Genomic DNA, 57,379 nt, shown 5'->3' with positions numbered 1-57,379 from the left:
GATGAAGGCCGGCGCGACCGAAGTGGTGACCGAGACGGTGGTGCTGCACTGCGACCAGATCCTGATGCAGCCGGCCGGATGACGGAGGAGAGCCCATGCTGACGCACCCCGCCGCCACCGACACCGAGGGCGCACCGCCCGACTCGGCGGGCCTGATGACCCGGTACCCGTTCGTGCTGCCGCGCGGCTACGTGGACGAGCAGGGCCGCGTGCACCGGGACGGCGTGATGCGCCTGGCGACGGCACGCGACGAGATCACGAGCCAGAGCGATCCGCGGGTCAGGCAGAACCCCGCCTACCTCGGTGTCCTGCTGCTCGCCCGGACGGTGACCCAGCTCGGCTCGGCGCCGGGCGTGGACGCGCTGCTGATCGAGAACCTGTTCGCCTCCGATCTCGCGTTCCTCCAGGACCTCTACCGACGGATCAACCAGGACGGGCACACCGAGGCCGACGTCACCTGCCCGGCCTGCGGGCACGGCTTCGCGGTGGACATCGCCGGTGATGCCCCGGGGGAATCCTGATGTACACGGCCGACCGCCTCTGGGAGGAGGCCGTGTACCTCGCCTACTACCTGCACTGGCCGCTGCGGGACATCCTCGACCTCGAACACCCGGTGCGGGCCCGGGTGATCGAGGAGGTCGGCCGGATCCACACCGGCCTCGACCCGGATGCGGCCGGACCCGCCCGACCCCGCTAGCCCGAACCCGGCGACTGGAGAGGAGACGAGATGCGCTGGCTGCCCCGATGGCGGCGCGACAGGACCCGCGACGCGCGAACCGGCCTCGACCCGCTGCCCGCCCGGGCGTCCGTCCTGCCAAGCGGCCGGGCGCACTGGCGACGGCTCCCCCCGCTCGCCCCGACCGTCCGCCGAGCACCGCTGACCGCGGCGGGCTCGATCGGCGCCCTCGCGGACCACCGGAACCGGCCCCTGATCCCCGTACCGAGCCGCCGGGGAGCCGGTCGGGGTGCGGTCGGCGCGGCGCCCGTCGTGGAGCCGGTCGCCGGCCGGATGACGGGACTGGTCACGGTCCGGGCCGAGGCGTCGCCGGAGCCGGGACCTCCGGTGTCCTCCCCGGCTCCCGTCCGCAGGCGCGCGGCGACGGCGGAGCGCATCTCGACGGACCGGGACCAGGCGGCCCCACAGACGCCTCCCGCGGCTCCGCTCCTCACGCCGCGGGTTCTCGCCTCCCCCGGGCCTCGGCCGAGCCTGACCAAGGCCGTTGACGAGTACCTGGGCGACCCCGAGCCGGACGCCGCGCCGTACGCCGCCTCGGCGTGGCTGCGCATGGTCGAGTCCTACCGCCCGCCGTGGGCGACCGCGGCGGAAGACGACGCACCCGGGACGGAGTTCACGCTGCCGCCGGTTCCCGAAGGCGGCGGTTCGTGGTCGAGCGAGGCGGTTGTCGCGCCGCCCCGGACGCCCGCGAAGGCGCCTGCGGGGACACCTGCGGAGGCACCCGCGGAGGCGGCGAGGCCGACACGCCGTGCCACCCTCGCGGAGAGCCGTCGGCTCGGCCTCGGCCAGCCCGTTCGTCACATCGCGGAGGAGCCGGCTGGGGACTCCTCCGACACGCCCGGGATCCAGGACGGTCCGTCGCCGAACACCCCGGCTCCCCCGGCCGGCTCGGTCCCTGGGCCCAGGTCCGAGGTGAAGCCGGAGCCCGGATCCGAGCCGCGGATCGACGCCGGCACCGACGCGGGCCGGCCGCCCGGCCTCGGCCTCGCGGCGCCGGTCGACCGGCCGGTGAGGCCCTCCCGCTCCATGCCGTCCCCGGCGCCGCGGCCGACCCGTCCGAAGGAGCCGGACCCGAGCTCGCCGGCACCGGACTCCGCCACCGAGGCCGGGCCTTCGCCGCAGCCGCGCCCCGTCCACCCGGCCCGGCCCGTCTACCGCTTCGTTCCCGGCGAGCGGCCGGCTCCGGCGGCGGTGCCGGTATCGCCCCCGACGGCGCCCGCGTTCGCGCCGGTTGCCGCGGTGACCAGGACCGCGACCACGAGCGGTGCGGCGCACCGGCCGCTGACCCATCCGCCACCGCCCAGCCGACCGCAACCGCCCGCCCCGGACCCACCCCCGGACCCGCCGGCCGTCCAGGCCGTCCCCGCCGAACTCGCCGACCTGGTGCGGCGGGCCCAGGGCGTGGACGTCTCGGACGTGCCGATCCACCGCGGGCCCGAGGTGACCGACGAGGCACAGGCGCTCGGTGCGCGTGCCTTCACCCGGGACGGCGAGGTGTTCCTACCCATGGAGGCGGGGCCGCTCGACCAGCCGGTCGCGCACGGCCTGCTCGCGCACGAACTCACCCACGCCGCTCAGCAGCGTGCCCTCGGCCCGGCCCTCCCGCCCGAGGACTCCACCGCCGGCCAGGAGCTGGAGGGCGCTGCCGTGGCGACCGAACGGTGGGCGCGCGGCCTGGGCCCGGACCCGGCCGGGAGCGGCGCGACGCCCTCGACGTCGTGGACCGCGCCGTGGACCGCGCCGAGCGGTGCGCCGTGGACCGCGCCGAGCGGTGCGCCGCCCGTGGCCGGGGTCCAACGACAGCATGGTGACGTGATGACGGCCATGGCCGGATCCGCACACCCGCCGGCGCCGATCGCCGCGGTGCCGGACGCGATGCCGTCCGCGTCCGAGCCACCGGTGCCGGCGCTGACACCGGCACCGGCACCCGCACCGGCAGGGCTGGACGCGGAGCTGATCTCGGCCCGGGACCGGCTCCTCGCGTTGAGCCGCCAGCGTCCGCTCGACCTCGATGACCCGGGCGACATCGAGGAACTGGCGGTCCGTGTCTACCAGAAGATCCACGGTCGGCTCCGGCGCGAGCTCCTGGTCGACCGCGAGCGCGCCGGCCGGCTCAGCGAGGGCGGACCGTTCGGATGGGCGAGATGACGAGATTCGAGGGAACCCATGAGCGTGGCCCGGTCGCCGTTCGGCACCGCCGAGAAGGCCGAGAGCACGGCCGGATCGCTGACGGTCGGCATGACCCACCGGTACGCGGTACTGATCGACAACGTCGCGTACCACCTCGGCGGCTGGTCCCGGGTGACCGGCCTCTCGGTGTCCTGGCAACAGGTCGAGCACCGGGTCGGGGACCGCGGCAACCAGGTCTGGCTCTTCCCCGGTGCCACCCGGTATGAGCCGATCACGCTGAGCCGCGCCGCCGGGCCGTACTCCAGGGTCGTGCAGCACTGGCTGACGCAGACCTCGAAGCAGCCGCAGCCGCAGAGCGGCACGATCCAGCTGGTGGACTTCGCCGGGATCCCGATGGTCCAGTGGCGCCTGAGCGAGTTCTTCCCGATCGCCTGGTCCGTCGACTCCTTCGACGCGGCCGGGGCCAAACCCGCGATCGAGACGCTCAAGCTCGCCCACACCGGCTTCCTCGACGACGACCTGAACTCCTCAGCCCTGTCGCCGACTTCGCCGATGCTCTCGCCGTTCTGACCGTCAACCCCCGAACCAGAAAGGCATCCCGCCAGTGACCACCGCGTCCTTCGCCTCGGCAGCCGGGCAGGGCGGCGGCCAGCTCGGCCTCGCCCTCGCCCCGCTCGGCGGCTCGACCGTGTCCAGCGCGGTGTCGGCGGCACGCGCGGCGTCCGCCGACACCGCGTTCCGGTACTACGGCCTGTCCATGCGCTTCACCGTCACCTTCTCCAACGGCGACGGCATCGACCGGCTCGGCGAATGGTCCTCCTGCAAGGGGCTCAGGGTGGACTTCAGGACCGAGTCGATCAAAGTCGGCGGCGACTACAGCGGTGAGGTGAAGCTGCCCGCCCAGGTGACCTACTCCCCGGTGGTCCTGGAGCGGGCGATGGAACAGCAGACCTCACAGGCGTTGCAGGCCTGGCTCGGCAAGTTGGTCAGGACCTGGATGAACTACGACAAGGAAGGCACCAGCCCGCCGAAGGGGACGGTGAACATCGCCCTGCAGGACGTGCACCAGAAAGTGGTCGCCTCCTGGAGCCTGCGCGACGCGTACCCGGTCTCGTGGAGCGGGCCGGTCCTGGACGCCCGGCAGAACGCGGTCGCCATCGAGACCCTGACCCTCGAGCACGAGGGCTTCCTGCTGCAAACCGCCACCGAACTCGCCTAGGAGCCCGACACATGATCACCCCCCAGATGCTCCAGGCTCAGCGAGACGAACTGCGCAGCACGCCAGCAGCACCCCGGCCGGTCAAGAACGGTACCCCCGCCAGCACGCCGTGGGCGTCCCGCAGGCAGGGCGTCGCGCGGCTCGAACCGGCGGATCGCGACGCCACCGAAGCCGCCGTCGACTTCGACTACAACCCGGCGGCGATCACGATCTCGCACACGGCGCAGGTGGCGACGTCCAACGCGAACAGCAAGACGGGCGAGACCAAGGCCGACGCGAACGTGAGCCTGGCCGCCAACTCCGTCGAGGAACGGGAGCGGGCCAGGGGCACCACGAGCATCACCCTGCGGTCGTTGACCTTCGACGGCAAGCACGTGGCGCGCACCTGCCTGCGCCTGCTCGCCTGGAGCCACTCCGTCCGCGTCCCCGGGGACCCGCAGGCCACCGCGCTGCCCGAGCTGAAGTTCGTCTGGGGGCCCCAGATCTACCTCGTCCACCTCAACCAGGTGACAGCCACCTACACCAGGTTCGGCTGGGACGGGCTACCGGTTCGGGCCACCGTCGATCTGACGCTTCACTCGGTCCCGTCTCTCCCCGGGCCGACCAACCCCAGTTCGGGCGGTCCGTCGGGGCGCCGTACCCATCTGCTCGCCGGCACCGAGAGCCTGCCCGAGCTCGCCACCCGCACCTACGGCGGCCCGGGCCACTGGCGCGAGATCGCCGCGGCGAACCGGTTCGAGGACCCGCTGCGGGTGCGGCCGGGCACGCTCGTGTACCTGCCGGGTGCCCAGGAGGACGGACGATGAACGGAACGACGCACCCTGGCGCCACGATGTGGCCGACGGTGCTGGTCGGCCCGGGCCCGGGCCGGGAACTGCCCGGCGTCGCGGCGAAGTGTCTGGCCCGCACCGAGGTGGACACGCACCTGCTGCTACCGGGGATGTTCACGCTCGCGTTCGATGACCTCACCGGGGCCGCGCTGGACGCGGCCGGCCTGGAGATCGGGGCGCGCGTCCAGGTGCTGGCCCGGCCCGGGAAGGGCGGCCGGCTCATCGTCGGCGAGGTCACCGCCATCGAGGGGTCCTACCAGGGGATGGTCGGGCGGACCCTGGTACGCGGCTACGACCTGTGCCACCGGCTGCAACGGGCGCGCCGGTCCAGGTCGTTCGACGACGTGACCGACTCGGACATCGCCCGGCGGATCGCCCGCGAGGCCGGGCTGCCGGTCGGCGACGACGTCACCGAGACGGAGACCGTCCACGAGCACCTGCTGCAGTGCAACCAGAGCGACTGGGAGTTCCTGGCCCAGCGGGCGGGCGAGATCGGCTTCGAGTTCGGCATGTTCGACGGACTCTTCGGCTTCCGCAGGGCCTCCGTGCTGGCGGAGACCGAAGCGAGCGTGCCGGAACTGGCCATACCCGGCGGGCTGCTGCGCTTCGAACCGCGCGTCACCGCCGGGAATCTGACCCCCGATGTCGAGGTGCGGGTCTGGGACCCGCTGCGGGCGACGCTCTCGGCCGCGTCCCCGGCGCCGACCTCCTCGGCCACCGCCTCCCCGGCGCGTCCGCAGGGCCTGACCGAGGTCGCGGCGCTCTTCCGAGCCGTCGACGATCCCGCGGTCGCGGCCCTGCCCGTGGCGCAGGACCAGGAGGCCGGGGAGGACCTCGGACCCGCACCGAGCCGGACCGCCCATGTCGTCACCACCCTGCCGGTCGGGAACGCCGAGGCAGCGTCGACGGCGCTCGCCGCGTTCGTCGGCGGGACCTTCGCCGAGGCCGAGGGCGACGCGACGGGCGACCCCGCGATCCGCGCCGGCGCCACGGTCAGGGTCTCCGGCATTCCCGACCGGTTCCCCACCACCTGGCTGGTGACCCGCGCCCGGCACGTCTTCGACCTGACGGAGCAGGGCTACCACACCGAGTTCGCCGCCGGCGGTGCGCACGACCGCTCGCTGCTCGGCCTGACCTCCGCCGGCGGCGCCGGCCCGGTCCGGATCCCCGGCCTCGTCTGCGCCGTCGTCGACGACATCGGCGACGAGCACGCCAGGGTGCGGCTGACGCTGCCGTGGCTGTCCACGGAGGTGCGCACGGACTGGGCCCCGGTCGTGCAGTTCGGCGCCGGCCGGCGCAGCGGCGCGATGTTCCTGCCCGAGGTCGGCGACCAGGTCCTGGTCGGGTTCGAGTTCGGCGATCCGCGACGCCCCTACGTGCTCGGCGGCCTCGTCACCGAGCACAGCGCCTACAGCCTCGGCGGGAAGGCGATCCTGAAGGGGCTGGGCGGCGCGGACTCGGCGGTCGCGCGCCGCGGCTTCGTCTCGGCCTCGGGCAACCGGCTGGTGTTCCACGACGACCAGGACGCGGTTCCGAAGCCGGAGTCGCGGATCACGCTCGGCACCGCCGACGGCAAGCTCGGGCTCGGCATAGACGCCGGACGGGGCGCGGTGGAGCTCGGTTGCGAACCCACCGACCCGGCGGGGACGCTCACCATCAGGTGCGGCGATGCCGGGACGATCAACATCCTCACCGGTCAGGCCGGCAAGGTGGTCATCAACAGCGGGAACGAACTGACGCTCAACTCCACGGGCACGCTGACCATCAAGAGTCAGGGCATCGTCTCCGTCTCGGGCGCGTCCGTCTCGCTGGGCGGGTGAGCGCGGCGATGACCGACTTCATCGGCACCGGCTGGTCGTTCCCGTTCGCCATCGAGCCCACCGGCGCGGTGGCCATGGCCTCCGGCACCGCCAGGCTGGAGCAGGCGATGCGGCTGATCCTCGAGACCTATCCGGGGGAACGCCCGATGCGGCCGAAGTTCGGCAGCACCCTGCGGGACTACGTCTTCGACGGGGCGAGCGTCCACAAGGCCGCCGAGATAGCCGACGTGGTCAGGAACGCGATCGAGCAGTGGGAACCGCGCGTCGACGTGGCCGAGGTCGACGTGTACCCCGACGAGGAACACTCCGGCCTGCTCTACATCGACATCCGGTACGTGGTGCCCGGCACCAACAGCCCGCGCAACCTCGTCTTCCCCTTCTACACCATCCCCGAACGTGAGGAGGGCGAGTACTGATGCCCCTGCCGACCCCCGACCTCGACGATCGCCGGTTCCAGGACCTGGTCGACGACGCCAAACGCTTCGTGCAGCGGCGCTGCCCGGAGTGGACCGACCACAACGTCTCCGACCCGGGTGTCACCCTGATCGAGACCTTCGCCCACATGACCGACCAGCTGCTCTACCGGCTCAACCAGGTGCCGGACCGGTTGTACGTCAGCTTCCTGAACCTGATCGGCCTGCGCATGCTCCCGCCCACCCCGGCGCGCGCACCGGTCACCTTCTGGCTCACCAGCCCCGCCCGCGCACGGCTGACCATCGCCGCGGGCGCTCGGGTCGGCACGCAGCGCACGGCCACGGCCGAGTCGGTGGTCTTCACCACCGCCGCGGACCTGGCCGTGGTGCCCTGCACGCTCGCGCGGATCAGGACCGCGGTCGCCCCGGACGCCGGGGACGGAGAGCCGAGCGAGAGCGCGGACCGCTCCCAACTCCTCGCCGAAGGCCGGCCGTTCCCCTCGTTCAGGCCACGGCCGGGGATCGGGGACGCGCTGCTGATCGGCCTGTCCGACCCGGTGCCCGGGTGCGTCGTCCGGCTCGGCTTCCGCGGCCAGGTGGCGGGCGTGGGTGTCAACCCGAAGCATCCGCCGCTGACCTGGGAGGCCTGGACCGGCGACGGCTGGACGGAGTGCGAGGTGGGGCTCGACGAGACCGGGGGCCTGAACACCTCGGGCGCGATCGTCCTGCACGTCCCGGCCGCGCATCGGGCGAGCGTGGTCGACGGCGACCGCGCCGGCTGGATCAGGGCCCGCGTCACCGAACCCGAGGAGGGCCAACCCCCGTACACGGCCTCGCCGGTGATCGACACGCTGACCGTCTGCACGATCGGCGGCACCGTCGAGGCCGTGCACGCCGAGCCGGCCGATCCGGAGGTGCTGGGCCAGGCCGAGGGCGTGCCGGGGCAGCAGTTCCCGCTCCGGCACTCACCCGTGCTGGCCGGCTACGGGCCACCGGTGGTGGAGACCAGCTCACCGGCGGGCTGGGTGGAGTGGACGGAGGTCGAGCACTTCGCCGACAGCGGGCCCACGGACCGGCACTTCACCCTGGACGGGGCGTGCGGGTTGGTCCTGTTCGGCCCGGCGGTGCGCGAGACCGACGGGAGCCTGCGCCGCTACGGCGCCGTGCCCGAGAAGGGCGCCGAGGTGCGCATCCGTGGCTACGCGACCGGGGGCGGTGCCCGGGGGAACGTCGCGGCCGGGTCGATCTGCCGGCTGAAGTCCTCGATCCCGTCGGTCGCCGCCGTCGAGAACCGGCGCCCGGCCCAGGGCGGGGTGGACGGCGAGACCCTCCAGGAGGCGAAGGACCGCGGCCCACTGCTGGTGCGCACCCGGGGGCGCGCGGTGACGGCGGAGGACTACGAGATCCTGACCCGCGAGGCGGCACCGGAGATCGCCCGCGTGCGCTGCGTACCGGCCGGCGGGGACGCGGCCGAGGCCGGCGCCGTCCGGGTGCTGGTGGTACCCGCCGCGGCCGGGCAGGACGGGCGGATCCTGTTCGAGAACCTCGTCCCGCCGGAGCCGACGCTGCGCCGGATCGCCGCCCGGCTCGACCGGGCACGGGTCGTCGGCACCCGCGTGGTGGTGGAGCCGCCGCTCTACCGCGGTGTCACCGTGGTCGCCCAGTTGGTGGCCCGGCCGCGGGTGAACGCCGAGCGGGTGCGCGAGGACGCCCTCGACGTACTGCACCGCTATCTCAACCCGTTGCCGGGCGGCGGGCCGGAGGGCACCGGCTGGCCGTTCGGCCGGCCGGTCCAGGCCGGCGAGATCTTCGGCCGGCTGCAGCAGGTGCCCGGGGTCGAACTGGTCGAGGACGTACGGCTGTTCACCGCCGACCCGGTCACCGGCGTACGCGGCCGGGAGGACCGCCGGATCGACCTCGATGCGAACAGCCTGGTGTTCTCCTACGAGCACCAGGTCAGGGTGGAGGCGCACTGATGCGGCAAGCCGTGGCGGGGTTGGACACGCCGTACCCGATCGGCAGCCTGCTGCCCGCGGTCTTCCAGGAGGATCCGCTGGCGATGCGGTGGACCGCGGCCCTGGACGAGGTGATCGCCCCGGCGATCTCCACCCTGGACTGCCTGGCGGCCTACCTGGACCCGAGGTTGGCGCCCGCGGACTTCGTCCGCTGGCTCGCCGGCTGGCTGGGGACCGTCCTGGACGAGAACTGGCCGCTGCACCGTCAGCGCGCGGCCGTGGCGCACTCCGTGCGGCTCTACCGGCTCAGGGGCACCGCGGAGGGGCTTCGGGCCCTGATCGAGCTGGTCACCGGCGGGGAGGTGGAACTCGTCGAGAACGGCGGGGTGCACTGGTCCACCGCACCCGACTCCGCCCTGCCGGGCGAGCCGACGGCCCGGCTGACGGTCCGGGTGACGGTGCCCAAGGGCGAGCCGGTGGACGTGGCGGCACTGGAGGAGCTGATCGTCGCGGAGAAGCCCGCGCATGTCCCGCACGGGCTGGAGGTCGTGGAACGATGATCGTGTGCCGCAAGTGCGGGTACCGCAACCGGGACGAGGACGCCTTCTGCGGTTCGTGCGGAGGCTTCCTCGAATGGACCGGGGAGAAGCAGACGCCGAAGATCGCGCAGAGCGTGGTCCAGGAGATCGAGCAACAGCAGGAGCAGGAGGCCGCCGCGCCGCGGGTCGGCCTGCTGCAGCGGGCGATCCAAGGTGCGAACACCTTCATCGCCGGGCCGCGGCCCGATCCCACTGGGACCGCCGGGACCGCCGCGCCGGAGCCCAAGGCACCGCCGGGCAGGCCGACTTCGGCTTCGGCCGGCGGTCCGCCGCCACCCCCGCGGCCGGGCGCCGGCGCTCCCCCGCCGAAGCCGAAGTCGGCCGCGCCACCCACTCCGCCGCCACCGCCCGGGCCGAAGTCGGCCGCCCCTCCGCCACCGCCCGGGCCGAAGGCGCCCACGCCTCCGCCACCGCCACCCTCCAAGCCGAAGCCGGCGACACCTCCACCACCGCCACCGCCCGGGCCGAAGGCGCCCACGCCTCCGCCACCGCCACCCTCCAAGCCGAAGCCGGCGACACCTCCACCTCCACCACCGCCCGGGCCGAAGGCGCCCACGCCTCCGCCACCGCCACCCTCCAAGCCGAAGCCGGCGACACCTCCACCTCCACCACCGCCCGGGCCGAAGGCGCCCACGCCTCCGCCGCCACCACCACCCACGGCCCGGCGGTCCGAGGCCGCGGCCCTGGTCGCCCCGGTCGAGCGCCCCGAGCCCGCGGCGAAGGCCACGGACGAGCGGCGCACGCGGCCGGCACCCGCCGTGGTCGACGCCGCCCCGGCACGGGTGCCCGAGGAGATCCACGAACAGGCGCCGCAGATCGCCCGCGCCCGGGCGGTCGCGGTGACCAGGACCGCGTCGAGCCATCGCCTGCAGCCGGGCGACCTGGTGTGCGGCGCGTGCGGGGAGGGCAATCCGCATTCCCGCCGGTTCTGCAGCCGTTGCGGCGCCTCGCTGGTCGAGGCTGCGACGGTCGAGGAGCCGTGGTGGCGCAGATTCGTGCCCAAGCGCGGACCACGAGTGGTCCGGCTCGATCCGGGGCCGGGCGACGGCAAGGCCGGGGGCACGTCCGCGGCGCAGCTCGGCAAGCCCGGGTTCGACCCGAGGTCCGCACTCCGCCAGGCCTACCGCAAGGGCCGCATCGTCGCCGCGGTGGCCGCGCTCTGCGCCGGCACGCTGTACGGCACCTATCCGCCGTTCCGCACCGCGGTCGGCGGCAGGGTGCGGGCCGTCAAGGCGCGGGTCACCGGCGTCTTCGCCGACGAGCTCTCGCCGATCCACGCCGTCAGCGTGACCGCGAACGCCGCACAGCCCGACCACCCCGCGCTGAGCGCCGCCGACGAGTTGCTCAACACGTACTGGCTGGCGCCCTGGTCGGCCTCGCCCGCGCCGACCCTCACCTTCGCCTTCAGCCACCACGTGACGCTGAACAAGATCATCCTGCACTCGGGGGCGAGTGACGCCTACATCCAGGACGGCAGGCCCAGCGAGCTGCGCCTGATGTACTCGAACGGCGAGTCGTTCACCATCCTCCCGAAGGACACCTCGCAGGCCCAGACGTTCTCCATCAGCCACGCGGACCTCATCACCAGCATGCGGATCCAGGTGGGTGCGGTGTACCCGGGCAGCGGCGGATCCACCGTCGCCATCGCCGAGATCGAACTCTTCGGCCTGACGACGTGACGGAGGAGGACGCATGGCCGGCTTCGTCATCAGGACCGGGGACCTGCTGGAGGTGACCCTCCCGGGGACCGTCCTCGTCCCCGAACTCGCGGCGCCGGTACCGCTGACGGGTTCGAGCACGAACGTGACCGTCACCGGGATGCCGGTCTGCCTCCAGGCCGACGAGCTGCCCATGACACTGCGCGAGCCACTGGCGTACACCGCTCCGCCGTTCACCACGCCGGGCACCGGCACCCTGCTGCTGACCCTGCTGCCGGCGAACCTCACCCAGCGAACCACCAACGGAGGCAAGCCACTTCTCCTCAGCGGCGGTTCGTTCCCGGCGGTGTTCACGGTGGAGACGCCCGCCACTCAGCCGACCGTGGCCGGCCCGGTGCCCGACCCGGCGCTCGAAAAGCCGGGCACCGCGCGGTTCATCACCACCAACACCTCGGTGAAGGCGAGCTGACTGAGGGCCAGTTCCCGCCACGCGTACACGAAAGCCCGCTGAATGACGCAGATCACCAACTCGGGGCGTCCCTAGGGTGATTCGGGAACGTGGAAAGGAGATTCCGAGCATGGCCCTGGAAACAGCACATGTCGAGCGGATGATGGAATGGCTGGCGCCCGACAGCCCCGTCAGGTCCGAATTCACCGAAGCCGACGTACTCGTCGAGAAACTGGCGGCGCTGGTGTTCCGGGCCGCGGCGGACTGGCCGACCCAGCCGCAGTGGGCCGACACCTATCGGGACAACCTGCTCGACCGGTTCGCGCAGGACAGCGGCCGCGAGTCCCAGTTCGTCGAGCTGACCGGGCCGGACGCGGCGCCCGGCGTGTTCGTCCAATGGTTCCTGGCCGTGGTGATCGAGTGGGAGAGCCGGGCCGACCAGGACCACGAGCACGACGCGGACGACGCGGACGAGGACGGGGACGAGGAGGGTCGGTACTCCGAGCCGGCCAGGGACGACGACTACGACCACCGGGACCGCGTCTACCAGTGGTACGACGAGGAGAACCAGTCGTGGAACGACCAGACCTGGGCCGACCTGTACGCGGCGCGCAAGCACGCCGCGGCCGGTGAGACGGATACCGGCGAGACGGATGCCGGCGAGGCGGAGCCCGAGTGGGACGAGAACTGGGGGATGTTCTACCGGATCGGTCCCGGAGGCGTGTACGAGTTCGCCGACGCCGTGCGCCCGGGAGAGCGGTCCAGCGGCTGCGGCCCGGTGTGGCTCAGCCACGAGCAGGTGCTCGCCCGCGACGCGCAGCAGGAGGCCGCCGAATCGCTGCACGACTCACTGCTCACCGCGGTCGACTCCGCCTTCGAGGCGAGCCCGGAACTCAAGGACCTGCTCACCGCGGAGGACATCAAGGCCGCCCTCAGGGACGCGGCGAAGCTGCTGATCGACGGATAGAAGCGAGGGGAAGCGATCAATGCCGGAGACGGAAAAGGAACAGGCGCTCCAGAGACTGACGAAGCTGGTCGTGGAGCATTTCGAGCGCAACGGATACGACCACGCACACCGCGACTTCCAGGGTGAGACGTTCTACACGGACATCGTGCGGCTCATCGAGTCCTCCGACCCCGCGCACAAGAACGACGCGGAGGAGCTGGCCACGGAGGCGGTGGCGGACACGCTCGCGGAGGAGATCACGCGCTACGAGGGCGAGGTCGCCCGCTGGCGCGAGCAGTACGACTACCGCATCGCCGTGATCGACCCGGCGGTCACCTTCCTCACCGACCTGGAGAAGTTCGACTTCCTCCGGACGGGGCCGACCGCCGACGATCTGTCCAGCGCCATCGGCACGCTGAAGCGGGACGCCGCGACCCTCAGGCGGAACCTCGCCGAGCTGGAACGGCTCGAAGCCGACCTCAGGACGGCGGCCGACTCGAACGCGGACGGGGCGCCGGCGGTGGAGGAACGACGCCACGCCATCCGCGGTGTGATCAGGCATGTCAAGAAGCTGATGGACGCGATCGTCCAGGCCTCCAACGACATGCAGAGCGTCAGCACGACCGTCCGGCAGCTCATCAAGTCGGAGGCGACCAAGGCGTACTTCGAGGCACACCCGACCGAGGGCATGCAGGTGCTCGCGGTCTGCGACAAGGCCGCCAAGTTCGGGATCGGAGTCGCGAGCGCCGCGACACTCCCCGGCTGGGCCTGGGTCGTGGGACTCGTCGACACCCTGCGCAGCGCCGGTGTCCATGCCGCGCACGAGGGGCTGAAGACCACGGCGGCGCGGGAGTACGAGTCCGAGCACGCCGCCGGTGCGGTCTTCGACGAGCACACCAAGGACCCCACCATGATGGCCAGTGCCCTGCACAGGATGGTCTCGGCCAACGTGGACACCGTCCTGTCCGCCCTCGGCATCGTCGGGCAGAACATCCCGGGCTTCACCGTCATCCGGACCGGGTTCTCGATGGTGGTCGACGCCTGGCTCAAGGAACAGCTCAGGCTCGCCGTGGACGAGATGAAGAAGCTCAAGCCGTCCGAGGGGGGCATCGGAGGGCAGATCACCGCGATCCTCGAGGAGATGCGGGAGAGCGCCGGGGAGGCGATCGGGGACAAGCTCATGGAACCCGAGTTCTGGGCCGGTATCAAACCGGACGTCGAGAAGGACTGGCTGGAAGGACTCGCGAGCCTGGCCCAGCCGTTCGTGGAGCAGATCGTCAAGGTACTGCCGGTCTCCGCCGCGCAACTGGTCACCGGCGAGGACCTCACGAGCGGCGTGGCGGGCGCCTTCACCATGCAGATGATCCCGGAGAAGTACCGCCGGACCCCGACCCCGACCGGTCCGGACGCTCCTCGCATCCACCTGGACGACCAGTCGGCCCGCGGGATCGTCGGCGACTTCACCGGGACGCTGATCGACTCGGACGACTGGAAGACCGAGCCGACCGCGGACCCGGCGAAGGTGTACGCGGCGTTCCACTGCCACAACACCTTGGTCTGGGGGTTCCTCGTCAAGGCGCGGGACGGCGGGCTCGCGACGTGGCACCCGGACAAGGTCGATGGCGCCGAGCTCACCAAGCACGCCTGGGGCAGCCGCCGGCTCACCGACGGGGGCTACGTCGAGAGCGGGAAGACCGCGGTGACCGGCGGCAAGTGGTACGTGCCGACGGCGGCCGCACTGCGCAGCTACTACCTCTACGTCCCCGCGGGCGGCGGACCCGGCGAATGGATCTGGGCGGGCACCACGACGCTGACCGGGGACCGGGCGGCCGACGCCCTCGGGCAGCCCAGGCCGGGCGGCTTCGTCGAGTCCATCGACCTCAAGCCCGAGTAGCACCGGGCAACTGGCGTGCGCCGAGCGCGATCTCACGGGTCGGCGGCGCCAGTTCGGTGACCATCGGCGGGACGACGGGAGCCACCAGGTCCAGCACCAGGTGCGCGCGGGGGACGATCCCGAGGCCCGGCCACAGGCCCTGTGCCGAGTGGCCGGGCTCCTCGTCCGCGCAGCGCAGGAAGGACGGGAGCCCGGCCTCGGCCAGGGCTCCCGTCAGGTGGTCGTCGGCCAGGGTGTCCGCGAGCGTGCAGGCGTCGAGGAGCAGACCGAGCAGACCGTGCTCGTCCAGCGTCGCTTCCGCCCATGCGGTGACCAGGTAGCGGATCCGGTAGTAGCGCGCCGCGGACTGCCTGCCCACCAGCCGCCCCGCGCTGTCGCGCACCTCCGACCAGCCGGCCGTCGCGCTCTGGCCGTCGCGCCGGACGTCGTGGAGGAACGCGCTGACGAACGGGGTGCCGGATCCCCCGTCCCAGCCCGCCCCGGGCGGGTCGAAGCGGACACCGGTGGCCGGCGGCAGGACGCTCCCCAGCCAGCTCGCGAACGAGAGATCCGCGTCCCGCAACACGCCCCACCGCTCCCTTGTCATACCGTCAGTTCGGTGGCCGGCACCGCTTCCGTCGCGCCGAGCAGGCCCAGCACCCCGGACGGTCTGCCGAGCGCACTGCCCAGCGCCGCCGCGTGCATCGCCTCGACGGGCGCGATCGTCGCGGCGGCGGTCAGGGCCGTTCCGCCGCTCGCCAGGCTTCCGGCCGCGGCGGTGTAGGTCTGCGCCGCCTGGTTCTCCAGGTGCTGCACCGCGGCCACCACCGCGTCCAGGTTCGACGCCGCCTTGATGGCACGCATCAGCTGGGCGTGGCCCGACAGCGGGGCTCCGGTGACCACCGGTTCGCGCGCCTCGCGCAGGATCGCGTTCCAGGTGTCGGCGTGCTGGGTGTGGTGCGCCACCGCGGCCCGGACGAACGCGGTCAGCGCGGGGACCGCCGGGCCGAACCTGCCGGCGTGCAGCGCCGCCTGGACGGCCTGGTAGGCGCTCACCGCCTGGTTCTCCAGAGCGGCGGCGAGGGCCACGGTCCGCAGGTCTCCGGAGTACGGCGACGGCCGGGGGCCCGAGTGGGCGCCGCTGCCGCACGCCTCCAGCGTGAGGCCGATGCCGGCGCCGAGTACCCCCCGGGTGAACGACCGCCGGGACAGCCCGCTCATCGCACCTCGCCCTCGTCGATCGCGGAGGACTCCCCGGTGGGGTAGACGACGTGCGGGATGCCCGCCGTCCCGGCCGTGGCCGGGACTGCGCTCGGCCCGGCGTGGCCGCCGTCCAGCAGCGTGCGAAGGACCAGCAGCTCCGCGGCGTGCTGCGCCTCGACCGACGCGATGTTCACGAACAGCGAGCGCAGGCTGCCGCTCTCGGCCAGGGTGGCGAACCGGGTGCAGCTCTGCGCGTTGATGTCTTCCAGCTCGGTGAGCAGGTCGGCCAGCGCCGTCGGATCCGTCATCGTGGCCAGCCTCCCGCGCACGGTCCCGGCGTACCGCGCGTCGGGTGCGTGCTGTTCGGCCCCACCCGCCGTGCCGAGGGCCTGGTTGAAGGCCTGCGCGTGCGCGCGGTGGTGATCCGTGTTGCGGGTGAGCAGGGCGCGCAGTTGGGCGCTCCCGTTCACCACGAAGGGCAGGCCGGCCGCGGTGGTGCAGGACTCGACGGCGAGGTTCGCCAGCGCCGCGCCCGTCTGGAGCACCAGCACGTCGAGCGGGGGCTCCGGTGGCGTGGTCATTGCGCACCTCCAGCGGTCGGAGTCGGAGTCGGGGTCGGGGAAGGGGCGGGCGCGGTGGGGATCGACTCCCGGTACTGGGCGGTGATCGTGTTCCCGGTGCCGGGCTCGGTGGAGGTGACCGTCACGGTGAAGGTCAGCGGGGAGCCGTCAAGGTGGTCGAGTGTTCCGCTCAGCGTCCCGGTGGTGGGATCGATCCGGTCGCAGTGCGCGGTGTCCTCGCACGGCAGGCCGTCGGCGGAGTACGTGTACGTCCCGCTGCCGTAGCCCCCGGTCGGCTCCGCGGCTGTCAGCTCGAAGCTCAGCGGGGAACCCGCGGTCTGGGTCGGCGGGTTGGTGTCGAACCGCACGGACAGCTGGGGGACCGTCATCGTCAGCTTCACCGTCGTCGGGACGGACTCGCCCAGGGAGTCCCTGACCGTCACCACACCCGTGTCCTGCACGGCACAGGTGGTCGTCGCGGGCTGCTCGGTGACGGGCTGGCGCACGGCGTCCGTGCACTGCCAGTCCGGTGTCCCGGACAGCTGTCCGGTCGAGGAGTCGAGCGAGATCCCGTCGATGCTCCGGGTCTTCCCGTCGGTCTGGGCCCAGCCGAAGCCGTACGGCCCCGTGCCTCCGGTCGGCTGGATCCTCCACTGGAACTGCGTGCCGGCCCTGCCGCTCCAGTCGTACTCGCCGGGCGCGTTCAACGGGTTGACGACCACGATGGTCAGCTGGGTGTTCTTCGTCATCGTGGCGTCGGTCCTGTCGGTCACCACCAGGGAGAACTGGTACGTCCCAGCGGCGGCGGACGACTGGACCGTGCCGGAGATCGCCCCGGCGGGGCCGAGCTGGAGACCGGCTGGCAGCGAGCCGCCGGTGATCGTCCAGTTGTACTGGCCCGAGCCACCGCTCACGTCAGGCGTGGCCGTCTGGTAGCCCTGCCCCAGGATCGCGGTGGGCGGCGCGGACACATGGAACGCCAGCGGGTCGACCACCGTCAGCGACACGCCGAGGCTGGTGGCCTGCCGAGGGGGTCCTGCGTCCGTGACGGAGACGGTGATCGTCGCGGATCCGGGCGCCGTCGGTGTGCCGCTGATGACGCCGGTGGCGGGATTCAGGCTGAGGCCGCTCGGCAGGGTCGTCGGGTCGACGGACCAGGTGTAGGGGGCGGTGCCGCCGACCGCCGTGAGGGGCTGCGAGAGCGACTGCCCGGTCAGGGCCTTGGGCAGCGAGGCCGTGGTGATCTGCAGCGATCCGACCACCGTGATCGTCACGGACTGGGTGACCGTCAGTGGCGGCGTGCTCGAATCGGTCGACCGCACGCTGAACGTGAAGCTGCCCGTCCTGCTCGGGCGGCCGCTGATCGTTCCGTCGGTCGCGAGGCTCAGGTCCGGTGGCAGCGTGCCCATCGGCGTCCACACGTACGGCTCGGCACCGCCCGCCGCGGTCAGCTTCGTCTGGTACGACAGGTTGATCGCCGCCGTGGGCACGCTGGACGTGGTGATGGCGAAGCCGGTGACCACCCGCACGGTGTAGGCCTGGTCGGCGGTGCGACCGGGCTGGCCGGCGTCGGTGGCGCGCACGGTGAAGGTCGCGGAGCCGGCTCCCAGTGGTGTTCCGCTGAGCACGCCGGAGGCCGCGTCGAGCGTGAGCCCCTTCGGCAGCGCGCCGGAGGAGATGGACCAGGTGTACGGCTCGGTCCCGCCCGCCGCGTTCATCGTCTGCGAGTACGGCGCGGCGGTGACCGCGTCCGGCAGCGTGAGGGTGCTGATCTGCAACGGCTGGGCGACGGTCAGGGACAGGTGCTGAGTGGCCGTCTGGCTCGGGTTGGCCGAATCCGTCACCTGTGCGGTGAGGTTGAAGGTGCCGGCCGTGCTCGGGGTGCCGCTGATCGCCCCCGTGGCCGGGTCGAGGCTCAGCCCGTCCGGGAGCGTGCCCTGGCCCGGCGCGAGCGACCAGCGGAAGGGCGCGGTCCCCTGGACGGCGGTGAGCGTCTGCGAGTACGCGGTGCCCGTGGTCGCGCCCGGCAGTGACGAGCTCTGCACGGCGAGGGCGTCGACCACGGTCAGGTCGAGCGCCTTGGTGGCGAACAGGCCGGGCGTCGTGGCGTCGGCCAGGTGCAGGGTCAGCGAGGTCCTCCCCGCGACGGTCGGGGTGCCGCTGATGATCCCGGTGTCGGGGGAGAGCGAGAGCCCCGGCGGCAGCGAGCCGGAACTGACCGACCAGGTGTAGGAGCCGGTGCCGCCGGTGCCGCCGAGGGCCTGGGAGTACGCCTTGCCGAGCGCGGCCTCGGGCAGCACGGCCGTGGTCACGGACACCGGGCCCACCACGGTGACCTGGACCGAGCCGGCCGGGACCGCCTGGTCGGCCGGGCTCGCCGGGGCGGCCGAGGAGAGCGCGTCGGCCGGGCTCGCGGACGCGGCCGGGGAGGGCGCGTCGGCTGCCGGGGACGCCGTACTCGTGACACCGGTCGCCGTGATGGTCGCCGTGCCGGGGCTGAGCCCGGTGACCGTGCCGTCCGGGGCGACCCTCGCGACGTTGGGGGCCGAGGAGGTCCACACGACCTTGGGGAGGGCGCCGGTGCCCTGCGCGAAGGTGCCGGTGACCATGGCCGGTTCGGTCGTCCCCGCGACGACGGTCGGCGAGGCCAGTTTGACCACCAGGGCCGTCGGCGCGGCGGGCGTGGCGCTCGATGCGGGGCTCGCCTTGGCACTCGCCATGGCGCTGGCCGCCGCGTCCGCGGCGGACTTCGCGGAGCCCGCCGCGTTCTGCGCGTTCGCCGCCTCGGACGCGGCGGAGTGCACGACCGGTTTGAGCACGGTGAACCAGAGCGCGAACAGCAGGCCGCAGGCCACCACCGCGATGCCGAGCAGCGGCAGCAGCCACTCGGGCAGCGTCTGCTTCTCCAGCATCACGCCCTCGGCCTTCGCCGCCTCGCCCCGCTCCGGCAGTGCGGAGACCTCGAACGGCAGGGTGCGGTTGGGCCCCTTGAGGAAGGTGCGACGCGGCACGGCTTTCAGGCGTACGAAGGTCGCGGTGCCCGGCGGTGCGACGAAGACCGCGGGCTTCGTCCGGAAGCCGAGCCGGTTCTCCGGGTCGAGGGTGTCGACCCTGATCCGCTCGGGCCGGTTGCCACGGTTCTCCACCACCAGCTTGAACCGCGCCGAGCGCCGTCCGGTCGAGCTCTTCGGCACCAACTGCGTGCCGAGGTCGCCGAACTCGCCGACCCGGACGGTGCCCTCCTCGATGCGCGAGCCCTCCGGGTCCTCGGTCGACATCGCGCGCAGGCCGAACCGCACCTCGCCGGGGGCCAGCGAGGCCGTTCGCGGCGGTCGGAAGGCGATCCGGACCTGAACGGCCGCGCCCGGCAGCAGATTGACCTGCGCGGGTTCGACGTGCGCCCAATCGGCCGTGTCGCCGAGCACGTCGAGCAGAACGCGGTCGACCACCATCCCGGTGTTCTCCAGGCGCAGGACGCACACGGCCTCCTCGCCCGGCACGACCTCGACCGCCTCACTGCGGTCCTCGAAGACGACGGACACTCCCATCGGTCCGGTCCCCTTCCTCGTCCTGGTGGCGCGGGATTCGAGCGTCCCGCCGTGGCTGATCAGCCTGGCAGCGCGGGTGGCCGGGCTCTTGCGCGAACTGGCAGCGAAGAGCGCAGTGTTGACCGGCGTACCGGCGTGCGACGTCCGCGGCGTGGCGTTGCCACTTCCGGCGGCATCCGGTGCGCGCTTAGGCACCGCCTAGGGGTGTCCCTAGTCGACAGCACTCGCCAGAGCATGGTCAATTTGTGACGGGCGTCGCACGGCGCACGCACCAGACCAGACCGTGGAGGTCACTCTTGGAATGCCGGATACCGGTGTCGATCCACGCCGACGACCCCATCACCCGGGCGGGGTTGGCAACCGAGCTGCGCCAGTGCACCGAGATCGAGCTGGTCGATCCGCCGCTGGGCGGCTCGGCCCGGGTCGTGGTGTTCGCACTCGACGCGGTGACGGCACCGGCCCTCGAACTGATCCGGGCGGCGCGCACACGGGACGGGGCGCAGGCCGTGCTCGTCGTCTCCACGCTGTCCGACGACGACCTGCTGACCGTCGTCGAGTCCGGCGCCTGCTCGGTGCTGTGGCGATGGGAGGCCACGGCCACCTGGCTGACCCAGGCGGTGGTCAGGGCCGCCGCGGGCGACGCGGCGCTGCCGTCCGATCTGCTGACCCGGCTGCTCAGGCAGGTGGGCCGACTCCAGCAGCACGTGCTGCGCCCGCAGGGCCTCTCGTTGGGAGGGCTCTCCGACCGCGAACGCCAGGTGCTGCGGCTGGCCGCCGACGGCTTCGGCACCGACGAGATCGCCTTCGAACTCGCCTACTCCAAACGCACCGTGAGCAATGTGCTGCACGACATCACGGCCCGGTACCAACTGCGCAACCGCACGCACGCGGTCGCCTACGCCATCCGCGAGGGCTTGATCTGACGGGCCACCAGCCCTTCCAGAGCCGGGAGTTCGGCTCTGAGTTGGCGGCGCGAAGCGATGCCGAGCTTGGCGAAGACGTTTCCCAGGTGGTACTCGACCGTCTTGGCGCTCACGAACAGGTCGCGGGCGATCTGCTGGTTCGTCATGCCCTCGGCGGCGAGCCGCGCGATTCGGTACTGGTGCTCGGTCAGCGTGACGGGTGCGCGGCCCACCGGCCCGACGTCCCGTCCCCCGGCGCCGGCCGTGGCCCGGGGAGCCGGCCCGCCGGTGTCCGCCAGCTGCCGCAGGCACCGGTCCGCGAACGGCCGCGCGCCGAGGTCGGCGAAGCGGTCGTACGCGGACAGCAGCCACCGGGTGGCCGACTTCCGGCGGCGCGCGGCCAACAGCAGCCTGCCGTAGTCGTGTTCGAGCTGGGCGCGGCTGAACGGCGCGTCCTCGTCGGCCGGTTGCTCGACCACCCCCGCCAGCTGCTCGGCCGCCGCGGCCGGGCCGTGCTCGGCGGCCGCGAGCCTGGCCCCGAGCCTGGTCAGGTCCGCCGTCGGACGGGCACCTGGCCCGGTGGCGGCCTGCCACGTGGCGAGGGCGGTGTGCGCCGCGGCGATCCGGCCGGTCTCGATCAGCGCCTCGACGTACAGGGGGCGCCACCACAGCTGGTACGGGGCGAACGTCGCCGGCTGCGCGGCCACCGGGGCGAGCGCGGTCAGCACCCAGCCGGGCTCCCCGCGCGACTGGGCCAGCCTCGCCGCGGCCAGCGCCGGGAACACCGCGTGGTGGGCCGAGCCCACTTCACGCTGGTCCCGGCTCACCGCGTCCAGTCGCTCGGCGGCCGCGGCCCAGTCGCCGCGCAGAGCTCTGATGCCGACCGTCAGCGCGGCGGCCGGGACGGCCGCGCGCCGGTCGTTGCGCGCCTCGGCCACCCGGATCGCCTCGCGGGCCTCGCGCAACGCGGCTCGCCAGTCGCCGAGTTGGAAGAGCGCGTAGCCGAGGTAGGCGTACGACAGCGACAGCACCGGCTCGGCCGGGCCGTCCGACGAGCGCGGGACGCGTTGCAGCTCGCTGATGGCCTCCGCCGGCCGGCCGCTCTGCACCAGCCACATGCCGCGCGCCCACCGCAGGATGCCGTGCCCGGGCCGCTCCGCCTGTGCCGCACCGAGTTCGGGTGCGAGAGACTCCAGCCGGCGCAGCGAGGCCTCCACCGACTGCGCGATCCTGCCGTGCGCGTCCGCCGCGAAGTACACGGCCCACGCCCGGGATTCCTCCGAGAGCCCGTCCTGCGCCAGCAGGGAGGTGGCGGCCCGCTGCTCGGCCTCGTGCTCCCCGGTGTCCGCGTGCAGGGCGGCGGCGGCGAGCTCCACGGCCGCGCGGGCCGGGGCGGGACGGTCCGCCGCGAGCACCCGGGCCTGGTCGAGCAGCGCGTGTGCGGCCTCGTGCCGCGCCTCGCGCGCGGCGAGCCGGCCGAGGAACAGGTTGCGCTCGACGCTCGGCTCCAGCAGGGCGAGCCGCTGTCCGAGCGCCACCGTCCAGCCGGCCGTGGGCATCCGCTCTCCCCAGCGGGCCGCCTCCAGCAGCCTCCGCTGCCGGGCCGGTCCGTCCGCCGAGACGTCGGCGGACCACAGCAGGAGCGTCCCGGCCCGTTCGGTGTCCCCGGCGCTGTGGTAGCGCCTCGCCTCGTCCGCCAACCGCGCGGCGAGCTCCGGGTCGCGCCGGCGGGCGCCGAGCAGGGTGTGCCGGAACCCGTCGACGCCGCCGACCTGTTCGGCCGCGGCGAGGTGCATGTCCCGGCGCAGCGGCGTGGGCAGGTTCCAGTACACGACATCGCGCAGGGCCTGGGAGTCGATGCCGACCGGTTCGGTGAGGCCGTGCGGGAACCAGGTGACGAAACCGGCGTCGATCAGGTCCTCCAGCGCGGCGCTGGAATCCTGCACGTCCGCGATGGCGGCGAGGATCGGCAGCGGAGTTCTCCGATTCACCACGGACATCGCGGCGAGCAGCCGCAGGCTCGGCTCGGGCAACTCGTCGAGCGTGCGCATGATTCCCCGGTACAGCGCTTCCCGCCGCAACTCTCCGAGCGCCTCGGGCTCCCCGTCCGCCGGGGCCGAACCGGCCCAATGGGGCCGCGGAACGGGGTCGACGGAAATACTCAAGACCTTCTCCTTTTCCGCGTAATGTGCGGCAACTATGTCGATCTGCCGGCGGATTCGCAAGGACGTCTCGAAGCCCCATTCCACGGATTATTTCCGGTACTTCTTCCGGTCAGGTTTCCCCCGTTCCTTCCTGGTGCGTCGGTCACTCGGGTGTTCTGCTGTCCCCACCACCTCGCTCGACCTGAAAGGACGAGACACCTGGCAGACCTGACCGCTCGTACTCCGCAGGAGATCTTCAAGAGCCACGGCAAGGCGCTGCCCGCCGAGGCCCCGGACAGGATCGTGGCGAACTTCGCCGAGGACGCGGTGTTCGTGACCCCGCACGGGGTGCGCCACGGTCGCGAAGGCGTCCGCGCGGGCTTCGCGCGGCTCTTCGCCGACCTTCCGCGCGCCAGGTGGGACCTGCGGATCACGGGCCGCCGACTCCGAGCTGAACCGTGCCGAGAACGGAGCGGACACCTTCGTCTTCCGCGACGGCCTGATCCAGGCCCGGACGGTCCGTTACGCTCTCGCGCCGAACTCCTGGGCCCGTGCCCGCCCGGGTCAGGGATGGTGGCGTTTCCACTCCCGGAGCCCGTGGCGGTCCGGCCGGTGCGACGTGGCCGTCGTTCCCGCGTTCACGGCGGGCTCGGGGAGGCCGGCCCCTGGGCGCGGTCGGCGAGGTCGGCCCGGCCGGTCGCGCCCAGGGTGCGGCCCACCCGGCCGATCAGTACGCTCACGTCCCGCGGGGTCATCAGCAGCGCCTGGGCGATCTGCCGGTCGCTGTGGCCGGCGCCGACCAGCTCCAGCACGCGGTGCTCGGTCATCGACAGGCTGGGGGCGGGCGGTGGCACCGGGTGGGGGCGCACGCCCAGCCCGGTCAACGCCCGGCGCGTCCGGCCGGCCAGCAGGACGCTGCCGCAGGCCTCCGCGAGGTCCAGCGCCCGAGCCAGGCTCTGCCGGGCCCGATCGGCCTCGCCGCTGCGCGCCAGGGCGACCCCCAACTCGTACCGGGCCCGGGCCAGCTCGAGACGGGCCGGGGACCGCTCCAGCACCGCGACGGCTTCGCGCAACAGGGCGACCCCTTCGGCCCCGCCCGTCACGACGCCCAGGCACCGCGACGCCACCCCGATCGACCGCGCGGTGCCCCAGCGGTGCGCCAGCTCCAACTCCTCGACGGCGAGCCGCAGCGCCTCCTCACGCTGCCCCAGCGCGAGGTGCGCGAGGGCCGCCTGCGACCGCCAGGGCGCCAGGGCGAGATTGGTGACCCGTGCCCGCCGCTCCTGCGCGCCGTACCCCAACAGGACCGCGAGCGCGGCGGCCGGATTGCCCCGCTCGGCGTGCACCCGGCTGCGGACGAGGAGCATCGGCCCCTGCCACGCCCAGCCCACCCGGTCACTGTCGGCATCCCGGGCCAGCGCCTCCGCCGCCCCCGTCAGGTCGCCGCGCTCGATCAGCGACTCGCCCACCTGGGTCATCATGGCTGCCCGGACCCGGAGCTCCATACCCTCCTCGGTCATGGCCGGGTGCCCGAAGTCCGACGTGAGCGCGAGCTGTCGACCCCGGTGGCGGCTGATCGACACCTGCCAGGTCAACGCCGCCGACACCATGAGGAAGGAGCCCCAGCGCCCGGCCACGTCGGCGATCTGGTCGAACCGCGCCGCCGCGTCCTCGAGCCGGTCCATGGCCACGAAGGCCAGCCCGGCCAGGCTCACCAGCATCTGCGACTGGTCCGTGCCCGCCAACCCGCCGCGCAGCGCCCGGTCGAGGAGGTCACCGGCAACGGCGGCGCTGGCATCGCCGCTGAGGGCCGCCACGGACAGCGCGGCCAGCACCGCGCACTCCCCCGGGGTGTCACCGGCCAGTTCGTGGTCCCGCAGGCGCCGGGCCCGCAACCGGGCCGCGGGCAGGGTGGACAGCTGGTCGTAGCCGATCAGCAGCATCTGGGCCTGCAGGTACCACGACACCTCGCGGGCGAGCCCGCTGCCGTCCTCCGCCTCCCGCAGGTCCTCCACCGCGCGGGCGAGCACCTCGACGGCGTCCTCGTGCTGCTGCTCGAGGAACAGCGCGTTGGCGAGCAAGTAGGCCGCCTGGGCTCGGGCGTACGGGTCGGTCAGCGCGTCCAGGGCCTGCACCAGCCGGTGCCGGGCCGCACCGACATCGACCTGCAACTCGTCCGCGCCCAACTCCAGCAGCAGCGGGCCGCGTTCCTTGACCGACATCGGTTCGCGCAGGGCCCGGCGCAGATAGGTCACGGTGACCTCCGGCGCCCCCCGACCACGGGTTGCCCGCGCCGCCTCCCGCAGGGCCTCCACCCGCCAGACCTCACCGTTGGGTTCGGCCAGCAGCAGATGGGCCGCCACCAGGTCTTCGGACGCCCCCTCGCACCGGAGCAGTTCGGCCGCCCGGGCATGCCCGTCGGCCAACTCCACCGGCCCGACGACGGCTTCCGCGATCGCGGCCCGGACCAGGGGATGCTCGAACCGCGCCACCTCGCCCGGTGCCAGCACACCGATCCGCTGCAACCGGCGGCCGAGCTCCCGGGCTCTCGCCTCGCCCAACCCCGCGAGTTCGGCCGCGACCTGCCAGGCGGCGCCGTCCCCCAGCACCACCAGGGCACGGACCAGCAGACGGACCGGCTCCGGCTCGCCCGCCAGGCGCTTGACCACGGTTCCCGCCAGGATCCGGCCCCGGAACTCCTCCACCACGGACACCTGATCGCCGGCCGGCCTCACCCCGGCATCGGCCAACGTCCGCAACAGCTCGCGCAGCAACAGCGGATTGCCCCGGGTCGCCTCGGCACAGGCGGCGGCGAACCGCGGATCGGCATCCCCACCCAGCCGGGTTCGCACCAGCGCGGCCACGCTGTCGGCGGCGAGGGCCGGCAGCTCGACGGGCCGACAGTGCGACTGGGCGCCGATCCGCTCCAACAGCGACTCGACCTGCGTCCCGGCATCCGGGCGCGCGGCCAGCACCAGCAACAGCGGCAGACCGCGCACCCGCCGGGCCAGGTACTCCAACCACCGCACCGACGGCACGTCCGCCCAGTGCGCGTCGTCGACCACCAGCGCGAGCGGCCCGTCGTCGGCGACGTGCACCATCAGCCAGTACAGGCCGTGCAGCACACCCAGCGACGCCTCCGGCGACAGCCCCGTACCCCCGTCGGCGCCGCCCACCCGCAAGGCGTACGAGGCCAACTCCGCCGGACCCGACAGCAGGCGCTCCCGCCCGGCAGAATCGGCCCGCGCCAACAGCGGTTCGACCAACTGCCGTAACACCGAGAAGGCGAAGTCCTGCTCCAGCTCACCGCCGTCGGCCCGCACCACCCGCATCCCACCGGCCTGCTCGGCACACGCCCAGGCGTTCAGCAGCGAGGTCTTCCCCATCCCCGCACCCGCCCGCACCAGCACCACCGCGCCCCGACCGGCCCGCGCCTCATCGGCCGCACGCTCCACCACCGCGAGCTGCTCGGCCCGGTCGAGCAGCACGGATCCCTCCCGGCCGCGATCGGCCGGCAGGCCCATCGGCCGCCCGGGGCGTCCGGCCGCCAGCAGCGCGGCGGCGCCGGTCTCCGCCGGCCCCAGCGCCGCCACCAACAGCTCCACCGTGCGGCGCTGCGGGCGCCCACGACGGCCCCGCTCCAGATCCCTGACCGACCGGGCGGACAGGCCGGCCGCCTCGGCGAGCTCCTCCTGGGTCAGCCCGGCCGCCCGGCGGCACTCCCGCAGAATCTCGCCGAACTCCCTCAACGGTCCACCGCCGCACCCGGACAGCGCGAACTCCGCCGTTCGACCAACACACCCTCCCCTGGTGTCCAGACGTCACAACGAGCCACGCCCCCGGAGGGGCAGGAGCGTTGAGTCACCGCACCCTACCCGCCAGTAGCACATCCAGGCGACCCTGCTGGAGACGTTCGTACGGTGCCCGTCCGTCGCCGTGGCGAGCACGGCGACGTGCACGGCGGGGTCACGTCGCCGACGAACGGCCGGGGCGCCTCCGGGCCTACGGTGAACCGCGCGCCGAGGAACACTCAGGACCTGTGGATCGGCTCGGGAGGGCATACCTTCCCAGGTGACTGACCGACAGGTCACCGAGCAGGACCGACGTTGCAGCGTCGGCCGGGAAGGCACGTCCTGTGCTCACTGTAGTCAGAGCCGACGGTTCGACGAAGGCGGAGGCCGCATGACCGAGCCATGGCACTGTCCGAGACCCGCTTCGGCTTCCCGCCCCTGGGCATCGACGTCTTCGACCCGCCCCTGCACGGCCTGGTCCTCACAGAAGCCGATTTCACCACCGACGAGGAGGCGTCGTCGTTCCTCCCACCCCGCAGGATCATCGCCCGGGTGACAGATGACGCCCGCTTCACAGGTGGCAGACTCATCCGGACCCAGCGGCACGAACTGCTCGGATGGCTCACCGAGTACGGGATCACGCCAGAATCCACCGCGCTGGATCCCGACGACGCCTGCCCGGGCCAGAGCTACTGACAGTGGCTCTCGGCTCCGCACCGACTTCAGCCGCGCCACCATCCTCTCGCCCGCCTCCCTCGTCCTGACCAACCAGCGACAAACGGCTCGCCAGGGATGACCACCTCCACCGTGGTGCTTCACCGGCTCGGCGGAACAGCACTTCGTGATCACGGGGTGTTCCGAGACCGCGCACGGGGAAGCAGTTCCCGACGGGGCACCGGCGCCGTTCGGAGCCGTGCCAGAACGAGCCCAAGGGGTGGGACATGGCCGACCTGCCAGGCCCGATATCCACGACCGGACCGGTGGATCTCGTGCCGCTCGACGAAGCGGTCGCACTGATCCGCGCGGTCCGGATCGAGGAGGCGCTCGCTGCGCTGGCCCCTGGGATCACCCCCGGGCAGCGCACTGGACTCACCGATCACTGCGAACTCGCCCACACGGCCGTGCTGTTGAGCGCGCCCTCGGAACGGGAGCTGCGCGCGGCCATCCGTTCCCGCGGGCTGACGGTGGGCCCCTGCCGCCCGAGCACGGTGGCGCGTCATCGCCTGGCCGACCGCTACGGAGCGGACCCCGAGGAACTGGACGTGAGCATCCTCAGCGCCCCGGTGCCCGGCCCCGGCGGTCAGAGGCGGGAAGTGGAGATCTTCGCCCTGATCGTGCCGGAGGGCTCGCCCTCCCGACGAGTGGCCGGTCCCGAGACGGCCGAGCGGAACGAGGAACACCTGGCGCTGCGGGTGCTCCGGCCCGACCACGTCGTCCTCGGCAAGTTGCGTGCCCAACTGACCGGCCCCGGGCGGATGCACTCCGACGGTGGCGGCTACAACGCGCACGAGGACGGTACGGTGCTCTACTTCCGCACCGGTTCCGTCGGCGGGTCGCCACTCTGCCGCCGCCTGGAGCTTTACGCGCCCGGACATCACCCGCACGTCCTGGCGGCCCACCTGGATGCGCGCGACCCGCGGCCCCTGGACGACTTCCCGCTCCAAGCAGGTCGCCCCGGGCCGGGCGGCACCCCGACCGCACGAGCGGAGGAGACATGACCGTCACCACCGCCGACTACCTGGTCCACCCCGGGCCGCACCCGTCGTACCGGCACACCCTGCCCGTGTTGCTGGACCGCCAGGCTGCCGTGCTCGGCGACGAGGTGGCGGCCACCGACGGGCAGGACGGCCACAGCTGGACCCAGTGGCGGGCGCAGTCCAGTGCGCTGGCCGCAGGCCTGCAGGACCGCGGCATCGGTGCGGGTGACGTGGTGGCCGTCCAACTGCCCAACTGCTGGGAGTTCCTGGTCGCGCACGCGGCCGCCGCCGAACTGGGCGCGGTGCTGCTGCCGCTGCATCTCGCGCTCGGTGCGCGGGAGTCGGCCGCTCTGCTCGAGCGGGCTCGAGCCGCACTCGTGGTGGCTGTGGCCGGCCGCGAGCCCGCCGGTGCGCGGCCGGTCCTGACCGTCGGGGCGGGTGGCGGGCCCGGGCACCTCGCGGAGTTGGTGAAGCGCTACGCCGGGCGCGGTCCCACTCCAGTGGAGGTGACGCCGGACTCTCCGCTGATCCTCGTGCCGTCCTCCGGTACCACCTCGCGGCGGCCCAAGATCTGCCTGCACAGCCACGGCGGGCTGCTCGCCAACGCCGAGGCGGTGGCTCGGGACGGCCGGGCGGAGCCGAACGACGTGCTGGTCAGCGCCAGCCCGTTCACGCATCTGTTCGGTCTGCTCTCCGTCCATCTGAGCTTGGTCACCGGTGCGCGGCAAGTACTGCTGGAACGCTGGGACCCGGATGCCTTCGCCGAACTCGCCCGGCCGAGCGGGGCAAGTGTGCTGTTCGCCCTCCCCGCGCAGCTGCGCGACCTGGTCCGGCAGGTCGAGCCGGATGGCCTCGCCCTGCGGGAGGTGCGCACGGGTGGGACCGCCGTTCCCGGCGAGCTGGTCGCCCGGGTGCGCGAGGCACTCGGTGCGCGGGTCGTCGTCCAGTGGGGGATGTCCGAACTCGGCGCGGGCACCTTCACCCGGCCGGACGACCCGGCCGGGACCGTGGCCGAGACCATCGGCCGTCCGGTGCCGGGGGCGCGCGCCAGGATCGTCGACGCGGACGGTGCACCGCGCGCCGACGGTGAGACGGGCGAACTCCAGTTCCGCGGCCCGCATCTGTTCCACGGCTACCTGGACGATCCGCGGGCCACTGCGGCGGCGTTCACCCCGGACGGCTGGCTGCGCACCGGGGACCGCGCCCTGCGCCGACCGGACGGCAACTTCGTCCACCGAGGTCGGAGTGCCGAGCTGATCAACGTCGGCGGGCTGAAGTTCACCGCCTCCGAGGTCGAGACGGAACTCGCCGCTCTCCCGCAGCCGCGGATGCTGGCCGTCGCCGCGCGGACCGACGCCCGGCTCGGCGAGTACCCGGTGCTGCTGGTCGCCCTGCGGGAGGGGACGGCGCTGGACCTGGCCCAGGTGCACGCCCTGCTCGCCGACCGCGGCGTCGCCCGCTACAAGTGGCCCCTTGACCTGCTCCTGGTCGACCGGATCCCACTGACCCCCAGCGGAAAGGTGGCCCGGGCGCGGCTCGGTGACCTGCTGGCCAACCCGACGCTGACAGGGCCGGCCTCCCCGGGTGCGTCGCCGCCCTTCGAGGCGGTGCTGGCGCTGATCGAGGCGGAGGTGGCCGCCCTCGCCGGGCCACCGGCCGGCGACCCGGTCGGTCCTCGGGTCCGGTTCCGTGAGCTCGGCCTGGACTCGGCCGGGGCTGTGCGCCTGGCGGTGCGCCTGTCCGAACGGCTCGGGCGGCCGGTGGCGAGCACGGCGGCCTTCGACCACCCCTCACCGCGGGCGCTGGCCCGTTTTCTCAGCGCCACGCCCTCGCCTGCTTCGGAGCCCGTCCCGGTCCCTGCGAACGGTCAGGTCCGGGGCCGGTCGGCCGGAGAGGATCCCGTGGTGATCACGGGTATCGGCTGCCGCTTCCCCGGAGGAGCGGATTCACCCGAAGCGCTGTGGCGGCTTCTCGACGAGGGGCGCGACACGGTCACCAGCCTTCCCGATGACCGGGACTGGGATGTCGACCGCCTGTACCACCCCCAGCCGGGGCACCCCGGGCGCACGTACGCCCGCGGCGGCAGCTTCCTCGCCGACGCCGCGGCCTTCGACGCGGCCTTCTTCGGGATCTCACCCCGTGAGGCCCTGCGGATGGATCCCCAGCAGCGCCTGCTGCTGGAAACCGGGTGGGAGGCGCTGGAGCGCTCGGGCATCGACCCCACCTCGCTGCCCGGCACCACCGGCGGGGTCTACCTGGGGGTGATGGCCGGCGACTACGCGCCGCGCGTGGGCGAGGCCCCCGAGCTGTACGACGGGCAGATGCTCACCGGGAGCGCGCCGAGCGTCGCCTCGGGCCGGCTCGCCTACCAGCTGGGCCTGACCGGCCCCGCCCTCACCGTCGACACCGCCTGCTCGTCCTCCCTGGTGGCGATCCACCTGGCCGTGCGCGCCCTGCGCCACGGTGAGGTCGACCTCGCGCTGGCCGGCGGAGCCACCGTCATGGGCACGCCCGCCGCCTTCGTCGACTTCGCGCGACAACGGGCGCTCGCTCCCGATGGCCGCTGCAGACCGTTCGCCGCGGCGGCGGACGGCACGGGCTGGGGCGAGGGCGCCGCCGTGATCGTCCTGGAACGGCTGTCCGACGCTCGCGCCAAGGGGCACCCGGTACTCGCCGTGGTTGCCGGCACCGCTGTCAACCAGGACGGGGCCAGCAACGGGCTGACGGCACCCAGCGGGCCCGCCCAGGAACGGGTCGTCCACCAGGCCCTGGCCGACGCCGGTCTGGAGCCCGGACAGATCGACGCCGTCGAGGCGCACGGCAGCGGAACCCCGTTGGGCGACCGGATCGAAGCCGGTGCGCTGGCCGCCGTCTTCGGCCGGGCCGACCGCACGCCCCGGCGCCCGCTCTGGCTCGGCTCGGTCAAGTCCAACCTCGGCCACACCCAGGCAGCGGCCGGCGTGGCCGGGGTGGTCAAAATCGTCCTCGCGCTACGGCACGGCATGCTGCCGGGCACTCGCCATGTCGACGGGCCGGACCTGCCGCCCGACCTCGCGGACGACACACTCAAGCTCCTGCACCAGGCCCGGCCCTGGCCCGCGGGCGACCGGCCGCGCCGCGCCGGCGTCTCGGCCTTCGGCATCAGCGGTACCAACGCCCACATCATCCTCGCCGAACCGCCGCTGCCGCCCGCACCGGCCCGGCCGGAACCCGAACACCAAGCGGACACCGTCGTCCCCTGGCTGCTGTCCGCACACGACCCGCAGGCCCTTCGCGCAACCGCCAGCCGGCTGACGGTGGCGGTCCGCGCCCAGCCCACGGTGGCCCCGGCCGCGGTGGGGCAGGCACTTCTCCGATCCCGTCCGACCCTGCGTCACCGGGCAGTGGTCGTCGGTTCCCGCCGGGAGGCACTGCTGGCCGGGTTGGACGCCGTGGCAGCGGGGCGCTGGGGACCGGACACCGTCTGCGGACACGCCGACGAACCCGGCCGCACGGTGTTCGTCTTCCCCGGGCACGGGGCCCAATGGCGCGGCATGGCCGCTGACCTGGCCGACTCCTTTCCGGAGTTCGCCCGCTCCGTCAGGGCCTGCGAGGTCGCGCTCGCCCCGCACGTCGACTGGTCCCTGACGGCACTCCTGCGCGACGCGGACGGCTCTCCCCCGCTGGAGCGCCCGGACGTCGCGCAGCCCGCGCTGTTCGCGGTCATGGTCTCGCTGGCGGAGCTGTGGCGCTCGTACGGCGTCCGACCGGACGCGGTGGTCGGCCACAGCCAGGGCGAGATCGCGGCCGGCCACGTGTGCGGAGCCCTCTCCCTCGACGACGCGGCCCGGTTGGTCACCGTCCGCGCCCGCGAGGTCCAGCGATTGGCTCCCGGGGCGATGGCCGCGGTGGCGCTGCCGGAGGACGAGCTGGCCGCGAGGCTGGCCGGCCGCCGCGGCATCACCGTGGCGGCCCGCAACTCGCCCCGCTCCGCGGTCGTCGCCGGGGACGTCCCGGCCGTCGAACGCCTGGTCGCCGACCTCATCGGCCAGGGCGTACGGGCCCGGCTGCTGCCGGTCGGCTACGCCTCGCACTCCGCCCACGTCGAACCACTGGCCGACACCCTGCTCGACGCCCTGGGGGGCACCCGCACCGCTCCCGCCACCGTGCCGTTCTACTCAACGGTCGAGCCCGGACCGCTGGACACCACGCGTCTGGACCCCCGGTACTGGTACCGCAACCTGCGGGAACCGGTGCGCTTCGCCGACACCGTCCGCACCCTCCTCGGCAGCGGCCACCGGCTCTTCGTCGAGGTCAGCCCGCGCCCCGTGCTCACCCAGGCGGTGGCGGAGACCGCGGAGGCAGCGGGCGTGCCGGCCAGCGCTGTCCCCACTCTGCTCCGCGGTGAGCCCGGCCCGCGCCGCTTCCTGCTCTCGGCCGCCGAAGTCCACGTGAGCGGCGGATCGGTGGGCTGGGAGGCAGCCCTGCGTGACGCACCGCCAGACCGGGTGGAACTGCCGACCTACCCGTTCCAGCACCGGCGCTACTGGCTCACCAGCGCGCGGCCCGCCGATCCCCCGGCATCTGCCGAACCCGAACCCGACCTCCGCACCACCGGCGCCGACCTGCTGACCCGGGTCCTGGCTCACACGGCGGCCGTCCTCGGTCACCCTGCGGACGCGGAGCTGCCGACCGACGCGACCTTCACGGAGCTCGGCGCCGGCTCGATGGCGGCCGTCGAACTGCGCGCCCGCCTCACCCGGGACCTCGGCCTGCCACTGCGCGCAACCGCTGTCTTCGACCACCCCACACCGCGCCGCCTCACCGACCACCTGGCCCAGCGACTCCGGAATCGACCCGACCATCCACCCGCGGACGGCGCCGAACTCCCGGACGGCTTGGACGCCCTGTACCGCGAAGCCTGCCGCACCGGCCGCGGCGCGGCCGCCCTCGCCCTGCTTCAGGCGACCGCGGCACTGCGCCCGACCTTCGGCCGCGACGACGCGGCCGTGCGGGCATCCCACGTCACACCCTTCGCCGGCGATGCGTCCCACACCGCCTCCCCGGACCTACCGCTGCTGCTCTGCCTCCCCTCCGTGCTCCCCACCGGTGGCCCCCACGAGTACACGGAACTCGCGCGGCACTGCCGGGGGCTGCGGACCGCGGTCCTGCCGCTGCCCGGCTTCGCCGCGGCCGAGGCCCTGCCCGCCGACCTCGCGGCACTCACCACGGCCCACGCCGAAAGCCTGCGGCAGTACTCCGCCCGAGCTCCGGTCCTGCTGTGCGGGCACTCCTCGGGCGGACTACTCGCCCACGCCCTGGCCCACCACCTGGAGCAGTTGGGCCACCCGGCGCACGGCCTGGTCCTGATCGACACCCCGTGGCCCGACACCGCCTTCCACACAGAAACCGTCCCGGCCGTGCTCGCCCTGCTCGCGTCCCGCCCCGGCCCGCTCACCACCGAGCCGGTCGGCACCGGCCGGCTCAGCGCGACCGGCGGCTACCTGCGCCTACTCGAACACCTCGTCCCCGAGTCCCTGACCACCCCGACGTTGCTGGTCCGGGCCGTCCAACCGCTTCCCGGAGTCGGCCACCTGGCTCGCTGGAACCTGCCGCACACCACCGCCGAAGCCCCGGGCGACCACTTCACCACCATGACCGAGCACGCGCCCACCCTGACTCGGGTGATCGAGTCCTGGGTCGCTGCCACGCTCGGCGCCCCACCCCGCCTCGAGGAGCCGCAGCCGTGACCGCTCGCACCCACCACCAAGCCATCGCCGCGCTGTTGCGCGTGCGCGACGCGGACCGGACGGCCTCGCCCTACCCGGCGTTGCGCCGGCTCACCGAGGAACTGGGGGCGGGCCGCCCCATGCTGGGCGACCAGCCACGGCTGCGCGGCCTGCTCGAACTCACCGCCGCCGCCGACCCCCGACTCTTCCACGTCATGTTCCTGCACCACTGCATGACCATCGGCCCCGCCCTCGACTACGGCGCACACCCCGCCGACGTCGACGCGCTCACCACCGGCGCCTCCGTCGGCGCCGCGCTGATGACCGAGCTCGGACGCGGTAACAGCAGCGCGGCCATCCGCACCGAGGCCGTCCTCGACCGTGCCAACGGCGAGTTCGTCCTGCACTCACCGGAGCCGGGCGCCGCCAAGTACCCGCCCAACGTGGGCGAGCACGGCGTGCCGCGGCTCGCGGTCGTCAGCGCACGGCTGCGGGTCGACGGCACCGACCGGGGCGTCTTCCTCTTCCTGGTCGAACTCCGTGACGCGCACCGGACCGCACCGGGCGTCACCATCCGCCCGCACCCCCCGACCTCCCTGCTGCCGCTGGACTACGCCACCGTCCGCTTCGACCAGGTCCGGATCCCCCGCCACCGCTGGCTCGCCGACGGTGCCGAACTCACGCCCGACGGCGGTTTCCATGACCCGGTCGGCGGCCCCGAGGAGCGGACCCGGCGCAGCCTGGGAATGAGCCGCTTCGCCTGGGGCGCCGTCACCGCCGGCCTGGCCGCCGCCGCCCGAGCCGCCGTCGCCCTGACGCTCCCGCACGCCCTGCGGCGCGCCACCGCCGACCGCGACGGCCGCGAGCGGACCGCCCTGGACCGCCCCGACCAGCAGCGCCTGCTCTTCGGTGCGGCGTCGGACGCGTACACCGCCGGCGTGCTCGCCCGCCGGGTGACCGGGGCCTGCTGGGACGTACCCGCCGGTGGCGGACGTGGCAGCGGGCCGGCCCCCGAGGTGATGCGCACCCTCGCGCTCGCCAAGGCGGTCATCGCCCGGCTCGCCGACCGAGCGGTGGCGAGGTGCCGCTCGGCGACCGGCGCGATCGGCTTCTTCTCGGAGAACCGGCTCGTCGACTACCAGGCGCTGACCGCGGCCTTCCACTCGGCCGGCGGCGACAACCGGTTGATCATGCTGGACGCCGCCCGGTCCCTGGTGGCGCAGGCCGCACCACCCGAGGACCCGGCACCGGTCCCGGACGAGGACGGCCTCGGCCCCCTGTTCCTCGCGCACGAGCGCCTGCTGAACTCCGAGTTGACAGTCCGTCTGGCGAAGGCCGTCGCCAGCGGCGCCGACCCGGCCGAAGCCTGGGACGACCAGTCCCGCCTGGCACTGGCCCTCGCCGCCGCCCACACCACCCGCGTCACCGCCGAGACCCTGGGACTCCACGAGGCCGACGACCCCGTGGCGGCGGCCCTGCTGCGGGCCGCCCGCCTGGAACGGGTCGTCGCGGGACCGGCCCGGTACCTGATGACCGGGCTGGTAACACCACCTCAGGTCAACGCCTGGTCCGCGGCCCTGGACGGAATCCACCGGTGGCTGCACCCGCGGGCCGCGGAGGTGGTGGACCTGATGGACATCCCACCCGCCCTCCTCGCCAGCCCCATCGCCGATCCTGACTACGTCGCGGCGCTCAGCAAGGGGTGAGGTCGGCAGACCCCGCGAAGCCGATCGCCCGGGTGACGGAAGCCTCGGTGGGTGCGCCGGCTGTCATGAGCGGCGATCCTGCGGCCATCCCTGGGCGTCGAACACGGCGATGGGGTCCAGGTAGTCGCGCCAGTGCGTGACCTTGCGGTCCTTGACGGTCACGACGGAGACGAAGCGGTTGTCGTACGGCCGCCCGGTCCGGACCGACGTGCCGTGCACTTCGTACTCCAGGACGACCACCGAGGTCCCGGGGTCCCGGTGGACGCGGAGGTTGTCCGCGCTGCGCAGCTTCACGTGGTCGCCGTAGTCGCCGTACAGGTCGATGATCCCCTGGCGTCCCTCGACCCGCCGGGGGTACCCCGGCACGGTGATCACGTACTCGAAGACCACGTCCTCGGCCAACAGGTCGTAGTAGTCCTCCCCGTCGACCAGGCCGTCCAGTCCCTCCCTGATGATGCGGAAGAACGGGCTGTTCGCCCCGACCAGGGGAGCGTTGTCGTCAACGGTCCCGCTCACTTCGCCTCCCAGGTCCAGGCGTGGGCGTTGCGCTCGGCGAACTCGCGGAAGGTGGTGGCGGGCCGGCCGGTGACCTTCTCGATGTCGCCGGTGGGCGTGGCGCCGTCGCCGGCGACGATGGCACCGGTGAGCCAGCGCACCATCGCCGCGTAGTCGGCGGGGAGGCCCGCGGCGAGCGCGCCGTTGATCCACGTCTCCTGGTCGATGTCGTTGTGGGCGACGGGGCGGCCGCTCACGAGCGCGATGGTGTCCGCGACGTCCTGGAAGGTGAGGGCCTGCGGGCCGGTGAGCGAGTAGGTGGCGCCGGCGTGGGTTCCGGGGTCGAGCAGTGTCCCGGCCGCGACCGCCGCGATGTCGGCCGCGTCGACGAAGGCCTCCCTGCCGCCGGCGCTCGGGGCCGTGATCACTCCGTCGGTGACCGGGAGGTGGTCGTCGGCGAAGTTCTGCATCACCCACGCGGGGCGCAGGACCGAGTGCGTGATGTCGTGGCGGGAGGCCAGCTCGGCCTCGACGGCCGCGATGTCGATCCCCGCCGGCGCCCGGTCGGCGTTGTAGACGCTCAGGTAGGTGACGTGGCGCACGCCGGCCGCCTCGGCGAGGTCCAGGAAGGCGGCGACCTGGTCGGCGTAGCTGATGCGCATGGTGGGTGTCACCAGGTAGAGGCGGTCGACGCCGGCCAGGGCGTCCGCGTGGGTGGCCGGGTCGTCCCAGTCGAACCGGACGTCGGCTCCGCCACGCGCCGCGGTGCGGGGGGCGATTCCGCGCTGGGCGAGGCGGTCCGCCAGCAGCGAGCCGGTCCGGCCGGTGCCGCCGAGAATGAGCGCAATGGGTGCTTCGTTGTTCATGGCTCCATACTCGAGGGTCTGAGCGAGACGATCCATGCGTGCTTCGCTCGATTCTTTACGTGAAGCTCTCACACCTTGACCCAGGTGCTCGTGCTGCTCAAGCTGATCCCATGGACCTGCTGTCCGATCACCTGGTGCGGGCGCGTGCCACCGGCGCGGTGTTCGCGCGGACGGTCGCCGAACCACCGTGGGGTCTGCGGCTGGGCGGCTCGATACAGCTGTCCGTGCACACGGTCGTCCGCGGCCGGGGCTACCTCTGGCTGGACACCCCCGGCAGCGCCGTGGAGCTCATACCGGGAAGCGTCACGCTGGTACGCGGCGGACCGAACCACTACATCGGGCACGAGCCGGGCGCCGCATGCCTGGAGCCGGAGGAGTTCCGGGCGCGCCACGCCCGGACAGATCCTGCCGACAACCCGCAGGCCACGGTGTTCCTGTGCGGCGCCTACCAGTTCTCCGGCGACGTCGGCAGCGGACTGCTCGACGCGCTGCCCCAGGTGATGACCCTCTCGGCGGCCGACGACGATCCCCTGCGCGACGTGATCACCCTGCTCTCCCGCGAGCTGGTCCGGACCGAACTCGCCCAGCAGATCGTCCTGGACCGCCTCCTGGACCTGCTTCTCGTCCTGGCCATCCGCAGCGACTTCCGCCGCAGCACGACCGCACCACGCTGGTACCGGGCGTCCGCGGACCCTCGACTGGGCGCCGCGCTGCAAGCCATGCACGAGAACGCGGCCCACCCGTGGACGGTCCCCGAACTCGCCGGGATCAGCGGCCTGTCCCGGGCCGCCTTCGCGCGGCTGTTCAGGCAAGCACTCGGTCAGGCCCCCATGCAGTACCTGACCGAATGGCGCATGACCCTCGCCCGCGACCACCTGCGCGCCGACGATCTCACCCTGCCCCAGATCGCCGACGCCGTCGGCTACGGCTCGTCCTTCGCATTCGCCGCCGCCTTCCGCCGCCACCACGGAGAGCCACCCGGCGCCTGGCGGCAGAGGGAACGAGCGGCCGCGGAGACGCGACTGCTGACCACGCACCACGGCTCGTGAGCAGCGCCGTGCGCTGGTTCGGGCCGCTCGATCATCTCCGTGTCGCGACCGTCGTCCGGGTCGCCGACATCCGGACCGGCGGGCGGCGCCAGCGGATCCCGGGTCGGTGCGGCCCGCACGTGACGCCGTTCGTTCCAGACCCGTGTCCGGCCGAGGAGTTCGCCGCGGCGGGTCTGCGCCCAGCGCCCCGTGATGGCGTTCACGCTCGGCATGCGGATGCCGAAGAGCACGACCTGGCTGCCGGCGTCGCCCAGGACCTGGTCGAAGAGGGCTGGAACTTCGCGTCCCGGTCACGGGATCAGGTACTTGACGGCGCTCCCGGGACGGGCCGCCGTTCCGTCTGTCGGCCTGGGCCGGGCTGGTGGGCCGGCACCGCTCGTCCGGCCGACGGTGCCGGCCGGCCCGGCGGCGTCTCCGGTCTGTTTCCGTGGCCTCAGTTGGCGGGGGTCACAGAGCTGCCAGAGCTGCCTCCAGGTCGTCCAGGCCCAGGGAGCCCTGCCGCAGGGCCTTCATGTGCCAGCGCTTGAGGTCGAAGTCGGCGCCCAGCCTGCGGCGGGCCGCCTCGCGGCCGGCCAGCCAGGCGCGTTCGCCGAGCTTGTAGCCGATGGCCTGGCCGGGCCGGCCGAGGTAGCGGACGATTTCGCTCTCCAGGGCGGCGTGCGCCATGCCGGCGTAGTCGGCCATGAAGGCGGTGGCCAGCTCCGGGGTCCAGCGCTCGCCCGGATGGAAGGGGGAGCCGGCCGGGATGACGCTGTCCAGGTGCATGCCGATGTCGATGATGACGCGGACGGTGCGCATCATCTGCTTGCCGAGGTAGCCGAGTCGGTGTCCGGGGTCGGTGAGGAAGCCGAGCTCGTCCATCAGACGCTCCGCGTACAGGGCCCAGCCCTCCACGTTGGCGCTGATCTTGCCGAGGGTGACCTGGTAGCGGGACAGTTGCTCGGCCGCCGCGGTCCAGGAGGCGATCTGCAGGTGGTGACCGGGAACGCCCTCGTGGTACCAGGTGCTGACCAGGCGCCAGGTGCGGAACCGCTCCTCGGCGTCACCGTTGGCCAGCGGCAGGTGGGTCCGGCCCGGGCGGCTGAAGTCGAGGCTCGGGCCGCTGTAGTAGGGCGCGGCCGCGCTGCCGGCCGGGGCTATCCGGGTCTCGACCTGGCGCAGCGGGCCGGTGATGTCGAAGTGGTGCCCGTCGAGCGCCTCTATCGCGTCGTTGGTGAGCCGCTGCAGCCAGGCGCGCATCTGCTCGGCGCCCCGCACGGTGTGTCCGTGCGCGTCCAGGTGGGCCCGGGCCTGCTGGACGGTGGCGCCCGGCAGCACCCGTCCGGCCTCCGTGCGCAGTTCTGCCCAGAGGCGGTGGAACTCCTCCCACGCCCAGCCGTAGGCCTCGTCCAGGTCCAGGTCGGCGCCGGTGAACTGGCGGGCCGTGAGCTGGTAGCGCTCGCGGCCGACGGCATCCGGCGTGCCCTGCGCGGCGGGCCGGTAGCTGTCGCGGAGCCAGTCCCGGAAGGCGGCCACCGCAGCGGTCGCCTCGCTCGCGGCCGCGCCCAGTTCGGACTGGAGCCGCCGCGGCGCGGGGGCGACGAACTCGGTGAACCATCCGCGGCCGCCGTCTGCCTCCCCGGTCCACGCGGTGAGCTGCGTGCAGAGTACGTCGGCCTGCCGGGGCGCGGCGAGCAGCTTGCGGCTGACGCCCTCGGTCAGCGTGGCCCGGTAACCGTCCAGCGCGGTGGGCAGGTTCCGCAGTCGACCGAGGACCGGTGCCCAGTCCTCGTCGGCGGCGGTGGGCATCATCGTGAAGATGCTCCGGAGTTGGTGCACCGGCGCGTGCAGGTTCCGCACGCTCCGGAAGTTCTCACCGGCCTCGTGCGCCCGCACCTCGGCGTCGAGCCGCTCCCGCAGCAGCCGCGCACAGGCGAGCTCCGCCGGATCCCCGTCGGGCCCGGCCTCGGGGAGGGCGTCGAGCCGCGCCAACGCTCCCCGCGCGAGCCCGACGAGTTCCTCGATGCCGTCCGGCGACAGGTCGGGCATCCGGTGGTCGCCCGGAGCCAGGCCCAGGAACGTGGAAGTGACGGGATCGTGTGCGGCCACCCGGGCCACGTAGTCGTCGGCTATCTGTCGTGGAGTCATCAAGTCGTCTGCCATGTCGTCCTTCTCGCTCACCAGTCTCGGACGGCCAGAAGGATTCCCTTCGGCGGAGACCGGTACCGGGTGTTTCGGAGTCGACGCGGTGGGTGTGGCGGGTGCGGTGGCCTGCGGGCCGCAGCAGTGGTTCGCCCGGGGGCACGGCGGCATCCCCCTGCGACCAACTGGCGGGCGCGGCGACGGAGTCGGACACCATCCGGATGCGCGGCCTCGACCCGGGCCGCGGTAGCGGCGCCCGATGGTACCGGGCGCCACTACCGCTCACCTTCAGGCCGGTGAGGTGACCGTCCGGCCAAGGTGCCGGGCGAAGAACCGGACCGCGCTGTCGGCCTCGAACCTGGGCAGTTCGAAGTGCTTGCCCGCGTTGGCGTGCAACGTCTTCTCCTTCGAGGCGAAGGCGTCGAACATCGCGAGGCTGGCCTCGCGCGGGATGCGCTCGTTGTCCCATTGCATGTCGAACTCGATCGGGATGGTGATGTGCTTCGCCGTCTCGATCAGGGCATCGGGCCACATCATGCCGAAGACCGCGGCCGTGATCCTGGGCTCGATCGCCACCAGCGGCACCCCGATCGCGGTGCCCAGGCCGATGCCGGAGTAGCCCACCGGCCCACCAGCGCCGATCTCCGGAAGTCCCTGAAGGGCGTCCAGGGTCGCCTGCCACTCGGGCACGGCGAGCTCCGCCAGGCGGGCGTTGTAACGGACGACGATCGGCCCTTCCGGCTCGCCCGCCGCCTGCGCCTTGCGCAGTTCGGCGATCTCCTGCTCGTCGTGGGCGGTGCGCGGCCGGTCGCCGTGACCGGGCGCGTCGATGACGGCGACGTGGAAGCCGCAGCCGGTCACGAGGCGCTGTGCCCGGCCCGCCATCGCCGGATGCTTCTTGTGGTTGCCGCCGCCGTGGCCCATCAGGACCAGGGGCGCGCGATCGGTTGCGCCGGAGGCCGGCGACCAGAGAACGCCGGGGACGTCGCCCATGGTGAAGTCGCGCTCGACCATGCCGTTCGACGACGACTCAGCGGTGAAGTGCAGGGAGTGCACAGGTGTTGCCTTTCGGGGGTGCCTTGTTGTCGAGGCGCTCCCGGCGACACCTACGTCAATCGCCGGCCGTGACGGAAAGGGGGAGCACCCACGTCGATACAGCGTTCATGGGTCTCACCTCCTCGGGCGGTGTCACGGTCAACTGCAAGGTACCAGCCCGGTCATCATCCCTCCACCCCGTTTCCCCACCACCGATCAGTCAGGCCGCGCCGTTCGCCCGGCCGTATGCGGCACCTCGGGTGGCGGCGGCCGGAGCCTCACCGCGCCCTTGCCAGCCCTCCCGGTTTCAGCCGGCGTTGGAAACCGGGTTCACGGCAACGCGGTCCAGGAACTCCAGGAGGAGTGTGCAGAAGGCCGCGGGTTGTTCCAGCGGCGCGAGATGGCCTGCGTCGGGGATGATCACGGGGTCGCCCGAGTCGAGGTCTCGGGCCAGGTCCTCGCCTCCGCGGAAGAAGTCGGGCATGTCGTGCTCGCCGACGCCCACCAGCGCCGGGATGGCGAGATCACGCAGTGCGGCCGTGTCCTTGCCGAGTGGGTCCTCGGCTTGGGTCGGCTCGCCGTGGGCGAGGTGCGACTCCAGTTGGTGGCGCAGCATCCGGGCCGCGTGGGCCTGCACTTCGTGGTCCGCGTGTTCGGAGGTCCACGCTTCGAGCCCGGCTTGTACGGCCGCGTCGATGTCATGGGCTTCGAGTGCGGTTCGTTCGCGGTCCCAGGCCGCCTGGAGGCGCGCGGAGGGTTCCTGGTCGTGGGGTCGGTAGCCCACCAGGATCAGGCCCTCGACCCGGTCGCCGGCCGTCGCCGCCACCTGGAGTGACACCAGCGCGCCGAGCGAGTTCCCGGCCAGCACGAAGCGGTCGACCCCGAGGTGGTCGAGCGTGTCGAGGACGTCCGTCCAGGGTGCGACCTCGCGCTCGTCGTGCACGACCGCTTCACCCCAGCCGGGCAGGTCCAGGGCGATCGCGCGCAGGCCGGCCTCCGCGAGCAGGGGCAGGTGCGCGCTCCACATGGTCCGGTCCGTCGGCCGGGCGTGGAGCAGCACCACGGTCCGTCCGTGGCCGGCCTGATCAGCGGGCAGCAGCATCGATGAGGTCCTTTCGGAAGATGGTGAACACCGGGAGTCGGCCTCGCGGTGGGAGAGGGCTTTCACGCGGCGCTGGTGAGTTCGTCGATCTCCTGGGTGCTCAGGGCCAGCCGTGCTGCCGCGAGGTTGTCCTCGAGGTGGGCGACCTTGGACGTGCCGGGGATGGGCAGCATGACGTCGGAGCGGGCGAGCAGCCAGGCGAGTGCGACCTGGGAGGAGGTCGACCGGTGTGCGGAGGCGATGCGGTCGACCGGTCCGCCCGGCCTGGTGAGTTCGCCGGCGCCCACCGGTGCCCAGGGGATGAAGCCGATGCCTTCGCGGGTGCAGTAGTCGAGGACGTCGGCGGAGGTGCGGTCGGTGAGGTTGTAGCGGTTCTGGACGGTGACGATCTCGGCGATCCGGCGGGCCTGTTCGATCTGCCCGACGGTCACCTGGGACAGGCCGATCGCGACGATCTTGCCTTCGTCCTGGAGGTTCTTCAGCTCTCCGACCTGGTCTTCCAACGGGACCTTCGGGTCGACGCGGTGCAGCTGGAACAGGTCGATGTGGTCGAGGCCGAGGCGTCGCAGGCTCATCTCGGCCTCCTGGCGCAGGTACTCCGGACGCCCGACGGGCGGCCAGGCCGCGGGGCCGAGCCGGACCAGTCCCTGGTCGGTCCTGATCACGTCGGGCCCGTTGCGGGTGAGGCCGGCCTTGGTGGCGATCAGCACGTCGTCCGGGTAGGGGTGGATGGCTTCCCGGATGATCTCCTCGCTGACGTAGGGCCCGTAGGAATCCGCGGTGTCGATCAGCTGGACGCCGAGCTCGACGGCACGGCGGACCACACGGACGCACTCGTCACGGTCATCGGGTTCACCCCACACACCCAACCCGGTGAGCCGCATGGCGCCGAAACCGAGACGGGCGACCTTCTTGCCGGCGATCTCGAAGCATCCGGCGGCGTGGGCGATGGAATCGGTCATGAACGTGAACTCTCTTCCTCTGACTCGGTTTCGTGTTCAGCTGACGCGGTGCGCTGCTCGGCCAGCCGGCGGAGCAGGACCAGGGCGTCGCTGCTGGCGCTCCCGGGTTCGGCGCTGTAGACGGACAGGTGCTGACCAGGAGCACTGGTGACGGCCAGCGCTTCGAAGTGCAGGTGCAGTTCACCGACTTGCGGATGACGGAAGCGCTTGTCCTCGTGCGTGCGCGGACGGATCTCGTAACGCGCCCACAAGGCCCCGAACACCGGGCTGCGCACGCTCAGCTCGCCGACGACACGTTCGATGCGCTCGTCGTCCGGAAACCGTGCTGAGGACGCGCGCAGGTTGTTCACGGCCGTGCCTGCCGCCTTGTCCCAGTCCCCGTAGAACTCCCGGGCGAAGGGATCCAGGAAGATCATCCGAAGCAGGTTGTCGTAGCGGGCGAATCCGCAGTACAGCTCGCGGGCCATGGCGTTGGCGGCCAGGACGTCCTGGGCGGAGCCGAGCACGAAGGCGGGCACGTCACGCATGCCGTCCATCAGCCGACGCAGGTCCGGGCTGACCGTCGTGTTCGGCCGCACGGACGGCCAGGGGCTGGGCAGGCCCAGCCGGAACAGATGGGCGGCCGCGTCGTCGTCGAGGCGCAGGGCCCGAGCGATCGACTGGAGCACCTGCTCGGACGGATGGCGCTCGCGGCCCTGTTCGAGCCGGGTGTAGTAGTCCGCACTCACCCCGGCGAGCAGCGCGACCTCGTCCCGTCGCAAACCAGGCACCCGCCGCGAAGCATCGTGGGGGTATCCGACGTCCCGCGGCATGGTCATCGCCCGGCGAGCCCGCAGATAGTCGCCGAGTCTGTTTTCTGCGTCCATGCGGCCCAGGCTAAGCACGCCTTCGGACGGATGGGTGGGTGCACCACACCCACCCGAGCCGGTGGGCGTTCCTCGCCCTGCACGCTCGGTGTCGGTGGCGGACACCCGGTCACTCGTGTCCGGCCGCTTCCGACGGCGACGGCCCGCGGCGCGAGCGCGACGCGCGCAACGCGATCACTCGGCTACGGCCTGTACGGGCGAGCCGCCGTCGCTCCGGATCAGGACGACGCCAGCGGGACCGCCGCCGAGGCCTCCCGGCGTTGCTCGGCCAAGGCCCGCACGGATGCGGGGAAGGGCTGCTCCGCCCAGATGATCTTGCCTTGGGGGGAGTACCTGGTGCCCCAGCGCCTGGTGAGCTGGGACACCAGGAACAGCCCGCGGCCGCCCTCGTCCATGGTCGCCGCGTACTTCAGGTGCGGTGAGATGTTGCTGCCGTCGGACACCTCGCAGATCAGGCTCCGGTCGCGCAGTAGCCGTACCCGCACCGGCGCCGAGCCGTAGCGGATGGCGTTGGTGACCAGCTCGCTGAGCACCAGCTCGGTGGCGAAGGTCAGATCGGTCAGTCCCCAGGCGTCCAGCGTCGCGGTGCTCCAGTCGCGGATGTCGGCGACGGCGGCCGGGTCGGACGCCACCTCCTGGTCGGCGACCCGCTCCGGGCCGAGCACCCGGGTCTTCGCGATCAGCAGCGCCACGTCGTCCTGTGGATGTTCCGGCAGCAGGGCGTCGAGTACGGCCTGGCAGTTCTCCTCGGGCTCCCGGCCGCGCCCGGAGAGCGCCGCGCGCAGCAGTTCCATGCCGACGTCGAAGTCCCGGGTGCGCTCCTCGATCAGCCCGTCGGTGTAGAGCACGATCTGGGTGCCCTCGGCCAGCCGCACCTGCGCCGTCTCGAACGGCATCCCGCCCGCCCCCAGCGGCGGGCCGGTCGGCAGCTCCGGGAACGCCACGTGGCCGTCCGGATCGACCAGTGCGGGCGGGGGGTGACCGGCGGTCGCGAAGGTGCAGAGCTGGGAGATCGGGTCGTAGATCGCGTACAGACAGGTGGCGCCGGTGACACCGATGCCGGTGGTGCTGTCGGTCTCCTCCTGGTCGATGCGGTTCACCAGCTCGTCCAGGTAGCCGAGCAGCTCGTCCGGCGGGACGTCGAGGGCGGAGAAGTTGTGCACGGCGGTGCGCAGCCGGCCCATCGTGGCGGCCGCGTGCAGCCCGTGGCCGACCACGTCGCCCACCACCAGCGCGACCCGACTGCCGGGCAGCGGGATCACGTCGAACCAGTCGCCGCTGACTCCGGACTGTGCGGGCAGGTAGCGGTGTGCGACCTCGAGGGCGCTCTGGTCCGGCAGGGCGCGCGGCAGCAAGCTGCGCTGCAGGGTCACGGCCATGGTGTGCTCGCGGGTGTACCGGCGGGCGTTGTCGATGCTCAGCGCGGCCCGCGCCACCAGCTCCTCGGCCAGCGAGCGGTCCTCGTCGTCGAACGGCTCGGGCCTCTGCGACCGCCAGAAGGCCACGACGCCCAGGATGATGCCACGGGCCTTCAACGGCGTGGTGATGAGCGAGTGGACGCCGTACTCGACGACCCGCGCCGTCACGGCCGCCTCCTGGGCCAGCCAGCCCTCGGCGACGGACAGGTCCGGCACCACCTGCGACCGGCCGCTGTCGAAGCCCTGGGCCTGTGGGGTGGAGGGGATGAAGGAGCCCAACCTGCCGCGCGGGTAGAACGGGTGGTCCTCGCGGATGCCGTGGACGGTGATACGACGCAGGTTGACGGCACCGCCGCCGGGCTCGTCGCCGTGCAGCACGGGGTCGGCGAGGTCCACGGTGACGAAGTCCGCGAAGCCGGGGACCGCGACCAGTGCCAGCTCCTCGGCCGTCCGCTCGACGTCGAGCGTCGTCCCGATGCCGACGCCCGCCTCGTAGAGCAGGGCCAGCCGCTTGCCGGCCACCTCGGCCCTGCCGGACAGCGCGAGCAGTTCCGTGGAGTCGCGGATCGTGGCGACCGTGCCCATGCTGCGGCTGCGGGGGTCGGTCGGCCGTTGGTTCACCGCGACCAGCCGGCCGCCGGCGCGGTGCAACTCGTCCGTGACCACCCGGCCCGACAGCAGCAGCTCGGTGGTGTCCGGGTCGAGGCCCCGCAGTTCGTCCAGGTGCCGGCCCTCGGCGTTGGGCGGCAGGCCCAGCAGGTCGCGTGCCTCGTCGTTCGCCAGCAGCAGCTGCCCGTCCTGCCCGACGATGACCACGCCCTCGCGGACCGCGTGCAGGACGGCGTTGTGGTGCTCGTACATGCGGGCGAGTTCGACGGGGTCCAGGCCGTGCGTCTGGCGCTTCAGCCGCCGGGTGGTCAGGGCGGTACAAACCGTGGCCACCCCGACCGCGGCGGCGCCGGTGCCCAGGATGAGCGGCAGCTGCCGGTTGCCGGCGGCGGTGACGTTGTGGACCTTGAGCCCGGCCGACACCAGGCCCACGACCGATCCGTCGGGAGCGTCGATCGGCACGGTCGCCTGGACCTCGTGGCCGAGCGGGCCGTGCACGCTCTCGGTGTAGACGTGCCCGGCCAGGGAGGGGCCGATGGTCCCGACGAAGCGCTTGCCGATCTCGCTCGGCAGCGGGTGGGTGTACCGGATCCCCTGGTCGTTCATGACCACGATGAAGTCGACGCCGGCCTGCTTGCGCGTGGCCTCCGTGATCGGCTGGAGGATCGCCGTGGGATCGGGCGACTTCAGCGTCTGGACGAGGCCCGGGGAATGCGCGAAGGTCTCCGCGACGGCCACCGACCGGTTCAGGGCCTCGGACTCGCTGTTCCGACGCGATTCGAGGGCCAGCGCGAGGATCGCCCCCAGGACGAGCACGAGCACGACCACGACTTCCAGCACGAAGACCTGTCCGGCAACGCTCCGTGGGAATTTCGCGGTCAGTGACTTCCAGGATACGATCCGCGATCGGTCGGTGTGTTCGACCATGCGTCATTTCTAACACCGCTGGTGCGTGAGCGGCGCGGGAACGTCGGCAGCCGCACCCGCCGCCTGCGGCCACCGGGCCGCTGCCCCGGCGGGCGCGGGGCCAGTCCAACGGGATCCTCTGGCGGTCCCGCACCGGCAGCGGCTGGCGCGATCCCCGGAGCGGTACAAGGCTTGGTCCACGCTCTGCTCCCGGTTCAGGAGCTGGGCCAAGGCCTGCCGCTCGCCTTCGTGCTCACCCCAGGACAGGCTGCGGACTGCCCACGGTTCCGGACCGTCCCGGCCAAGATCCGCGTTCCCGGACCCGCCGGCCGACCCGGACCCGGCCGGGCGCCACTGCCGCGGACAGGGCCTACTCCCCCAGGGCCGACCGGGACCGCCTACGCCGGTGCCGGATCAACGCGGTCATCCCGGAGAAGATCGACCAGCAGGCCAACCGCGGGAAGAAGGGCCCAGCCGGAGGTCGGCCCGTCGCCTTCGACCCGGAACGCTACAGACGGCGCGACACCGTTGAACGCTGCCTCCGGAAGACCAGGACCTGGCGGGGCCTGGCCCCGGGGTCCGAATCCCAAACAGTTCCTGGCAGCGGGGGATGCGTCGGGGCCGGCGGGAACTACGGGAACTATTCGCCCGGCCCAGCAGACTCATAAGGCAGCCAGCGCTGCTCCCGAAGGACGATGAGGGTCGCTCACGGGCTCCTCAAGGCCGCACGTTGGGTGGCCCGCAAGGGGTGTCCCACCGTGCCGTCCCCCGCTGAAGGCCGGCGCCGGCTTGGCAGGAGACCGAGCGAGTGATCAGGAGATGGGCCGATGGAACGCAGGAACCTGCTGAAAGTGTTGGCCACGACTGGCGGTCTCGCGTCGGTCGGGACCTTCGCGGCGCCCGCAGCGGCAGCGGAGGCCTCACCGACAGAGGAGACGGAGACGGTCCCTCTACGTGTTCAGATCCTCGTGTACGACGGGGCGGAGGAGCAGGACTTCATCGGGCCGCGTGACGTCTTCGGGCATGCCGCGCGGCTGGGTGGCCAGGTGGAGACGACACTGGTGCGGCTGTCGGCCCCTGGCGAGGTGACGTGCTTCTTCGGCACCAGGGTCACGGTGCCGACCGCGTGGGAGCCCACCGACACCGATCTTCTGATCGTGCCGGGTGGCGGTGACCAGCTGATCGACAATCCGGATGTCCACCGGAACCTTGTACGGGCACAGCAGGCCGGAGTCATCGTCGCCGGTGTCTGCACCGGCGTCATGGTGCTGTCCGCAGCAGGCTTGACCAAGGGTCGTCCGTGCACGACGCACCATCTCGCCAAGGCCGAGCTGGCCGCCCAGGGAGGCAAGGTGATCGACGCACGAGTCGTTGACGACGGGAACCTGGTGACCGCGGGCGGTGTCACCAGCGGAATCGACCTGGCACTCTGGATGGTCACCCGCGAGTGCGGATCATCCGTCGCCACCGGCGTCGAGTCCATCATGGAGTACGAGCAGCGCGGCGTCGTCTGGCGCAGCTCCTGATCGTCGTCGCACGGGAACCGCCTTGCCGAACTCGGCGTAGCCCAGCGGCGGCCCCGCAGGAACTTCGTCGGTGGCCCGCGTCGACCCGTCGGGGCGATGCGGGCCACCGACGTGCGCGAGGATCCGCCGGCCGGTCCAACCGGTCTCCTGTCGAGCAGGCCGCGGACGCCGGGAGTACGCGGGACGACGTCCTGAACGTGGAGGTCCAGGGCGTCGAGGGTGAGGTCGTCGCGGATGACAGCCGGGTCACGCAGCCGCTCGCGTCAACGATCGGCTGCGCTGGCCTACATCGCCAGCAGCATCGTGAACATGCCCACGCCCAGTACCAGATGACACGCCTCGGGCCACTGCGGCGACCACAGCACCCCGACTCCGCGGTACCGTCGGGCACCGGACGGGGCCACGGCGAAGTCGAACAGGCGGGTGCAGCTGACGACCACGCAGACACCGAAGAAGACCAGCAGCGCACCGGTGAGCCAGGCGGCACCCACCACAGGTGCCATGCCCGGCATCGCCGGCATGGCACCTGCCGCGTTCGCCATCCGCCCAGCCATGGAGACGGCCATGTAAACCATGGCCAGATGCCCGACCGCGTGCTCCAGATGGTGCCGGCGATGGCCCGCGGAGCGCACGGCGGCGGCCGCCGACCACAGGCCCGCCGGCACGAGAACGGCCACCCACAGGCCTTCGGGCAGGGCCACGCCGGTACCGACCGGGAGGGCCATCACCGCCATGCCCAGCCCCTTGAGTGCCGAGGACGCCTCCAACCGCCTCTCCTCACCGGCCAGTTGGGAGGCCAGGCGCCACCGGACCAGGCAGAGCAGCCCGGTCGCGGTCATCAACGGGACGAAGAGCCATGTCACCAGCTCGGGTTGTCGCATCCGTGTGCTCCCCCTTCCTTCGCACCACCCAGGGTGGAGGGTCGCGAGAGCCCGGAGCACGGGGGCACACTCCGCGCACGGAAGCGCAAGGGGCGTACGAGCAGCGCACGATGAGGCCGAGGAACGCATGCACAACCGCCACCCCGGGGCGGGGGAAAGCCGAGTTGGTTCGCTCTCCGAGGGAGCGTCTGCCGGGACCGCTACCGCCCCTCCCTCCCGGACCACTCCCCCACCCCGCCGCACCACCCGCGCCGCGCTGCTTCGGTCCCGACCGTTCCCGCCGGAAGAGGCGTGGCCCCTGGACTTACTAGGACGTCCAACTATATGGTCGTGACAGGTCCGCGGTGTCAGGGAAGCCGGTGTGAGTCCGGCACGGTCCCGCCACTGTGACCGGGGAGCTCGTCCTCGCAGGAGTCATGGCCACTGGCAGCCAGCCGGGAAGGCCCGAGGGCGGGCGGTGATCCGGGAGTCAGGATACCGGCCGCGGGTGGTTCGTGCTTTCCACGAGGATGGAGACGACACGCATGACTCCAGGGTGCCCGCGGTTCGCCGCCCCAACCCGTGCCGTGCAGAAAGCCCTTCGGGACAACAGGTCCTGACGGGTTCGTTCACCTCCTCCGCCGAGTCGGTCCCGCGCCGCACCACCGTGCGCCGGGCCGCCGGAGGAGGTCTCCATTCCTCCTCTCCCACCCCTGTCGAGAGAAGGAACCGATGGTCCGAGAACTGACCCATTTCATCGCCGGCAAGCGGATCCCCGGTGCCTCCGGGCGCTTCGGCGACGTCTACGACCCCAACACCGGGCGGGTCCAGGCCCGGGTACCGCTCGCGAGCCGCGCCGAGGTGGAGTCCGCGATCGCCGACGCCGAGCAGGCGCAGGTCGGCTGGGCCGCCTGGAACCCGCAGCGCCGGGCCCGGGTGCTGATGCGGTTCCTGCAGCTGGTCGAGCTGGAGAAGGACGAGATCGCCCGGCTGCTCTCCGCCGAGCACGGCAAGACCGTCGCCGACGCCCACGGCGACCTGCAACGTGGGCTGGAGGTGGTGGAGTTCGCCGCCGGGATCCCACACCTGCTGAAGGGCGAGTACAGCGACAACGCCGGCAGCGGCATAGACGTGTACTCGATGCGCCAGCCGCTGGGCGTGGTCGCCGGCATCACCCCGTTCAACTTCCCCGCGATGATCCCGCTCTGGAAGGCGGCACCCGCGCTCGCCTGCGGCAACGCCTTCGTCCTCAAGCCGTCCGAGCGGGACCCCTCGGTGCCGCTGCGGCTGGCCGAGCTCTTCCTGGAGGCGGGGCTCCCGGCCGGGGTGCTCAACGTGGTCAACGGCGACAAGGAGGCCGTCGACACCCTGCTGGAGGATCCGCGGGTGCAGGCGGTCGGGTTCGTCGGCTCCACGCCGATCGCCCAGTACGTCTACGCCACCGCCGCGGCCCACGGGAAACGGGCGCAGTGCTTCGGCGGGGCGAAGAACCACATGATCGTGATGCCGGACGCCGACCTCGATCAGGCCGCGGACGCGCTGATCGGCGCCGGGTACGGCTCGGCCGGCGAGCGCTGCATGGCGATCTCGGTCGCCGTCCCGGTGGGCGAGCAGACCGCCGACGCCCTGGTGGCCAAGCTGACCGAGCGGATCGCGGCCCTGAAGGTCGGCCGTTCGGACGACCCGGCCGCGGACTTCGGCCCGCTGGTCACCCGGCAGGCGCTGGACCGGGTCCGCGAGTACATCGGCCTCGGGGTCCAGGAGGGTGCCGAACTCGTCGTCGACGGCAGGGACTTCCGGCTCGAAGGCCACGAGGACGGCTACTTCCTCGGCGCCTCGCTGTTCGACCGGGTCACCCCGGACATGCGGATCCACCGCGAGGAGATCTTCGGCCCGGTGCTCTCGGTGGTGCGGGCGGCCGACTACGAGGAGGCGCTGCGCCTGCCCAGCGAGCACGAGTTCGGCAACGGGGTGGCCATCTTCACCCGGGACGGCGACACCGCCCGGGACTTCGCCCGCCGGGTGAACACCGGCATGGTCGGGGTGAACGTGCCGATCCCGGTCCCGATCGCCTACCACACCTTCGGCGGCTGGAAGCGCTCCGGTTTCGGCGACCTCAACCAGCACGGCCCGGACTCGATCCGCTTCTACACCCGCACCCGGACCATCACCTCGCGCTGGCCCTCGGGGGTCAAGGAGGGCGCGAGCTTCACCATCCCCACGATGGAGTGAGCAGCGTGCACGACCTGACGAAGGATCAACTCGCCATCGCGGAGACCACCCGGGCCTTCGCCGACGAGTACCTGGCCCCCGACGCGGTGGCCTGGGACCAGGCCAAGCACTTCCCGCTGGACGTCCTGCGCAAGGCGGCCGAGCTGGGCCTGGGCGGCGTCTACGTCCGCGAGGACGTCGGCGGCTCCGAACTCACCCGGCTGGACGGCGTGGTGGCCTTCGAGGCACTGGCCACCGGCTGTCCCTCGATCGCCGCCTACCTCTCCATCCACAACATGGTCGCCTGGATGATCGACCGGTACGGCACCGACGAGCAGCGCGGGCGATGGCTGCCCGGGCTCTGCTCGGCGGCGGACCTCGGCAGCTACTGCCTGACCGAACCGGGCGCCGGATCCGACGCCGCGGCGCTCACCACCCGTGCCGTGCGCGATGGTGACCACTGGGTGCTGGACGGGGTCAAGCAGTTCATCTCCGGTGCGGGCACCTCCCGGGTGTACGTGGTCATGGCCCGCACCGGCGAACCCGGCTCGAAGGGGATCTCCGCCTTCGTGGTGGACCGCGACGACCCGGGCCTGTCCTTCGGGCCGAACGAGCACAAGATGGGCTGGAACGCCCAGCCCACCCGGCAGGTCCTGCTGGACGGTGTCCGGCTGCCCGCCGACCGGCTGCTCGGCGGCGAGGGCAACGGCTTCCGGATCGCCATGGCCGGGCTCAACGGCGGCCGCCTCGGCATCGCCGCGTGCTCGCTCGGCGGCGCGCGGAGCGCCCTGGAGCGCACCACGGCCTACCTGGCCGACCGGGAGGCGTTCGGTGCCCGGCTGCTGCACGCCCCGGCCCTGCAGTTCCGGCTCGCCGACATGGCCACCGAGCTGGAGGCGGCCCGCGCCCTGCTCTGGCGCGCGGCATCCGCCCTGGACCGGGCCGATCCGAACGCCCCGCAGTTGTGCGCGATGGCCAAGCGGCACGCCACCGACACCGGCTTCGCCGTCGCCGACCAGGCACTCCAACTGCACGGCGGCTACGGCTACCTGGCCGAGTACGGCATCGAGAAGATCGTCCGCGACCTGCGGGTGCACCAGATCCTGGAAGGAACCAACGAGATCATGCGCGTCATCGTCGCCCGCGGCCTGATAGGAGCCGCCTGATGACCACCGATGTCCTCATCGAGCGCGCCGGCCACCTCGGACGGATCGTCCTCAACCGGCCGAAGGCGCTCAACGCGCTCACCCATGCGATGGTGCTGCGGATCGCCGAGGCCCTGGATGCCTGGGAGCACGACGACACCGTGGCGACGGTGGTGATCACCGGTGCCGGCGAGCGCGGGCTGTGCGCCGGTGGCGACATCGTCGCGATCCACGGCGCCGCCACCGGCGGGGACCCGCGCGCCGCCGAGGAGTTCTGGCGCGACGAGTACCACCTCAACGCCCGGATCGCCCGCCACCCCAAGCCGTACGTGGCGGTGATGGACGGCATCGTGATGGGCGGCGGCGTCGGAGTCTCCGCCCACGGCAGCGTCCGCATCGTCACCGAACGCACCAGGATCGCCATGCCGGAGACCGGCATCGGCTTCGTCCCCGACGTCGGCGGCACCTACCTGCTCGCCCTCGCCCCCGGCGAACTCGGCACCCACCTGGCCCTCACCGCCGGCTCGGTCGGCGCCGGCGACGCGCTGCTCTGCGGGCTGGCCGACCACTTCGTGCCCGCCGAGCGGCTGCCCGCGCTGCTCGCCGACCTCACCGAACTCGGCGTCCACGACGCGCTCGCTCGCCACGTGGCGGCCGCGCCGGCCGCGCCGCTGGCCGAGCTGTGCGGCTGGATCGACGAGTGCTACGCCGCCGACACCGTCGAGGACATTCTTGGCCGCCTGCTCGCCTGTGGCGACCCGGCGGCCAAGGAAGCGGCCGAGAAGATCACCACCAACTCGCCCACCGCCGTCAAGGTGGCGCTGGCCGCACTGCGCCGGGCCCGGGCGCTCGGCCCGCTGGAGGCGGTGCTCGATCAGGAGTACCGCGTCTCCTGCGCCGCGCTCGCCACACCCGACCTGCCCGAGGGCATCCGGGCGCAGGTGATCGACAAGGACCGCAATCCCCGCTGGCAGCCGGCCACCCTGGCCGACGTCACCGCTCGCGAGGTCGAGCGGCACTTCGCCCCGCTGGGCGAGCGCGAACTCGGTCTCCGTCCCGCCACACCCCTGGAGCGCTGGTGAACCGCACGATCGGATTCGTCGGGCTGGGCAACATGGGCGGCCCGATGGCCGCCAACCTCGTCAAGGCCGGACATCGCGTCACCGGCTACGACCTCTCGCCGCAGGCCTGCGAACGGGCAGCCGGGCACGGTGTGACCATCGCGGACTCGGCGGTGCGGGCGGTCGCCGGGGCCGAGGTGGTGATCACCATGCTGCCGACCGGACGACATGTCCTGGAGGCCTACCAGGAGTTGACCACGGCCGCGCACGGCGCGCTGTTCGTCGACTGCTCCACCATCGCCGTCGGCGACGCCCGGATCGCCGCCGACCTGGCGCGGGTCGCCGGGCACCGCGCGGTCGACGCCCCGGTCTCCGGCGGCGTGGCCGGCGCGGAGGCGGCGAGCCTGACCTTCATGGTCGGTGCCCACGAGGACGACTTCGCCGCGGTCGAGCCGGTGCTGTCGGCGATGGGCCGCAAGGTCGTCCGCTGCGGGTCGTCCGGGGCCGGACAGGCCGCGAAGATCTGCAACAACATGATCCTCGGCATCTCGATGATCGCCGTCAGTGAGGCGTTCGTGCTCGGGGAGAGCCTCGGGCTGAGCCACCAGGCCCTGTTCGACGTGGCCGCCACCGCCTCCGGTCAGTGCTGGGCACTCACCAGCAACTGCCCCGTCCCCGGGCCAGTTCCGGCCAGCCCCGCGAACCGGGACTACCAGGCCGGATTCGCCGCCACCCTGATGGCCAAGGACCTCGGCCTGGCCGCCGACGCCGCCATCGCCTCCGCCGTCCCGGCGGAACTGGGCCGCCGCGCCGCGGAACTGTACGCGACCTTCGCCGAGGACGGCGGCTCCGGGCTGGACTTCTCGGCCATCATCACCACCCTGCGGAAGGACCACGCATGACCTACGAGACGATCCGCGTCGAGCGCCGTGACCGGGTCGGCGTCATCACGCTCGACCGGCCGAAGGCACTCAACGCCCTCAACACCCAGCTGATGACCGAAGTGGTCACGGCCGCCCAGGACTTCGACCGCGATCCGGAGATCGGCGCGCTCGTGGTCACCGGATCGGAGCGGGCCTTCGCGGCCGGGGCCGACATCAAGGAGATGCAGGAACTCGACTTCGTCGACGCCTACCTCGGCGACTGGTTCGCCGCCTGGGACCGCTTCGGCGCGCTGCGCAAGCCCGTGGTCGCTGCCGTCGCCGGCTACGCGCTGGGCGGCGGCTGCGAGTTGGCAATGCTGTGCGACGTACTGCTGGCCGCCGACACCGCGAAGTTCGGCCAGCCGGAGATCAAGCTCGGGGTGATCCCCGGGATCGGCGGCTCGCAGCGGCTGACCCGGGCGATCGGCAAGGCCAAGGCGATGGAACTGTGCCTGACCGGCCGGATGATGGACGCCGAGGAGGCCGAACGGGCCGGCCTGGTCTCCCGGATCGTGCCCGCCGCCGACCTGCTCGACGAGGCCCTGTCGGTGGCCGGCACGATCGCCGCGATGTCCACCCCGGCGGCGATCATGATGAAGGAGAGCGTCAACCGGGCCTACGAGACCACCCTCGCCGAGGGCGTCCGCTTCGAGCGCCGGCTCTTCCACGCCACCTTCGCCACCGCCGACCAGAAGGAGGGCATGACGGCCTTCGTCGAGAAGCGCCCGCCGAAGTTCCGGCACCGCTGATCCGGACGGAGTCGGCCGGCGTACAACCCGTCCGACCACCATGACCGCCCGGTCTTGAACCCGGCCGGCCCGCCAGCTCCGGCGGGCCGGCCCTGACGCTCGACCAGCTGCCGCCCACGACGAACGGCGACTCCCTTGTCGAGCGCCCCGGTCCCCGACGAGCCTCAGGGGGTCCTCACGCAGTCGTTTTCCGGAGGTCCTCGAGCCAGCGATGGAAGAGGTCGACGCCGTGGCCGGTGAGGGCGGGGCCGTGGGCGAATCCGACGGCGGCGAAATCGCCGCCGATGCGGGTGAGGCTGTCGGCGCGCAGGTGGGGGTCGGCTGCGAGGGGTGCGGGGCCGAGTGCCAGGTCTCCGCGGTGGAAGACGGCGTCGCCGGTGAGGAGGGTTCGGCTGGGCTCGTGCACCAGGACGACGTGGCCGGGCGAATGGCCGGGGGTGTGGATGGTTCGCAGTCCGGCTCCTCCTTCGACGAGCATGCCGTCGATGAGGGGGCCGTCGGCGCGGAAGGGCCGCCAGTGCAGCTTGGGCAGGCGATCAAGGGTTCGCCCCAGCGCGCCGGAGCGGCCTTCGGCGGGGACACGTCCTCGAGCGAGCCAGGAGTGCTCGGCGGGGTGGGCCAGGATCGGCGCTCCGGTCAGCTCACGGAGCGCTGCTGCTCCTTGGACGTGGTCGGGGTGGGCGTGGGTGACCACGACGCGCTTGACGTCGGAGGGCTTGCGGCCGAGCTCGGCGAGGGTGGCGAGGATGACTCCGGGGGCACCTGCCCAGCCGACGTCGACGAGGGTGTACCCGCCCTCCCCCTCGACGAGGAAGGCGGTGTCGCGGCGGGTGGTCGGGATCCGGAAGACGCCGGGGGCGAGCTGTTCGGTCATGGGGTGCTCCAAGGGGGCGGGCAACAGTTGCGCGGGCAAGTGCTGCCCACCGGGGCGGACGACGGCGTGGCTAGGACGCGGCGGGGACGGGGAGGTAGCCTTCGCGGGCGAGTTTGGGCAGGATGCCGCCGGCCTCGAGGATGTCGAGGACCAGTGGGGGCAGGGCGCCTGCGGTCAGGCGGGTGCCGGTGGTGGTGTTCTCGACCCGGCCGCCGGCAAGGTCCAGGCGGGCGGTGTCGCCATCGCTGAAGGTGGCTCGTACACCGGGCGCGGTCAGGGCGGGGAGCCCGTGGTTGATGCAGTTCCGCAGGAAGAGGGAGTTGAACTCGTCGGCCACGAGGGCGGCGACGCCCAGCTCACGGAAGAGGGCGGCGACCGGGCGGGAGGAGCCGAGACCGAAGTTGCGCCCGGCGACCACGATGTCGCCCGGCTCGACCTGCTCCGTCCAGCCGGGGCGCAGCTCGTAGAAGATGTGCTTGGCGGCCTCGGGGATCGGGAGCTTCATGGCGAACGCCGGGTACATGGCGTCGGTGGTGATGCCGTCACCCACCGTCCAGACGCGGCCACGGATCTGGGTCTCCATCAGTTGATCCCTCCTCGGGGGTCGGTGACGTGGCCGGTGAGGGCGGAGGCGGCCACGGTGGCCGGGGAGGCCAGGTAGATCTCCGCTTCGGGGCTGCCCATGCGACCGGTGAAGTTGCGGGTGGAGGAGGTC

At 72.8% G+C, this 57,379-nt stretch carries 46 protein-coding genes, 1 pseudogene and 1 riboswitch (2 of these 48 only partly in view); of the genes and pseudogenes, 28 read left to right on the top strand and 19 right to left on the bottom strand.

Translation table 11 applies throughout. The annotated features are described in order from the left end of the window. The 3 genes in view from ACIGXM_RS25935 to ACIGXM_RS25925 are tightly spaced (at most 13 nt apart) and all read left to right on the top strand, a layout consistent with a single transcriptional unit that may run on beyond the window. A protein-coding gene (locus tag ACIGXM_RS25935) for a phage tail protein (protein ID WP_396564814.1) crosses the window boundary here: on the top strand, positions 1-82 show its 3' portion. The gene continues 386 nt to the left of window position 1, outside the view; only the last 82 of its 468 coding nucleotides appear in the window; the start codon falls outside the window, past its left edge; it ends in the stop codon at positions 80-82. 13 nt (positions 83-95) lie between these two features. Beyond that, positions 96-521 carry a hypothetical protein gene (locus ACIGXM_RS25930; protein WP_396564812.1) on the top strand — a complete coding sequence of 142 codons (426 nt, stop codon included), beginning with the start codon at positions 96-98 and terminating at the stop codon, positions 519-521. Beyond that, complete coding sequence (locus ACIGXM_RS25925; RefSeq protein ID WP_396564810.1) at positions 521-697, top strand: hypothetical protein; 177 nt, start codon at positions 521-523, stop codon at positions 695-697. The genes ACIGXM_RS25930 and ACIGXM_RS25925 overlap by 1 nt, the downstream gene beginning before the upstream one ends. 836 nt (positions 698-1,533) lie before the next feature. On the opposite strand, the gene ACIGXM_RS25920 is transcribed toward ACIGXM_RS25925, so the two are convergent. After that, positions 1,534-1,836, bottom strand: a complete 303-nt coding sequence (locus ACIGXM_RS25920; protein WP_396564808.1) for a hypothetical protein — start codon at positions 1,834-1,836, stop codon at positions 1,534-1,536. 139 nt (positions 1,837-1,975) lie between these two features. Here ACIGXM_RS25920 and ACIGXM_RS25915 point away from each other — a divergent pair, with 139 nt between their 5' ends. From ACIGXM_RS25915 to ACIGXM_RS25860, 12 genes are all read left to right on the top strand, one after another. Beyond that, the gene (locus ACIGXM_RS25915; protein ID WP_396564806.1) at positions 1,976-2,884 is read left to right on the top strand and encodes a DUF4157 domain-containing protein; all 909 of its coding nucleotides are present in this window, start codon (positions 1,976-1,978) and stop codon (positions 2,882-2,884) included. 18 nt (positions 2,885-2,902) lie between these two features. Further along, positions 2,903-3,436 (top strand): phage tail protein, encoded by a 534-nt coding sequence (locus tag ACIGXM_RS25910; RefSeq protein WP_396564804.1) that lies wholly within the window; start codon positions 2,903-2,905, stop codon positions 3,434-3,436. 34 nt (positions 3,437-3,470) lie between these two features. Beyond that, on the top strand, positions 3,471-4,085 hold the full coding sequence (locus tag ACIGXM_RS25905; protein ID WP_396564802.1) for a phage tail protein: 615 nt from the start codon (positions 3,471-3,473) through the stop codon (positions 4,083-4,085). Between the two features lie 11 nt (positions 4,086-4,096). Further along, entirely contained in the window at positions 4,097-4,891 is a 795-nt protein-coding gene (locus tag ACIGXM_RS25900) for a hypothetical protein (RefSeq protein ID WP_396564800.1), read from the top strand. Continuing rightward, positions 4,888-6,735, top strand: coding sequence for a phage baseplate assembly protein V (locus tag ACIGXM_RS25895; RefSeq protein ID WP_396564798.1), 1,848 nt, complete (start codon positions 4,888-4,890; stop codon positions 6,733-6,735). Before ACIGXM_RS25900 ends, ACIGXM_RS25895 begins: the two co-directional genes overlap by 4 nt. 8 nt (positions 6,736-6,743) lie before the next feature. Then, positions 6,744-7,151 (top strand): GPW/gp25 family protein, encoded by a 408-nt coding sequence (locus tag ACIGXM_RS25890; protein ID WP_396564796.1) that lies wholly within the window; start codon positions 6,744-6,746, stop codon positions 7,149-7,151. Continuing rightward, a complete protein-coding gene (locus ACIGXM_RS25885; RefSeq protein WP_396564794.1) occupies positions 7,151-9,124 on the top strand; it encodes a putative baseplate assembly protein in 1,974 nt (657 codons plus the stop codon). The genes ACIGXM_RS25890 and ACIGXM_RS25885 overlap by 1 nt, the downstream gene beginning before the upstream one ends. Beyond that, positions 9,124-9,663, top strand: coding sequence for a phage tail protein (locus ACIGXM_RS25880; protein WP_396564792.1), 540 nt, complete (start codon positions 9,124-9,126; stop codon positions 9,661-9,663). The genes ACIGXM_RS25885 and ACIGXM_RS25880 overlap by 1 nt, the downstream gene beginning before the upstream one ends. A 797-nt stretch (positions 9,664-10,460) precedes the next feature. Beyond that, positions 10,461-11,381: an NADase-type glycan-binding domain-containing protein gene (locus tag ACIGXM_RS25875; protein WP_396564790.1), complete on the top strand. Its 921-nt coding sequence runs from the start codon at positions 10,461-10,463 to the stop codon at positions 11,379-11,381. A 13-nt stretch (positions 11,382-11,394) separates the two neighbouring features. Next, complete coding sequence (locus ACIGXM_RS25870) at positions 11,395-11,829, top strand: hypothetical protein (protein ID WP_396564788.1); 435 nt, start codon at positions 11,395-11,397, stop codon at positions 11,827-11,829. A gap of 109 nt (positions 11,830-11,938) precedes the next feature. Next, positions 11,939-12,775 carry a hypothetical protein gene (locus ACIGXM_RS25865; protein WP_396564786.1) on the top strand — a complete coding sequence of 279 codons (837 nt, stop codon included), beginning with the start codon at positions 11,939-11,941 and terminating at the stop codon, positions 12,773-12,775. Positions 12,776-12,794: 19 nt separating this feature from the next. After that, positions 12,795-14,648, top strand: a complete 1,854-nt coding sequence (locus ACIGXM_RS25860; protein ID WP_396564784.1) for a hypothetical protein — start codon at positions 12,795-12,797, stop codon at positions 14,646-14,648. Here the strand turns inward: ACIGXM_RS25860 and ACIGXM_RS25855 are convergent. Genes ACIGXM_RS25855 through ACIGXM_RS25840 form a run of 4 tightly spaced genes read right to left on the bottom strand, consistent with a single transcriptional unit; the run spans position 14,635 to position 19,938 of the window. After that, positions 14,635-15,234: a Pvc16 family protein gene (locus ACIGXM_RS25855; RefSeq protein WP_396564782.1), complete on the bottom strand. Its 600-nt coding sequence runs from the start codon at positions 15,232-15,234 to the stop codon at positions 14,635-14,637. The genes ACIGXM_RS25860 and ACIGXM_RS25855 overlap by 14 nt on opposite strands. Continuing rightward, on the bottom strand, positions 15,231-15,848 hold the full coding sequence (locus ACIGXM_RS25850; protein ID WP_396564780.1) for a ferritin-like domain-containing protein: 618 nt from the start codon (positions 15,846-15,848) through the stop codon (positions 15,231-15,233). Before ACIGXM_RS25850 ends, ACIGXM_RS25855 begins: the two co-directional genes overlap by 4 nt. After that, positions 15,845-16,411, bottom strand: coding sequence for a ferritin-like domain-containing protein (locus ACIGXM_RS25845; protein WP_396564778.1), 567 nt, complete (start codon positions 16,409-16,411; stop codon positions 15,845-15,847). The genes ACIGXM_RS25850 and ACIGXM_RS25845 overlap by 4 nt, the downstream gene beginning before the upstream one ends. Beyond that, positions 16,408-19,938: a putative Ig domain-containing protein gene (locus ACIGXM_RS25840; RefSeq protein WP_396564776.1), complete on the bottom strand. Its 3,531-nt coding sequence runs from the start codon at positions 19,936-19,938 to the stop codon at positions 16,408-16,410. Before ACIGXM_RS25840 ends, ACIGXM_RS25845 begins: the two co-directional genes overlap by 4 nt. Positions 19,939-20,252: 314 nt before the next feature. On the opposite strand from ACIGXM_RS25840, the gene ACIGXM_RS25835 reads away from it, so the two are divergent. Next, positions 20,253-20,861, top strand: coding sequence for a response regulator transcription factor (locus tag ACIGXM_RS25835; RefSeq protein WP_396564774.1), 609 nt, complete (start codon positions 20,253-20,255; stop codon positions 20,859-20,861). Here ACIGXM_RS25835 and ACIGXM_RS25830 read toward each other — a convergent pair. Together ACIGXM_RS25830 and ACIGXM_RS25825 are read right to left on the bottom strand one after the other, a co-directional pair. Then, positions 20,834-22,891: a LuxR C-terminal-related transcriptional regulator gene (locus ACIGXM_RS25830; protein ID WP_396564772.1), complete on the bottom strand. Its 2,058-nt coding sequence runs from the start codon at positions 22,889-22,891 to the stop codon at positions 20,834-20,836. The genes ACIGXM_RS25835 and ACIGXM_RS25830 overlap by 28 nt on opposite strands. A 731-nt stretch (positions 22,892-23,622) precedes the next feature. Beyond that, positions 23,623-26,733 carry an ATP-binding protein gene (locus tag ACIGXM_RS25825; RefSeq protein ID WP_396564770.1) on the bottom strand — a complete coding sequence of 1,037 codons (3,111 nt, stop codon included), beginning with the start codon at positions 26,731-26,733 and terminating at the stop codon, positions 23,623-23,625. A 444-nt stretch (positions 26,734-27,177) separates the two neighbouring features. On the opposite strand from ACIGXM_RS25825, the gene ACIGXM_RS25820 reads away from it, so the two are divergent. The 4 genes from ACIGXM_RS25820 (at position 27,178) to ACIGXM_RS25805 (ending at position 35,886) form a co-directional block, all read left to right on the top strand. After that, on the top strand, positions 27,178-27,471 hold the full coding sequence (locus ACIGXM_RS25820) for a hypothetical protein (RefSeq protein ID WP_396564769.1): 294 nt from the start codon (positions 27,178-27,180) through the stop codon (positions 27,469-27,471). 245 nt (positions 27,472-27,716) lie between these two features. Then, entirely contained in the window at positions 27,717-28,493 is a 777-nt protein-coding gene (locus ACIGXM_RS25815) for a hypothetical protein (protein ID WP_396564767.1), read from the top strand. Continuing rightward, the gene (locus ACIGXM_RS25810; RefSeq protein WP_396564765.1) at positions 28,490-34,201 is read left to right on the top strand and encodes a beta-ketoacyl synthase N-terminal-like domain-containing protein; all 5,712 of its coding nucleotides are present in this window, start codon (positions 28,490-28,492) and stop codon (positions 34,199-34,201) included. The genes ACIGXM_RS25815 and ACIGXM_RS25810 overlap by 4 nt, the downstream gene beginning before the upstream one ends. Continuing rightward, entirely contained in the window at positions 34,198-35,886 is a 1,689-nt protein-coding gene (locus tag ACIGXM_RS25805) for a hypothetical protein (RefSeq protein WP_396564763.1), read from the top strand. Before ACIGXM_RS25810 ends, ACIGXM_RS25805 begins: the two co-directional genes overlap by 4 nt. Before the next feature lie 63 nt (positions 35,887-35,949). On the opposite strand, the gene ACIGXM_RS25800 is transcribed toward ACIGXM_RS25805, so the two are convergent. Continuing rightward, complete coding sequence (locus tag ACIGXM_RS25800) at positions 35,950-36,402, bottom strand: nuclear transport factor 2 family protein (RefSeq protein WP_396564761.1); 453 nt, start codon at positions 36,400-36,402, stop codon at positions 35,950-35,952. Then, positions 36,399-37,247 (bottom strand): NmrA family NAD(P)-binding protein, encoded by an 849-nt coding sequence (locus ACIGXM_RS25795; RefSeq protein WP_396564760.1) that lies wholly within the window; start codon positions 37,245-37,247, stop codon positions 36,399-36,401. Before ACIGXM_RS25795 ends, ACIGXM_RS25800 begins: the two co-directional genes overlap by 4 nt. Positions 37,248-37,357: 110 nt before the next feature. Here ACIGXM_RS25795 and ACIGXM_RS25790 point away from each other — a divergent pair, with 110 nt between their 5' ends. After that, positions 37,358-38,296, top strand: coding sequence for a cupin domain-containing protein (locus ACIGXM_RS25790; protein ID WP_396564758.1), 939 nt, complete (start codon positions 37,358-37,360; stop codon positions 38,294-38,296). A 447-nt stretch (positions 38,297-38,743) separates the two neighbouring features. Here the strand turns inward: ACIGXM_RS25790 and ACIGXM_RS25785 are convergent, their stop codons facing one another. From ACIGXM_RS25785 to ACIGXM_RS25760, 6 genes are all read right to left on the bottom strand, one after another. Then, positions 38,744-40,438, bottom strand: coding sequence for a DUF885 domain-containing protein (locus ACIGXM_RS25785; RefSeq protein WP_396564756.1), 1,695 nt, complete (start codon positions 40,436-40,438; stop codon positions 38,744-38,746). Positions 40,439-40,705: 267 nt separating this feature from the next. After that, positions 40,706-41,473, bottom strand: a complete 768-nt coding sequence (locus ACIGXM_RS25780; RefSeq protein ID WP_396564754.1) for an alpha/beta hydrolase — start codon at positions 41,471-41,473, stop codon at positions 40,706-40,708. A gap of 286 nt (positions 41,474-41,759) precedes the next feature. Next, on the bottom strand, positions 41,760-42,554 hold the full coding sequence (locus tag ACIGXM_RS25775; protein ID WP_396564752.1) for an alpha/beta fold hydrolase: 795 nt from the start codon (positions 42,552-42,554) through the stop codon (positions 41,760-41,762). Between the two features lie 62 nt (positions 42,555-42,616). Then, a complete protein-coding gene (locus tag ACIGXM_RS25770) occupies positions 42,617-43,516 on the bottom strand; it encodes an aldo/keto reductase (protein ID WP_396564750.1) in 900 nt (299 codons plus the stop codon). Then, positions 43,513-44,382: a helix-turn-helix transcriptional regulator gene (locus tag ACIGXM_RS25765; protein ID WP_396564748.1), complete on the bottom strand. Its 870-nt coding sequence runs from the start codon at positions 44,380-44,382 to the stop codon at positions 43,513-43,515. Before ACIGXM_RS25765 ends, ACIGXM_RS25770 begins: the two co-directional genes overlap by 4 nt. Positions 44,383-44,600: 218 nt before the next feature. Then, complete coding sequence (locus ACIGXM_RS25760; RefSeq protein WP_396564746.1) at positions 44,601-47,336, bottom strand: SpoIIE family protein phosphatase; 2,736 nt, start codon at positions 47,334-47,336, stop codon at positions 44,601-44,603. Positions 47,337-47,552: 216 nt separating this feature from the next. Here ACIGXM_RS25760 and ACIGXM_RS25755 point away from each other — a divergent pair. Both ACIGXM_RS25755 and ACIGXM_RS25750 read left to right on the top strand, forming a co-directional pair. Continuing rightward, positions 47,553-47,887 (top strand): annotated as a pseudogene (locus ACIGXM_RS25755) (IS5/IS1182 family transposase); the annotation flags it as partial. Positions 47,888-48,142: 255 nt separating this feature from the next. Continuing rightward, entirely contained in the window at positions 48,143-48,841 is a 699-nt protein-coding gene (locus ACIGXM_RS25750; RefSeq protein ID WP_396564744.1) for a DJ-1/PfpI family protein, read from the top strand. A 284-nt stretch (positions 48,842-49,125) separates the two neighbouring features. Here the strand turns inward: ACIGXM_RS25750 and ACIGXM_RS25745 are convergent, their stop codons facing one another. Beyond that, complete coding sequence (locus ACIGXM_RS25745) at positions 49,126-49,722, bottom strand: DUF5134 domain-containing protein (protein ID WP_396564742.1); 597 nt, start codon at positions 49,720-49,722, stop codon at positions 49,126-49,128. A 308-nt stretch (positions 49,723-50,030) separates the two neighbouring features. After that, a riboswitch (cobalamin riboswitch) is annotated at positions 50,031-50,223 on the top strand. Positions 50,224-50,433: 210 nt separating this feature from the next. On the opposite strand from ACIGXM_RS25745, the gene ACIGXM_RS25740 reads away from it, so the two are divergent. Genes ACIGXM_RS25740 through ACIGXM_RS25720 form a run of 5 tightly spaced genes read left to right on the top strand, consistent with a single transcriptional unit; the run spans position 50,434 to position 55,790 of the window. Continuing rightward, positions 50,434-51,933 (top strand): CoA-acylating methylmalonate-semialdehyde dehydrogenase, encoded by a 1,500-nt coding sequence (locus ACIGXM_RS25740; protein WP_396564740.1) that lies wholly within the window; start codon positions 50,434-50,436, stop codon positions 51,931-51,933. Beyond that, positions 51,930-53,078 carry an acyl-CoA dehydrogenase family protein gene (locus ACIGXM_RS25735; RefSeq protein ID WP_396564738.1) on the top strand — a complete coding sequence of 383 codons (1,149 nt, stop codon included), beginning with the start codon at positions 51,930-51,932 and terminating at the stop codon, positions 53,076-53,078. Before ACIGXM_RS25740 ends, ACIGXM_RS25735 begins: the two co-directional genes overlap by 4 nt. Then, positions 53,078-54,139: an enoyl-CoA hydratase/isomerase family protein gene (locus ACIGXM_RS25730; RefSeq protein WP_396564737.1), complete on the top strand. Its 1,062-nt coding sequence runs from the start codon at positions 53,078-53,080 to the stop codon at positions 54,137-54,139. The genes ACIGXM_RS25735 and ACIGXM_RS25730 overlap by 1 nt, the downstream gene beginning before the upstream one ends. Continuing rightward, complete coding sequence (mmsB, locus tag ACIGXM_RS25725; RefSeq protein WP_396564735.1) at positions 54,136-55,020, top strand: 3-hydroxyisobutyrate dehydrogenase; 885 nt, start codon at positions 54,136-54,138, stop codon at positions 55,018-55,020. Before ACIGXM_RS25730 ends, mmsB begins: the two co-directional genes overlap by 4 nt. After that, the gene (locus ACIGXM_RS25720) at positions 55,017-55,790 is read left to right on the top strand and encodes an enoyl-CoA hydratase (RefSeq protein WP_396564733.1); all 774 of its coding nucleotides are present in this window, start codon (positions 55,017-55,019) and stop codon (positions 55,788-55,790) included. The genes mmsB and ACIGXM_RS25720 overlap by 4 nt, the downstream gene beginning before the upstream one ends. A gap of 175 nt (positions 55,791-55,965) precedes the next feature. On the opposite strand, the gene ACIGXM_RS25715 is transcribed toward ACIGXM_RS25720, so the two are convergent. The 3 genes from ACIGXM_RS25715 to ACIGXM_RS25705 all read right to left on the bottom strand — a co-directional run. Continuing rightward, positions 55,966-56,664, bottom strand: a complete 699-nt coding sequence (locus ACIGXM_RS25715; RefSeq protein ID WP_396564731.1) for an MBL fold metallo-hydrolase — start codon at positions 56,662-56,664, stop codon at positions 55,966-55,968. Between the two features lie 70 nt (positions 56,665-56,734). After that, on the bottom strand, positions 56,735-57,247 hold the full coding sequence (locus ACIGXM_RS25710) for a 3-isopropylmalate dehydratase (protein ID WP_396564729.1): 513 nt from the start codon (positions 57,245-57,247) through the stop codon (positions 56,735-56,737). Further along, positions 57,247-57,379, bottom strand: partial view of an aconitase/3-isopropylmalate dehydratase large subunit family protein gene (locus ACIGXM_RS25705; RefSeq protein WP_396564727.1) — the final stretch only. The gene runs 1,115 nt beyond the window's last position; the window shows 133 of its 1,248 coding nt (coding positions 1,116-1,248); its start codon lies off the right edge, out of view; it ends in the stop codon at positions 57,247-57,249. Before ACIGXM_RS25705 ends, ACIGXM_RS25710 begins: the two co-directional genes overlap by 1 nt.

Origin of the sequence: Kitasatospora sp. NPDC052896 (assembly GCF_044547075.1) — a bacterium.
In the GTDB taxonomy this organism is placed as follows: domain Bacteria; phylum Actinomycetota; class Actinomycetes; order Streptomycetales; family Streptomycetaceae; genus Kitasatospora.
This window is presented reverse-complemented; position numbering and strand designations above follow the sequence as displayed.

Excerpts from the sequence above, each read along its gene's own strand:
- ACIGXM_RS25930 (WP_396564812.1), top strand. The coding sequence starts at position 96 with ATGCTGACGCACCCCGCCGCCACCGACACCGAGGGCGCACCGCCCGAC.
- ACIGXM_RS25925 (WP_396564810.1), top strand. The coding sequence starts at position 521 with ATGTACACGGCCGACCGCCTCTGGGAGGAGGCCGTGTACCTCGCCTAC.
- ACIGXM_RS25910 (WP_396564804.1), top strand. The coding sequence starts at position 2,903 with ATGAGCGTGGCCCGGTCGCCGTTCGGCACCGCCGAGAAGGCCGAGAGC.
- ACIGXM_RS25900 (WP_396564800.1), top strand. The coding sequence starts at position 4,097 with ATGATCACCCCCCAGATGCTCCAGGCTCAGCGAGACGAACTGCGCAGC.
- ACIGXM_RS25895 (WP_396564798.1), top strand. The coding sequence starts at position 4,888 with ATGAACGGAACGACGCACCCTGGCGCCACGATGTGGCCGACGGTGCTG.
- ACIGXM_RS25890 (WP_396564796.1), top strand. The coding sequence starts at position 6,744 with ATGACCGACTTCATCGGCACCGGCTGGTCGTTCCCGTTCGCCATCGAG.
- ACIGXM_RS25885 (WP_396564794.1), top strand. The coding sequence starts at position 7,151 with ATGCCCCTGCCGACCCCCGACCTCGACGATCGCCGGTTCCAGGACCTG.
- ACIGXM_RS25880 (WP_396564792.1), top strand. The coding sequence starts at position 9,124 with ATGCGGCAAGCCGTGGCGGGGTTGGACACGCCGTACCCGATCGGCAGC.
- ACIGXM_RS25870 (WP_396564788.1), top strand. The coding sequence starts at position 11,395 with ATGGCCGGCTTCGTCATCAGGACCGGGGACCTGCTGGAGGTGACCCTC.
- ACIGXM_RS25865 (WP_396564786.1), top strand. The coding sequence starts at position 11,939 with ATGGCCCTGGAAACAGCACATGTCGAGCGGATGATGGAATGGCTGGCG.
- ACIGXM_RS25860 (WP_396564784.1), top strand. The coding sequence starts at position 12,795 with ATGCCGGAGACGGAAAAGGAACAGGCGCTCCAGAGACTGACGAAGCTG.
- ACIGXM_RS25855 (WP_396564782.1), bottom strand. The coding sequence starts at position 15,234 with ATGACAAGGGAGCGGTGGGGCGTGTTGCGGGACGCGGATCTCTCGTTC.
- ACIGXM_RS25850 (WP_396564780.1), bottom strand. The coding sequence starts at position 15,848 with ATGAGCGGGCTGTCCCGGCGGTCGTTCACCCGGGGGGTACTCGGCGCC.
- ACIGXM_RS25845 (WP_396564778.1), bottom strand. The coding sequence starts at position 16,411 with ATGACCACGCCACCGGAGCCCCCGCTCGACGTGCTGGTGCTCCAGACG.
- ACIGXM_RS25840 (WP_396564776.1), bottom strand. The coding sequence starts at position 19,938 with ATGGGAGTGTCCGTCGTCTTCGAGGACCGCAGTGAGGCGGTCGAGGTC.
- ACIGXM_RS25830 (WP_396564772.1), bottom strand. The coding sequence starts at position 22,891 with ATGCGCACGCTCGACGAGTTGCCCGAGCCGAGCCTGCGGCTGCTCGCC.
- ACIGXM_RS25820 (WP_396564769.1), top strand. The coding sequence starts at position 27,178 with ATGGCACTGTCCGAGACCCGCTTCGGCTTCCCGCCCCTGGGCATCGAC.
- ACIGXM_RS25815 (WP_396564767.1), top strand. The coding sequence starts at position 27,717 with ATGGCCGACCTGCCAGGCCCGATATCCACGACCGGACCGGTGGATCTC.
- ACIGXM_RS25810 (WP_396564765.1), top strand. The coding sequence starts at position 28,490 with ATGACCGTCACCACCGCCGACTACCTGGTCCACCCCGGGCCGCACCCG.
- ACIGXM_RS25795 (WP_396564760.1), bottom strand. The coding sequence starts at position 37,247 with ATGAACAACGAAGCACCCATTGCGCTCATTCTCGGCGGCACCGGCCGG.
- ACIGXM_RS25790 (WP_396564758.1), top strand. The coding sequence starts at position 37,358 with ATGGACCTGCTGTCCGATCACCTGGTGCGGGCGCGTGCCACCGGCGCG.
- ACIGXM_RS25785 (WP_396564756.1), bottom strand. The coding sequence starts at position 40,438 with ATGGCAGACGACTTGATGACTCCACGACAGATAGCCGACGACTACGTG.
- ACIGXM_RS25775 (WP_396564752.1), bottom strand. The coding sequence starts at position 42,554 with ATGCTGCTGCCCGCTGATCAGGCCGGCCACGGACGGACCGTGGTGCTG.
- ACIGXM_RS25770 (WP_396564750.1), bottom strand. The coding sequence starts at position 43,516 with ATGACCGATTCCATCGCCCACGCCGCCGGATGCTTCGAGATCGCCGGC.
- ACIGXM_RS25765 (WP_396564748.1), bottom strand. The coding sequence starts at position 44,382 with ATGGACGCAGAAAACAGACTCGGCGACTATCTGCGGGCTCGCCGGGCG.
- ACIGXM_RS25760 (WP_396564746.1), bottom strand. The coding sequence starts at position 47,336 with ATGGTCGAACACACCGACCGATCGCGGATCGTATCCTGGAAGTCACTG.
- ACIGXM_RS25750 (WP_396564744.1), top strand. The coding sequence starts at position 48,143 with ATGGAACGCAGGAACCTGCTGAAAGTGTTGGCCACGACTGGCGGTCTC.
- ACIGXM_RS25745 (WP_396564742.1), bottom strand. The coding sequence starts at position 49,722 with ATGCGACAACCCGAGCTGGTGACATGGCTCTTCGTCCCGTTGATGACC.
- ACIGXM_RS25740 (WP_396564740.1), top strand. The coding sequence starts at position 50,434 with ATGGTCCGAGAACTGACCCATTTCATCGCCGGCAAGCGGATCCCCGGT.
- ACIGXM_RS25730 (WP_396564737.1), top strand. The coding sequence starts at position 53,078 with ATGACCACCGATGTCCTCATCGAGCGCGCCGGCCACCTCGGACGGATC.
- ACIGXM_RS25720 (WP_396564733.1), top strand. The coding sequence starts at position 55,017 with ATGACCTACGAGACGATCCGCGTCGAGCGCCGTGACCGGGTCGGCGTC.
- ACIGXM_RS25715 (WP_396564731.1), bottom strand. The coding sequence starts at position 56,664 with ATGACCGAACAGCTCGCCCCCGGCGTCTTCCGGATCCCGACCACCCGC.
- ACIGXM_RS25710 (WP_396564729.1), bottom strand. The coding sequence starts at position 57,247 with ATGGAGACCCAGATCCGTGGCCGCGTCTGGACGGTGGGTGACGGCATC.